This window comes from Ferroplasma sp. (genome assembly GCF_031200575.1).
GTDB lineage: Archaea > Thermoplasmatota > Thermoplasmata > Thermoplasmatales > Thermoplasmataceae > Ferroplasma.
In genome coordinates this window covers 1,265,294-1,322,964 of record NZ_CP133597.1, presented here as the reverse complement: position 1 = coordinate 1,322,964, position 57,671 = coordinate 1,265,294, and the positions used below count along the sequence as shown (strand labels likewise).

Below are 57,671 nucleotides of genomic sequence, written 5' to 3'. Positions count from 1 at the left end.
ATGGGTTTGAATACTCCGGTGGTTATATACGGTAAATAAATACATACTTTCAATAGACGCAGGAACCACAAATTCCAAGGCAGTTATATTCGACACAGAGGGCAATGTTGTCTCAAAATATACAGTGAGAATGCAATCCAAATATCCACGGGAGGGATGGGTTGAGCAGGATCCATATTATATACTTTCTGCTGTAAAGACATCCATATCAAAGGCGCTGAAAAGTGCAGGAATGCCCCCATGGGAGATACAGTGTGCCGGAATAACCAACCAGCGTGAGACTACCATTATATGGGACAGAAAGACAGGCATACCTGTATACAATGCAATTGTATGGCAGGACAGGAGAACTGAAGCCATTATGAAGGCGCTTTCAGATTATAGCCCGGATATCAGCAAAAAAACAGGGCTCAGGCTCGACCCCTATTTCAGTGCCGGAAAAATCAAATGGATACTGGACAATGTGGAGGGTGCAAGAGAAAGGGCTATGAATGGAGACCTTGTTTTTGGTACTGTTGATTCCTGGATACTTTTTAATCTTGATGGTTCACATCCATGCTATACTGATTACACAAATGCATCACGTACCATGCTTTTCGATATAAGGAAACTGGAATGGGATTCGGGCCTGCTGTCCATATTCGGAATCCCTGATGTTTTGCTTCCGGATGTATTTCCATCCTTGAATGAATTCGGCAGCATTTCCATAGGCAGGAATAAAGAAATACCTGTATATTCAATTATAGGAGACCAGCAATCTGCGCTCTTTGGGCATTCCTCAACATCCAGTGGAATGGCTAAAATAACCTACGGAACAGGATCCTTTGCAATGCTCAACACAGGCACTGATATCCCGAAATCAGGGGCCCTGATCAACACAGTCGCGTTCGGACTCCATGGCAGGAAGGTAAATTATGCGCTGGAGGGAAGCGTATTCAGTGCAGGGTTTGCCATTGACTGGGTAAAGAATCTCCTGCATGTAAGGTCATTTGCAAGATTTGAGGAAATGGCGGAAACAGCCAGGCCACAGAATTCCTTTATGGTTCCTGCATTTTCTGGAATGGGTTCTCCTTACTGGGACCCTGATGCCAGGGGACTTATAATAGGTCTCAGTGGATCTTCAGGAAGAAGGGATTTCGCCAGAATGGCATACGAATCCGTTGCGTTCCAGACCGAGGACGTTTTAAGGGAGATGGAAAAAGCATCCCAGATAAGGGCGGCAAGGGTAGATGGCGGGCTGTCCATAAGCAATTTTCTTATGCAGCTCCAGGCAGACCTTTCCGGCATAAAAATAATGAAAACAGGCTCACCTGAAATTACTGCAGCTGGGGCTGCATATATAGCAGGGATTGCAGCAGGAATCTGGGAAATAGATGATATACAGGTAATGGCAAGAATTGAGAAGGAATACATCCCCGAGGATGGAAAAAACAATGCACTGGAGAGGTACCCGCTATGGAGGGAGGCCGTAACACGATCACTTAAATGGGTGGATTCTAATCAGAAACAGCAAAATATTATATAAAATTCGGGCATAGGCAAAGATGGATAGCCCGGAAGAAATTTTAAACAGGTATATAGGTTTTTCAAAGGATTACATGGATGATACCAGGGACCCTACATCAGATTTTTACCGTTACTGCAACGGCAAATGGCTGGAAAAAACACCAATACCAGAGGACAGGTCAAGATATGGGGCTTTTGACATGCTTTATGAGAAGAATATGTACATACTCCGGAAAATACTGGAAGATTCTGAAAAAGAACCTGGAAGCCCGGAGGAAAAGATGCTTGGGGACTTTTACAGGTCTGCAATGGACACAGGCAGGATCGAAGAATTAAAATTCCAGCCCATAGAGGGTTTTATGAAGAAACTGGAAATCCGGTCAAGGGATGATCTGCCAGCCCTGATATCGGATCTTTCCATAAACGGTGTGCAGGTTCCCTTTGATATTGGCAGTGCGGAGGATGCAAAAAATGCAGATATTTACTCGCTGTATATCTCACAGGGAGGCCTAACCCTGCCGGATAGGGACTATTACCTCAATGATTCCATGAAGCCTATCCTGGAGGCCTATGCCAAACATATAGAAACCATGTTTACACTGTACGGTTACAGTAAAGAGAGGGCCCGGGAATCTGCCAAAACTGTTGTAAGGCTTGAGACAGAGATGGCAAAATTCAGCAGGAGCAAGACTGATTTAAGGGATGTTGAAAAGGCATATAATCCTTTTAAAATGGAAGAACTTTACAGCAAATACCCTGAAATGGGGTTCAGCGCATTTTTCGGCAAAACCGGATTCAGTGCACCTGAATATGCAATAATTGATGCACCTGAATTTTTTGAAAAAACAAATCATCTATTAAAGTCAGAAAGCCTGGAAAACATAGTTGAATATTTAAAATGGAAGATCCTGACCGGATCGGCACCCTTCCTCCATGATGATGTGGTAAAGGAGAACTTTAATTTCTTCAGGAAAACCCTGCTGGGCCAGGAGAAGATAACACCAAGATGGAAAACAGTGGTAAGCGTAATTGATTCCTCAATCGGTGACTACCTTGGCAAGGTTTACGTGGAGAAATATTTCGGAAGGGAGGCAGTTGAAAAGATTACTGTGCTGGTAAACGATATAAAGGCAACATTCCGGGAAAGGCTTGAAAAAGTACCATGGATGGGTGAGGAAACCAGAAAGCGGGCACTGCTGAAATTCTCAAAGTTCAATGCCAAAATCGGATATCCTGAGCACTTCAAGGATTACTCTTCTGTTGAGATAAAGCCGGATGATTATCTTGGAAATGTTCTGAGGTCAGGGTACTATGAAACCAACAGGCAGATGCAGAGAATAGGCAAGCCTGTGGATAAGACAGAGTGGTTTATGACCCCTCCAACTGTAAATGCATATTTCAATCCCACGGGGAACGAAATAGTATTTCCGGCCGGAATCATGCAGCCGCCATTTTTTGACCCTGAGATGGATGATGCCGTGAATTATGGTGGAATCGGTGGGGTCATAGCCCATGAAATAACACATGGATATGATGACCAGGGAAGCCACTTCGATGAAAATGGCAATATGGTAAACTGGTGGAGCGAGGAGGACAGGAAAAGGTTTGATGACCTGGCACAGAAGGTTGTGGACCTCTACAGCTCCCAGGAAATTCTGCCAGGGCTTAATGTAAATGGAAAGTTAACACTGGGTGAAAATATTGCAGACCTTGGTGCTGTGCTCATAGCGTATGATGCCCTCCAGAAGAGGCTGAAGGCCGAACCGGAGAAAAATAAGGACATAGACGGGCTTTCCCCGCAGCAGAGGTTCTTCATATCATGGGGGCAGGTCTGGAGAACGCAGATAAGGGACAATGAGGCAAGAAGGCTGGCTACCATAGATCCACATTCTCCAGGTTCTGTCAGGTCCCAGATTCCACCATGGAATCACCCTGAATTTTGCAAAACATTTAACCGCGAAAAAACAGGCAGGGAAAAAATTATAATGTGGTAATCAGGCCATCTTAATTTTTTTCAGAAGGCCTATTAAATCACCAATATTCTGTATTTCATAATCCATATTCTTTGATTCTTTTTTTATGCCATGTGTTACAAGCACTGCAACCGATCCCAGTGCCTTTGCCGGAATCAGGTCATTGTCTATATCTCCAACCACAACAGTGCTTCCAGGCGATGTTCCCATTACAGCCATGGCCTTTCTGTATCCCTCAGGGTCCGGTTTGCCATTTGCCACATCATCCATTGTAACCAGGGCATCAACCTGTATATCCAGCCTTTCGGCCATTGCCCTTCTGGATGAGGTAACTATGGCGATTTTAAAACCTAAATTTCTCAGTTCCTTGAAAGTGTCTGCCACATCCGGGAAAAATTTTACATCAGAAAACATCCCTGAAAAATACCTCTCTTCTGCCATTTCAATACTGGGATCACGGGCATTCATCTTCTTTATAAGCATTGATCCCGGGTATCCTATCATGAGCCTGATCACCTCTGGATCGCTGTCAATTCCATAGTCCCTGAATGCCATCTCCCAGGCCTTTATCCGGTATGGCATTGAATCCCATATTGTTCCATCAAGATCAAAAATTATCCCCTTTGCAGTAGATTTCATCATTTAAAAGTAACATCATTATAATTAATTTTATGATAAATAATGTTTAGAACCTAAAAAATAAATAATTTAATTTTCTGCTGCCGTGGTTTTTTTCGCCGGTATCTCTACTGTTCTCCTTCCGAGTACCTCATTTGACAGGATCACGATAAATGCGGCTATAATGAATGTCAACCCACCTATAATAAAGGCATACCTGAATGCGGTATAATCCGGGAATGAGAAAATCACGTTTCCAGCTGCAGTGTGAACTATATCCACAACCGTGTAAAGTGACAGGACAGTTCCTGCTATGGGTGCGCCTATGCTGCTTCCTATGTACCTGAATGTGCTGTTCATGGATGTGGCAAGCCCCATATCACGTGCCTCTACCGAGAGTACCAGCAGGTTAATTATGGATGCATTCATTATTGCCATCCCGCTGCCTATGATAACCTCATCAATAAGGGTCATGGCAAGGCCCGGGGAGGTTGATAGCAGGAAAAATCCAATCGCTGTTACGAAGGATCCGGCTATGGCAAGTGGCTTGATTCCCGTCCTGGAAATCAGCTTCCCCGTTACTATGGAAAATATAATCATTCCAGCCGCAAAGGCAACCATGGATATCCCTGTTTCCAGTATGCTGAAGCCAAAACCATATGGTGTCGGAGTTTCAAATTTATATGAGAGGGCCTGCATGGAGAGGTACATACCCAGTCCGGAAACAGTTAATGCTATATTTGCAATCAATACATTCCTTTTTGAAAGGAGCTTCATATCAAATATTGCCTCTCCACCTTTCTGGTAGTAATGCCTTTCATAAATGAACATGGGGATTAGGAGTATTATGCCAACCACCAGCACTGACAGAAACAGTACGGAGTGCCAGCCCCATGAGGACCCCTCTGACATTGCCAGCACGATCAGGGCAAGGGGGATTCCCAGTGCCGCTGCACCTACATAATCTACCTTTACATCCGGCCTCCTGTATTTTGATTCCCTAACCTTCCATATTGTAAGAATTGCCAGGGCCACTATAAATGGTATGGCAGTATGATATGTCATTCTCCAGCCATAGTAATCAGATATGAATGATCCCAGTGGCAGGCTTACTGCAAATCCCACACCGAACATTCCGCTTATAAGAGCCTGTGCCTTAGGTACCATATTTCTGGGGAATTCCTCCCTGACCATGGCCATGCCAAGGGGCATTATTGTGAGCCCTATGCCCTGGACTGCCCTGGATACAACCATGAATGTGAAATTCGGAGAAAATCCGGTTACTGAAACTGCGCCCGCATATAACAGCATCACTATTGACATCATTTTCTTCTTTCCATATAAATCTGCCAGTTTTCCAACCACAGGGCTTAAGGCAACCCCTGTGAGAAGATAGGTAGAAAGCACCAGGCTTACCTGGTCTACCGTTATATGGAAACCCTCTGCAATTGAGGGAAGGGATGGTGTTAGCATGCCCTCAACGTACATAACTGCAACTATAATCATTGCAAACAGAGCCAGAACGAATCTGGCATATTTTTTATCTACCTGCTGTTCTTCCATTTTATTACCCTTTATTCAATTGCTATAATACATGATTCGCAATTTTCATATCATAATTATAGTTGAGTATTTAATAGTTATCATAGATAACAATTTACTCGTAAAGTATATTATATGTTGAATATAGCAGGGAAATTAATAAAAGTCCTAAAATTTCAATGTTTTGAATCTCTTTCTGTAGCCAGGGGCATATCTGGCTGCTGTCATGATTGCGGCCTTCATACTAACATAATCAGCCTTATTCTGCCCTGCTATGTCAAAGGCTGTTCCATGGTCCACAGAGGTTCTCAGGAATGGAAGCCCTATGTTCATGCTAACTGTGTTTTTAAAATCATAGGTTTTTGCAGCTATATGTCCCTGGTCATGGTAAAGTGACAGAACCACATCGTATTTGCCGGAGGACGCCTGGTAAAATACCGAATCAGCCGGTACCGGTCCATATACCTTCATGGTTTCCTTAGCTTTTTCCACTGCAGGGATTATTTCATCAATCTCCTCACGTCCGAACATTCCCGACTCCCCCGCATGGGGATTCAGTGCCGCAACTGCAATCTCCGGATCAGGGAACCCCAGCAGTCTCATGCTCTTATATGTGTCAGCTATTGCGCTGTAAACATTATACCTTTTTACAAATTTAACTGCATCCAGCAGGGATACATGCTTTGACAGAAATGTAATCCTGAGCCTTTTTACCTCGAACAGGGTAGTAATGAATCTGGAATTTGTGAGTCCCTTAAGCATGGATGTATGGTCTATGTATTCTGATCCTGCCTTTATGATTGCCTCCTTGTTAATCGGTGCTGTTGCCAATGCATCTATTCTTCCTGCCATGGCGAATTCTACTGCGCTTCTTATGCTGTTATATGCTATCTTTCCAGCTTGTGCTGTTACCCTTCCCTGTTCTATCCTATCGCCAGTCCCTGTATTTATAAAGTCAATGTTCTTGATGCCATCCATAGTAAGCATGCACTGCTTCAGGATTTCCTGGAAATTTTCCCGGTCCCCGAATAATGTTATCTTGAAATTCCTGTTTTTAATTGAATTAACTGACTTTGCAACAATCTCCGGCCCTATGCCTGCAGGGTCACCCAGAGTAATCCCTATGTTGAGCATGTTCTGTAATTTTTATCTGGTATAAATAATTAGGAGTTTTATCCAGTCCCAAAATTTTCCATGGCGAATTCAATCATTTTTTCATAAATGTTAATTTCTCCGATGCTGCCACCCTTGATAATATAATGCAATCCATTAAATAATCCACCACTTACCTTGCCTGTTGAAATCAGTGGCATTATCTGACCCCCGCTTATGAGATAATCGAATCCGGATGCATCCAGCAGGGAATATGCTGTTTCGCCTCCGCTCATTATTAAGGTATTTGAAATTGAGAGTTCCCTTAAGAATTCTTTATCCCTTATTCTGCTGAAGTGTTCATCCCTGAGATAATATAGAGCCACATTATTACTTGAAGCTTTTCCATCATTTTGAAGTGTTTTATGTAGATGCGCTATCTGTTTCTCAGTTATTTCTGTCATGCTGCCAACCACTATGGAAATCATGATATCATCCTCAAATAAATTGAAATCAGTGGGCCGGGATCCACAGGGGTCATATTTTCATATATGCATTTTCTGGATATTCTATTCAGGTCATCATAGGTTGCAGAATCCAGTATGGCCACTTTATTTTTTGCTAATTCAGGAATTGCCTGATTTATATCTTTTCTTTCACATCGATAACAGGTAAACCCAGTTAAGGTATACCTGCCATATTCCGGGATTGTGTCTGTAATGGCAAGATTAGAATAGTGGGACATGAATTGGATAAACTGGGATGTACTCCCACGGAGCATTGTGTCTATTCTAGTTAGGATTCTATACTCTGGAAAATTTTTATTCATGAATACCAACCTGTTCATAGGATCCTGTGAATTCCTGGTTTCCAGATCAACCGACAGGATTCTATTAGTAAATCCATGTATAACTTCTATTTTATGGAATGGTACTACCGGTATATTTATGCCCAGCATGGATGCCATACCCGCTGCCCCGCTGAGGTCATCTGAAATAATTATGAATTTCACACACGTAAAATCAAAAAGATCATAATAATATTTTTCTTAATATCGTCACACGGTTGCTCAAAATATAATTATAATAAATACAAACATAAAAAATATTCTTAGTTATAGAATAATTATATATAGGTAATTATAATTATATTTCAATGCGAATCAAAGATATCGGATGCAGATTTGATATGAAGTTGAAAATGTTGATAAATGATACATCTGATATTTTTAGGTGGTCAAGACTTCATAAAATTGTAATCAGTCTTTTCATCAAAAAAGACAGTGACAATGGAAAATACTATTTTGAAGCATTCATTACAAAAGCTCTGCTGAACAAGCACGCGATTGAATTAATAGAATCGTACAGCCCTGTTGAGACCGATACCTATTATTTAATATCCACACCGATAATAAATAAAAGAATATTGGATTTGATTAAGGAATTATGGGATGTTCCAAGTTTGCAGTTCAGTGAAATAACCATAGAAGATGGGAAAATGATTCTCAGGATCAGATTCAATAGCCTTTATAAGAAAGATACATCCCTTGTCCTAAACAGATATCTTCAAATTCCATACTTTATAGACGATATAGCACTCACAAAGAGTGAGGATGTTATCTTTCTTATGGATAAAAAAAATAAAAGGTCTCCGCTGTCAATAATACAGTATTCTCTGCCAATCGGTGCACATAAAATTGATTATCCTACTGAAATTCTTATGCAGGGCGATGCGCTTGCTGAAGTTGTTGAAAATCCATATGATAAAAGTAATTTCCGTGTATTAATATTCTCCCAACATGAACTGGAGGAAAGAAATAATTTAAAGTGCCTTTCTAAGAAGGATATGATATACCGGACAGAAAGCACAAATGAACTTCTTAACTTGATCAAGGATAGGGCAAATAAACGCGGAATTTACAGAGCTAACATTATCATCAAATATGAAAATGGAAAGCTTTACTCCTCATCCGCAATATCAACATACAGGCTCAATGAGTATCTACAGATTATGTTTTCCTGCAGCAGGGAGATATACGGAAAGAATATTATCGACCTGAGTGTTTGTGCTGACTTTGATGCTGATATGTATGGTAACCTGTAATGTTAGGATTTTTATTATTTTAAATTGAATTAATATAAAAACATCAAGTCAGAGGGCACATCCAATTATTACATGTATAAATGCTAATTATTCATGCTTTTAAAAAAGTTTATATGCAACACTTTAATTAGAGGGCGTTGGGTCAAACAAATGTGGATTTTGATGTACTTTCGAGAATATTATCTTCTAAATATTCTGTGGATATAAAATCAATATCAATTTTCCAAAACAGAAAGATTTTGGCCCAATCGGGCCTTGAATATACATTTTACTTAATTATTGAGGCTAATGGCATATTGATTGCAGCCAAGCTCTATGATCAGAATACAACAACAGACAGTATAATGATATTCAATTCACAGGCTATGGATGCAGGAATAACAAAAAAAGTGCTCATTTCATCCACCGAAATCGGTGACTATCTAAAAAAAATGTGCAATGTATATGGAATAGATATAATAGATATTAAACAGGAAGGCAATAAACCTGTTCAAAGGGCAAAATTCGGAATAATTACACTGGATGCCAAACTTTCTGGTGGTCTCAGGCCTGGATACGTTTATATGATTTCCGGCGTTACCGGCGCAGGGAAAACCACCGTCGCAAGCACATTCCTATCATATGGCGCGAGCATCGGCGAGAAGGGGCTTATGATTCTAACCGATACCTTTCCTGATCAGTTTCTGGATAACATCAGGACAATGGATATAGGCTTTATTGATTATTACAATAAGAAAATGATCGAGGTAATGGAAATATCTGATTCAATAAGGTCAATGAAATCTGATATATCTTCAGGAAAGGAAGATTTCAGGAAGTTTATTACAAAGGTTGTCACGGAGTTGAAAAAGATTATTATTTCAAATAATATAAAAAGGGTAGTTATAGATCCCATCACCCTTCTCCTGATTCCTGATGATGATTATGTAAATTTAATGCTGAACAGTCTTGCCCTCAAGGGCGTTACAGTAATTATCACCTCAGGATTAAGAAACAGTGAATTGAGCATGTTTGGAATTGAAGAATATTATGTTACCGGAATAATAAAGCTGAATTACACATCCGGGAATGATGGAATAACCAGATATATGAATATAGTAAAAATGCGTGGTACTGTATTTGATTCCAATCCATTCTATTTCCAGATTACCGCCGACGGCATAAAACCTGTACAGCATGTAAACACAGTGAAAAGGAACAGTTCGGATGATGATATATTCAGGAACATCAGGTGATTAACCTGAGCAGATACACAGTAATGTTTGTGGATATAATGACAATTGTATCCATTATCTTCATTTTTATAGGCATAATAGCATCACTTTATGCTGCCCTGATACTTAAGCACGGTACATTCCTGGAGTATTTATTTACCATCTGGTTCTGGATAGCCAGTGTATTTTTTGGTATTCAGAGTATAACATACTTTTTATCATTCAGGAAGAGCGAAGATGTTTATAAGTCAACTATTGAATATGGATATATTAAAGGCCTGGGGGGCAGGGTAGCGGTGCTTGTGCCTATTTTTAACGAAAATCCTGAAATGGTGAAAACCAATTTAATAGCCATCTCCTCAAATGTGGGAGAAAATGCAGATGTCTATGTTCTGGATGACTCTAACACAGGAGATACGGAATACATAGCCGAACTCTGCCAGAGGCTTGGGATGAAATATGTGCATAGAGATAATCGTAGGGGATATAAGGCAGGTGCCCTTAATGATGTTCTTAAGAATTTAAAAGAGGAGTATGCCTGTGTTCTGGATATAGACCAGATGCCGGCTCCAGATTTTTTGAGAGAAACTACTGCCCTTCTTGATAGAAACCCGAAAATCGGTTTCGTACAGGTGCCACAAATTTATTCAAATGCCGATTCCAGTGTTCTGGCCGAGATTGCCCAGGCACAGCAGTTTATTTTCTATGAGATACTCACTGAGGGGAAGAGCGTTACGGGAACATTGGTTTCATGTGGAACTAATGTGGTTTACCGTATGGAAGCATTAAGATCTGTCAACTTTTTTGATGAAAGTAGCATAGTTGAGGATATTGCCACAACTGTGAATATGGCAATAAATGGATGGCTGGGAATGTATTTCAACAAAAAACTGGTATATGGCCGTGCTCCTGTAACAATGCAGGGATACGTAAACCAGCAGTGGAGATGGATGTCCGGTTCCCTGGAACTTATGCCGAAAATACTGAAAAAAATCATCATGAGCAAAAAATTTCCGTGGCGCCGGAAACTTGACTGGTTTGCCACTACCACATGGTATACATTTGGGTGGTTCTATCTCATATTCCTGATTTCTCCTATTCTAGACATGCTGGGGATCAGGGTGCTTACCATAAACAACATTCTGTATTTCTTTGCCTGGCTTCCATACACCATTTTGGTAATGACCACCTTTATACTTTCTCATACAGAAAAGGGAGCTCCCCTGCGGTTTGTCTTTTACAATATGGCAGCAAATGTTCTCATATTCCCGCTGAGCATCTATGCATCCATAAGCGTGTTGATGAAAAAGAAAAGGCCTTTCACCACGGCGAGGACAGGTGTAAAACTACCATGGGATCATTTCTGGCCCCAGTTTACTATAATGCTGCTACTTACAATCGCATCTATCTATCTTGTATTGCAGCATAGCGTATATGCATACATATCCGCATTCTGGGGTTTCTTCCAGCTTATGTTGCTTCTACCAATATTCTGGCTTAACAGGCCCCCGAAAGAATCATCAATGGATGCCCCCGCCTTCAAAAGCTATGAAAATCCATAACAATATTTTTATATATTTGTTATATGATACATAATGGAATTTGCTGAGATAAACCGGGAGCTCACAAAATATTTTGAGCTGAAAATTGAACTTAATGCGTTGCCCCTGGCAATCAGTGGCGGATTAGATTTAGAAGCTCCATGTTCGATAACCCGGGACGAGGATGAACTTTTTATGACAATTTGCATTCCTAAAATTACCGGTTATGAAAAACTCGTCCCATTCTTTCCACTTTTAGGTGTTGATGAACGCCAGCTTTATTATACATCTAGAAAAAAGATAGTAAATGAAAGTATAGCCGATCTTATCCGAAAATTGGACAGCATAACCGGACTGGAAATCCCATATACCAAAGTTGAAGGGAAATATCTTGTATTAATCGGATTCATGCATGAAAGCTCTACAATGGCATTTTCTGACCTTCTTTCAGAATATCTTCCTATAAAGGGCGTGGTAGCCAAGGTAACATTACGTCCAACCAGCGGTTTTCTTGATTACATGGAAGACTGGTGCGTTAATCTGAAATCCATTGTTATCAGCCTTCCAATTTCTGTATTCGGGAATTACCGGGTGGTGAAGGCACTTAAAAACACCGGTGCCATTGGCCAGTTTATTGATAATTATCCCAATAATGGGCAATTCCGCCTTCTTATTTTTGCAAATAAAGATATGAAGGAATTTGATGGCATGGAGGAATTGTCCGGTGATGATCACATATACTTAACAAGAACTGATGAAGACATTCTGCTTTTCCTGGCAAACAAGGCAATGAAAAAGAATATCTCATGGAATTTTCTTTTTATGTATGCAGATGATGATAAACTGTATATGAATTTTATACTTCCGGACTTCAGGGCAAAGGAATATTTCAATCTTATAGTTGATACGGAAATGGATTTAAAGCACCTGGACTGGGTAACTCTTGAATATTACGGAGATGCTGTAAATAAGGAGCCTAGGAACTTGCTTCTGGATCGTGAATATACCAAAAATTAAATACCTGTAAAAGAGCACGATAGATTAATTTTATATTATTCTACATATTAACCTTTTTAAATGAATTTAGATAAAAGCATATCAACTGCTTCAAGATGGACAAGAACTGATACGTGGGCGTTTATTTCCTTTTCCATGGGTATGTTTCTTGAATCCTATATATTCGGAATGGCTTCAGTGGCAACAACATGGGTAACAATTCCACCAGATTTCACTGCAATACTGCTTTCATGGTCGCCTCTGTGGCTCATAATAGGAATCGCTGTTGCCGGGCCTGTATCGGACCGTATCGGAAGAAAGGATGTGTTCTATATCACCATGGCAATGTACGGTGTAGGTGCAATTGGCATAACGCTAAGCTATTCTTTCTACCTAATATTGATATTCCTTGCAATACTTCTTTTTGCTTCCGGAGGAGAGATGAATACAATCATGGCACTCTCCCAGGAAATTATGCCCAGGCAGCATAGAAGCTCTACCATGCTCCTGGAACTGAACTTCATACCTCTTGGCGGCCTGGTGCTGGCAGGCGTTGCCTTTTCTACAGCATATGGGTCAGTATTTTTCCAGAGGATCATGATTGCCGGAACTATTGTCATAGTCCTCATAGTACTGTTAGCATCGAGGCGTTATTTGCCGGAAAGTTTCCTGTGGCTTGCAAGTATGGGGCATGAGAAACAGGCAAAGGCTGACGCAATCAAATATTACGGGGAGGATCGATTTTCACAGAGCATTGGGAACATTTCAAAGAAATCAGAAAAAGATGAGCTTGATAGAACGAAACATTTCTGGCTGAAGTTCTTTGCAACCCTTACCACTGCATTTGCAGGGACAACAGGTTTCGGGCTTATAGCCTATGAGCTCGGGCCCATTATATTTCCTAATCTAACCGACCTTATACTGCTTGTATCCAGCGTGGCAGCCTTTGTGGTTGGATTTATTGGGCTTTTCGGGGAAAGGGTAAGCAGGAAGAAGATGCTTCTCTATGGAAACGTTGGGGCACTTGTCCTCACACTTATCACATATGAAACCATAGGTACCTGGTCTAAATATATTATTATGTTCTGGATGCTGGTTATTGCATTGAATGCCTTTGTCCAGCTGGGATATTTAGCAGAAGATACCCTGAAATCAGAGGTATGGGCTACAAAATCAAGGGGCACCCTTACAGCGCTGGTGCGTTTTCTGGGTATTGGGCTCTATATTCCAACAATATATATTACATATACATACAGCCTGGACCAGTACATGCTTTTCAACATTTTCGTCTGGGTCATAGGATCAGCAGGGGCAATAACGTGGTACATACTTGGAAAGGAAACGGGACTTGGAATTACGGTTGAAAACGCAGACTGGTAGGCATAACTCTAATTATGCCTTTCCGGGCATTTTAGGATTTCATGTGCCCAGAAATCAATCCGGGGAAATATTATATTGTATTTATTGTATACTGATGATATGGATATAAAGATTGGAATAATCGGCGGTATGGGCCCAAAAGCAACAAATCAGTTTCTGGACAGGCTGACAGAACTAACTGATGCTGATAATGATCAGGAACACGTCAGGTACATCCTTTATAATGACCCTGAAATTCCAAACAGGATTGATGCATACTTTAATAATGGTGAAAGCCCGGTGAACTCAATTAATCGTGGCATTGATTTCATGGAAAAAAATGGTATACAGACAGTTGGAATACCATGCAATACTGTCCATATCTGGTTTGACCAGTTCCACAGAGGAATAAACGTTCTGAACATGATCGACCTGACAGTTAGTGCCGTTCTGGAATCAGGCTATAAGAGGCCAGGAATACTGGCAACAACTGCCACTATAGAATCCGGGCTATATATCAGGGATCTAAAAAAGGCAGGAATAAACACCATTATCCCGGAGGACGAGGATTCTGTCATGAGGGCTGTTCAGCACGTGAAGCTTGGAAGTATTTCCGAGGGAAAAGCAGTTCTTTTGCCAGTTATAAAGGAACTTGAAAACAGGGGCGTTGATTCCCTTATTCTGGCCTGCACCGAGATACCTGTCATACTTGGCAGTAATGATACGGGTCTTCCACTTATTGACTCGGACAGGCTTCTGGCAGAGAGATTAATTATAGCAGCCGGTAAAAAGGTTAAAAATAGGTATTAATCCGGCAAAGTTTTTTTAACCATAAGAAAATATTAAATTATGTTGAAAGAATTTCCAAAGAAAGGGATTGATTCAGAAAAAATACACGATATTCTCGACTCCTATGGAGAGGGTGACATTAAAAATAGCAGGGGAAGGCTGTTTACATACTTTTATGATCCCGGCATCAAAGAATTGGAAAACTTTCAGGACATCTTCCTAAAATTTTCTAACAGAAATGGAATGGATTACCATGCTTTTCCAAGTACTTTGAAACTGGAAAATGATGTTGTGGCAATGATGGGTTCACTGCTACATGGAGAGGATAATGTTTCTGGTACCTTTACAACAGGTGGAACAGAGAGCATCATACTGGCAATGAAGGCAGCAAGGGATACGTTTCTGGAAAAGCATAAGGGCATTCCTGAGGTGATACTTCCGGTAACTGCCCATCCATCATTCAGCAAGGCTGCAGAATATCTCGGCCTGAAGGAAATACGGGTAAATGTGGATCAGAATTACCTGGCAGATGTTTATGCCATGGAAAGAAAGATAAATGATAATACCGCCATGATAGTTGGATCTGCACCATCATTTCCATACGGGACAATAGATCCAATAAAAAAACTTTCTGATCTGGCACTCCAGCATAATTTATGGCTTCATGTTGATGCATGTGTCGGTGGCATGATACTTCCATTCCTGAAGGAGAATGGAAAGAGTATTCCAGATTACGATTTTAGGCTGCCAGGCGTAATTTCCATGTCAGTTGACCTCCATAAATATGGATTCACCCCCAAGGGATCATCAGTGGTAATGTACAGAAACGAATCATACCGGCGCCACCAGATATATGTTAATGCACGGTGGCCCGGATACCCAATGTCCAACGCAGGCATGCAGGCCACAAAATCGGCAGGGCCACTGGCTGGAACATGGGCAATACTCAATTATTTAGGATTTGACGGATATACTAGGCTGGCAAAAAAAACCCTAGACGCATACGAAACCATAAGGGCCGGAATAGAGAAAATCGGGTACAGGATAACAGGAAAGCCAGATGCAACAATATTCGCCTTCCAGGATGATAACAACAGCATATTCCAGACAGGGGTAAAGATGATAGAGCATGGGTGGTACCCGCAGGTGCAGCCGTCAAACAAAAATCTCGGGCTTCCCTCAACAATACACCTTAATATATGCCCGGTCCATGTGGATGTTGCAGGGGAATTTCTTGAAGATCTCAAGCAAATTCACAATAAGGTTGGTTCAGACGAAGAGGCCAGGGACATGGCCATCAACTCTAAGGAGAAGACGGCCGATTATCTGGTCAGTATGGTCCGCAGCAATCCAGATAAAAAAACCCTGTTTTTCCATATGCTTTACCAGTTAAGCCCTGAGAAAGGTGAGCAAATATTCAGGGAAATTACGGACATGGATTTCCATGCCTCCCATAATTAATATTTATAAAGATCAGATGAGAGATATTTTAATCCGGAATCCGGCAGCACTGTTACCACAATGGATCCCCTTCTCATTGTATCATCCAGTTTCATTGCTGCGGCTACATTCGCTCCTCCGGAATATCCGGTAAATATGCCCTCTGTAGCAGCCATGTGCCTTGCGGCAAATATGGCCTCCTCATCTGAGACGCTGAGATAGCCATCAACAAGTGATTCATCCCAGTACGGTGGTTTTATGGCATGCCCACCTCCCTGTATTTTGTGCCTGGTTGTTATAACTGGCTTCCCTGCCAGGAACTGTGCAGATTCTGGCTCAACAGGATAGCATTTAATATCGCTCCTGAATTTTTTTAATGCACTGGATATTCCAACAAAAGTTCCCCCTGTGCCAACATATGCCACAAAAGCATCTATGTTTCCGTCTGTCTGGCTGATAACTTCATTCCCGGTGGTATACTCATGGACAAGATAATTTACCGGATTGATATACTGATTGGGCCTGTATGCATGCAGCTTTTCAGTGAGCTCCTCAGTTTTCTTTTCAACTGCTTCATTGTCCTTCCTGGACACAGTATTCGGCTCCTCGCCAGGCTGTTGCGGCACTATCACAACCTCAGCTCCCAATGCCTTTAACATCTGTGATTTCTCAACCGTGTTACCGGCAGACATCACTGCCATAAATCTGTAACCTTTTACGGCACATGCTATGGCCAGACCGGTACCTGTATTCCCGGAGGTCTTGGCTATTACATAATCTCCTTTCTTTATTATACCCTTCCGCTCTGCATCCTCTATCATTCCTATTGCTATTCTATCCTTGATACTGAAACTGGGATTGTAATACTCCAGTTTCACATAAATTTCTATGTTTTTGCAGCCCGTCCTGTTCAATTTCACCATGGGTGTATTACCAATGGCACTCAGGATGCTTGCCTTCACATCATACATGTAAATCAATATTTCTATGCAGATTTAGTATTTAATAACTACCTTGAAATTTTTCCGCATATATATTGCTAACACAAATAAAGAAATAAATTGAAATTCTGGTCACTCATAGCTTTTATTGCCGTATAAACCCATATTATAAATATAAGAGTAGGATATTAAAGATTTTGAAACTTTAAATGTTGCCCCAACTTTTGTGGTGTTTTATAAGGAGTATTGATCTCATCATAATCAAATCCTTTTTCTAATAAATATTGAAATTTTTGACAAATTCGCATTGTTTTTTTATCAATTGCTAAAGTATCTTTAAAATATTTTTTAGCAAAAATTGTTAAAGTATTGATACACATCATCTCTGTCAACGTTACCTTACTGTTAATTAAAAGGTACAACTTTATTACATTATCTTACCGGATTAAATTTATTATTTATATCTATTCTAGATGATATATTTTTTCTATATATTACTCTATTATTTATACATATATAAATTCTTATCCCTTTTGTGCATAATAAATATTTAAACTTACCATTTAAAATTAACAAATATTTATATATGATTAATAGATGTTTTTATATGAATAACGTACATAGCAAACCTAGGTTGATGAAAAACGCTCTTGGGTTCTGGGCCATTGTAGGTCAAACTATAGCTTTCACTGCCCCCCTAGCATCTATAGTAACATCTTTAACTGGGGCGGCATTCTATGCAAAGGGAGCATTGCCCCTGGCTATTTTGATATCTGTAATAAGTGGGATTATATGGGTTAACACTCCGTACCAGTATTCCTCAAAAATGGCCAGTGCGGGTGGCTTTTATGCATTTACCAGCCGGGCTATTGGGAGAAAATATGGGATGTTTGATGGCTTGATCTATCTATTATTTGAATATACAATATTGGCCAATACAACACTGTTTTTTGCAGGTGTTTTGATTCCCAGCATATTTTCTACATACTTTGGAATTGCCTTGCCCACATATTTCTGGATTCCCATATTAATTGTATTTGTAACCATATTCACCATGCTGCCATATCTTGGAGTGAAGCCTTCAGTCAAGTATTCACTTTTTGGAGCGCTTCTGGAAATAACCTTCATCCTCGTTCTCGGGATTTCCATCATTGTTATATCTGGCCCACGGAATACTACCGCAGTGTTTCTGCCCAATATCTCTGGTGGCATTGCGCCTCTTTTCGAAGGGATTGTACTGGGGACATTTCTAATGACAGGTGCCTCAGGTGCAGTGTATCTTGGTGAGGAAACAAAAATGCCCAGAAAAAATATCAAAAAAGCGATGATTTTAAGTTTCGTTATCACTGGAGCACTTTTTCTCATGATATCCTATGCATTTACAATTGGATGGGGACCTTCCAGGATGGGTGACTTCGCATCCAAACTCGTTCCCGGGCTTATACTGGCCAATGAATATCTGGGTTTTCCCGTACTCCTTATTATGGTAGCACTACTCTTCAACAGTATCTTTGTTTCCATGGTATCGCCGCTTAACGTTCTGGGAAGAATGGGCTACTCATTTTCAGAAGATCATGTATTTGCAAAATGGTTTTCAAAGATACACCCGAAATACAAAACTCCATCCAATACAATTCTTTTCATGGGTTTCACCAGTATTATAGCCAGTGTTGTAGCCGGAGTAATACTTGGTCCCTTTTATGGATATATATTCCTGATTACCATAGCAAGTCTTGCACTGTTTTTCGGTCATATAATGAGTGACTTTGCCCTTCCATTCTTTTTCAGGGCAATGCATGAATTCAAATATACATGGCATCTAATACTTCCCTCAATCTCCCTTATTATACTTGTTTTTGGTATATACTATAGCATATACCCACCTTCATTTCCATACATCCAGGCCACTGTAACCATGGTAATATTGCTGGCCATAATGGCAATTTTTATAGTTACCAGGAGAAAAGTAATAAAAACTGCAACAGCTACATAAAAATAAAATTAATTTAGAAATCCCATATTTTTCAGGATAACATATCCAGCAGCAACATCCTCCAGCCCGATTCCCATGGATTTAAAAATTGTTTTTTTACCTGAATATTTCTCCTTATTTATTATATAATCCTTGAGTTCAACAATCTTACTTTTATTCTCTATTCCCATAATCTCAGAGGATTCCTTCAATGCCTGATCATGGTTTTCCACTATCACAACGTCTGATTTATCAAGCACATCCGGCGCAGCCTCCCTTCTTATGGGAAAGTTGGACCCAGCCAGATTTATGTGGTACTCATCTGGCAGCTGGGAATAGTTGAATATTGGTGTATTGCTGTTTGTTATGGTTGTAATGACATCGGACTCTTTTAGAACTTCAAGGTTTTCTGCCTGCTGAATTCCGAATATATCGGCAAACTTCTTTGAATGTTCCGGATTCCTGGAATACACAAATGCATTGTCCAGATTAAACATCTCTTTCATCCCAAGGAACTGTGACTCTGCCTGGAATCCAGATCCAATGAGGGTAAAATTAATAGATTTTTTCCTTACAATTTCTGATGTGGCCATAGCTGTAAGTGCTCCTGTTCGTATCTGTCCCAGAGCATTCGCCTCAATTAGGTAAAGGTCTTGAGGCCTTTCTGTATTGAATATTAATACTGTAAAATGAATTCCCTTAGGCCCTGAATAATATGTTTTCAGCCCTGCAAGGTGCCTTTCAGCGTAATAACCTGGCATGGTATTCAAAATATTTTTATCTACAATTATGCGATCCCTGGGATGTGTATCGGAAAGGCCTTCGCCATATGACATGAATGCCTTTCTTAGTTCCTCGATGCATTCTTTCATATTTAAACTGGATTTTACATCATGCTCACTAACATATGTTATCATGATAAAACCATTGTTCTAAACGTTATAATGCTTTTGGTATTGTCATAATAAAAAGAAATAACTTTTGTTAGAGAATTTGGATAACAAAGAATTTATAATATTATTAAATAATATTATATGGCATTCAGGGCTGTATTTATAAGGCCCAGCAACCGTACAGGGTCTGCCTATTTGAGCAAATGGGGTTTTTTGCCTGCTCCGCTAGGGCTGCTGGCTCTTGCTGGTGAAATTAAGAGAATAAAAGATAGCCAGGTCAAAATAATTGATATGGAGGCTGAAAGCATATCCCTTGATGATGCAATAAAGATGGCTGTTGAATACAAGCCTGATCTTGTTGGCATTACACTCCATGCCACTGCTGCCCATAACAATGCGGGATATATTGCACGTGGGATAAAAAAACTCAAACCTGATACAGTGCTCGTAGCAGGGGGGCATCATGCCACATTCCTGCCAGAAGAACTGATAAATGCTGGTTTTGATATCTCTGTTCTGGGGGAGGGCGATGAAACAATATACGATATTGCAAATTCAATTATTGATGGAACCGGATTTGATGGGATAAATGGCATAGTTTATAAATCTGATTCGGGAATAAAAAGAACAAAGCCAAGGAAACTGATTTCCGATCTTGATACACTTCCATTACCGCCACTGGAACTCCTTGACCCCTCAAAGTATACGTTCAAGGTTTTTGGCAGGGAAGATCGGGTTATGTGCTTGGAAACATCCCGTGGGTGTCCCTATGGCTGTGATTTCTGCTCAGTCACACCCACATGGGGCAATACATGGAGAAATAAATCCAATGAAAGAATTGTGCAGGAAATGGAGCGTGCACGTGACGCAGGCTATAACTGGATATTCTTCACAGATGATATATTCATAGTAGAGCCTAATGTAAAGCACAGGAACGAACTTTTTGACATGATCCTGGAGAAAAGACTCAATACATCCTGGATAGTCCAGATGCGTGTTGATGTAACATCCAGGCATCCTGATCTTATTGAAAAAGCCGCAAAAGCAGGAATGAGCATATCCTTCCTTGGTGTTGAATCCGGAAGCCCGGAAATTTTGAAAAAAATGCATAAAGGGGAATTTACCCCACAATCGGTAAGTGCCGTAAGGGTGCTTTCCACAAATGGAATCGTCGTAATTGTTGGAATGATGGTTGGGGCACCCTATGAAAGATACAAGGACCTGAGGACAACAGTTAAATTCTCCAGGGAGCTTGCCAGGGCAGGGGCTGACGCACTGCAATTTTCAATTTACACACCGCTCCCCGGGACGAGAATATTTGATGAGGCCCTGGATAGCAAATCACTATTTACACTGGACTGGGATAGGTATGATGTTCTGACACCTGTCATGAAAACACGTGTGGGGCCGGTTCTGGATCAGATAGTGCAGTTCTATGCATCATATTCTTTTTATATTTACAAGTTCATGCGTGGGAAGCTTCTTGGACTCCAGTTATCAGGGAAAAAGAAAAAGCTAATAGACACAGGAACGAAATTTATTATGGAAATGATGCCTGACTACCTGAAAAGCATTGCAGGGTTTCCAAGGCATTTACTGGAGACCTACGATATGTACTGGAAGGCAAAGAGCAACGGCTTTATAGGCCGTGAGGGGCACGAGGACATATCAGAAAACTCCAATAAAATAATTTATGATTTGGGAAAGAAGAAAAACGTCTATTATATGATTAAAAGATAATTTATATATTTATTATTGATGAATTTTATGACTTATTTGCCAGTATCTTCCTGACCGTTTCAATTATGTCATTTTCAGAATATCCCATGGCCAGGGCCTCGTTTACAACCTCTGCTTCCTTTTCCATGAGCTTATTTACTGAACCGGGCTGCTTTTTCCCTACCACGATGTATCTCCTGTTCTTTCCGCTGGCTATAATTCCGTTCTCCCTTAATCTCTGGTATGCCTGGTTTACTGTATGGAAATTTATGCCCAGGGTTCCGGCCATAACCCTAGATGAGGGTAGCGAATCTCCCCTTTCCAGGTTCCCTGAAGTAATATTCTGAACTATCTGATTATATAGCTGCATGTATATTGCGTCATGGGAGTTTCTATCAAGGCTTATCTCCAGATTTTTTGACATATGTTCTATATATTCTATAATAATATAAATAGTTAATCACACCGTTTTGCATTTTGAGTCCGGAATGCCATGGAAACCTCAGGCATGAAAGGCATATCAACTCATCTCGGACTTATGGGACCTCCGGATGGGGACCCCGGCTGCCTGGGCTTAAACAGTATTCTAAGGACACCGTTGCTTCTTCCACCGCCCTCAACTTCCTTTAATCCACGGAACAGGAATGAGGAAAGAAACCTTCCAGAGAACACTATAAGATAGGAGAAGGTAAGGGCAAGCCTGAGAGGGAAGAAATCTATAAAAAGTGAAAGGAGATAACCGCCTGTTAGTGCACCGGTGAAGTAAATTGCTCCATTAAAACCGTTGAGAATGGATATATACTCTGCCCTGTGACCCTCCGGTACAACGTCCAGTGTGTATGATGTAAGAATTGTGTTCTGTATGGATCCCAGAAATCCGCTGTATATTTCAATAATTATGAAAAATGGGAGTGTGTCAAAAAATGCATACATCAGTGGTATGCCGCTCAGCATGATTTTATTCAGGAAAATCAGTGGCACCCTGTTCACATTATCAATAAATTTCGCAATAAAATATTGTGTAATAAGTGCAGAACCGATTGAGGCAATGGTGAGCAGTGCCACAACTTTCAGGGAAAAGTGCATTACTGTCACAATGGTAATAGGGAACATGGGCCATGCCAGTGACCAGAAGAATGACTGCACATTGGTTGCCATGAAATACTTATAAAACCTGTTATTGCTCTTCAGTGTTTTCAGGGTACCAAGGAGGTTCTTGCTCATAATAGATTCACTTCTTTTTTCCGTGAGCAGGAATCCTATTACAGCCGATGCAATATAGGAAATGGATGCAGCAGTAAAGGGAATAATAATGCCCTTTCTGGAATCGCTGTCAAGTAAGAAGAACATGGCTATCAGTGATATCACTGTACCAAGAGAGGCAATGTTAGTTATAATTGCAAGGAAGTGCCCCCTTTTCTGAGCAATATTGTCAGCAATAAATGAGTACCAGTTAACAGTAATCATTGCAGAAAATAGAGATATAAGTGCGTATAAAATTATTAAATCTACAGGATTATATGAGTATGGCAGCATATACCACAGAGCAGCAAGGATAATGCTTCCCGCTACCAGAAAAGGCGTGCGCCTTCCGACTCTATCGCTGATCCTTCCCCAGAGTATCTGCCCCAAATTGCTCAAAGAGTTAGATGATGACTGTAGCCAGCCCATTTCCACTGCAGAGGCCCCTATCATCACTGCAAACACTCCTACAAAGGAGGCTGCAGCCGTAGCACCGGCTGCTATTATAAAAGACCTCAGGGCTATGAGTTTTCTATTATTCATCTATCATCTTTATAGCGCAATTTATTGAAAGCCAGTATTTAACCTTATCAATGGGATGACATCAATAATATAGTTGTAACACGAGAACGAGATGTGCAGACTTACCATGGAAAACAAGTTTCATGTCTGCTAATTGAGAAAAGGATATTGCAGGAAGAAAATAAATAAAAAATTATACATGATTGCAGGAATAACTGTTGTTTTCATAGTTTTATATCTATATTTTTGATAAACGGGATGTCTATTTTTTCATTCTATCATTAACAGTCTTTCATTTTAATAAATGAAATGGTCTATGCATTCCTTTCTCCACAGTGCCAAATAAATTTATACTACAAATCAGGCTGAAAAGTTAGACTTAAGATGATACCGCCAGGAAAACTTATTCCAATATCCAAATAAAGAGCCCCCATCTTTTTTGCAATTGCATCCAGATCCTTCTTCTCCTTCTTGAACCATTGGCCCAAAGAATCAACAATATCCGGGCGCTTTGTTATTATAGAATTTACAAAATTATTGAGTTTGATAATTTTGAAATATGCATCGTAAGGCTTCATATCACGGTCTACACTTATTTTCATTTCATCATAAAGTTTCTCCATAAACTCTCCCAGCTCTGCGTAATCCTGCATAAAATCTGTTTCTATTGCATTACCTGCACTCCACTTTTTATATAAATCTTGTAGCATAATAATCTAAAGCATCATTTTATAAATATATTTAGCCCATTAACAAAAAGTGATCAGCCTACATAGTATCATCTATGGCGAAAGTAGGATACGTGCTTTTGGGTTAAATTAATTATTCTATGTCATATTAACCAATATGGCAAATGCAGTTTTAGTTCACGGTGGTGCAGGTAGCCCGGATTCCATGAGCAGCGTACTTGATGATATCCTTAAAGATCTTAAATTTGAAAATAGTGCGCTAAATATGGCCATAGGCCCGGTAGTGTCAATGGAGAATAATCCACTATTCAACGCAGGCACAGGTTCAGTTCCCAGAATTGATGGAAGCATTCAGATGGATGCCGCTGTAATGTCTGGCAAAGACTTCGGTTCAGTAATATGTATAGAAAATGTAAAAAATCCAGTCCTTGTTGCAAGGGATGTAATGGTTAAAAGTCCACATATAATGCTTTCAGGCGATGGCGCAACAGAATTTGCAAGGGAAATGGGGTATGAATATTATAATCCGGCTACTGAGAGAAGCATTGAAAGACTACAAAAATTTAAGGAGGAAACTGCCAGAAATGGTATGCCTGATAAGTTCAAATTTCTTGAAAAGAAATCTGAGGATACTGTAGGTGCAGTTTCCAGAGTAAATGGGAAATTCGCTGCTGCTGTTTCAACAGGTGGCTCATTTCCCATGCTCAGGGGAAGGGTTGGTGATTCTCCCATAATAGGTGCAGGCATATATGCCGGAGAAAAAGGCGCAGTGGTTGCAACCGGAATAGGAGAGGAAATAGCGCGAAATCTTCTGTCCTACCGCATATACTCACAGATTGGAAATGAAAGCCTTAATAGTATAGTAAAGAGGGAGGTAGATTCCTTTACAGTAAGCTGCGGTATAATTGCAATTACAGAAAATGAATATATCTCATATTCAAACACAAGTATGGCATATGCATACAGGGAATTCCAATGAATTAACAGTAATTGATGATGACTAAAATATCCCGTTTGATTGCATAAAAACTCATAACATTATATATCAAACCAATATTTTACAGGTTTAATAACTGTCACAATTCTGGAATCGTCATGAACCGATATGAATCCCCTGACTACAAGTCCTTTCATGAGAGCAGAACCCAGTGCTCCGCCGAGATGAAATTCCTTTTCCGTGAGATCCCTGCATCCGTAGGCAAAAATTCGCCCATGTTTCTTTTTTGCCGGTATTTTAACTCCGAGCCTTATCATGTTGATTTCCCCAATATCCGTTAAATCATACTCCGGTTTATCATTTATCTGTTTAAGCCAGTTATTTGATAATAATGTTTTCAGAAGCATCACACCTGTGAGTCCTGCAAGGTGGTCATAACATCTCCTGCATTCAGAAAAAGAAACATTATTTTTTGAGTTTTTTGTTGTTATAGATATTTTATGATTTCCAGCCATGTCATCTAAATATGTTGTCAGAAACTCGACCTGCTCCGGGATGATCTTATAAAATACTTCTCTGCCAAACGGCAGTTCATTGACAAAGCCATACTCCAGCAATATTTTTAAATGGCCGGATACCAGTGGCTGTGGACTGTTCAATAATTCTGAGATGCCCTTAACAGTTTTCGTGCCTCTGGAAAGAATTCTTATTATTTCCAGCCTTATCGGACTGGACAGGCAGTAAAATAACCTATCTATCCTGATTTTAGCGTTTTGTTGCAAATTATTATTGTTGAAACCTGGCATTGATTATTGTATTCGATTTGATAAATATACTTTGCCATATATCAGGATTTTATTATGAATAATCCTGCTTAATTTATAGATGGATATTCAACTTCCATGGAATATGAGGTAAATAATCAAGGAAAAGGTTGGGTCAATGCTGGAAGTGCCATTATAGTTCTTCTCCTGTTTTCTATAATGGCAGCATCCAATGTTACAGCACCGATTTATGAACTTTATGCCATAAAATATAATTTTGGGCCATTCATAATCACAGATATATTCGGGATATATGTTTTGATGCTGATACCATCACTGCTCTTCTGGGGGCAGTATTCAGATAAGCATGGCAGAAAATTGCCGGTTGGAATAGGGGTGATTATGGAAATTATTGGACTGCTTTCGTTTCTATTTGCCAGAAATATGTACATGTTATTCATTGGCCGTGCATTTATGGGTCTGGCCAGTGGGGCCATAGCCGGACCTGCAAGTGCATTATTATTTCATTATCACAGGAAGGCAGGTGCGGTTTTAACTTCTATAGGTACCTCTGCCGGAACCGCCACAGGGCCTTTAATCGGTGGGCTTATGGCCCAGTATTTGCCATACCCGCTGAGGCTTGTTTATCTGGTTTCTATTGTTTTTGTGTTAATTCCTGCCATGGCAATGTATCCGCTAAAAGATACATCCCCAAAAAACCCTATGCTGAAACTACATTTTCCATCAATTGATAAGGATGTTATAAGAATGTTCCTACTAAGCTCATTTGCTGCATTCATAGCATGGTCAATTACAGCATTTTTTATGTCTCTGGCTCCTGTATATATTATTACTCTTTCAGGTATTAATAACATCGCTATGGGCGGTATTATAGTGTTCATTATGCTCGGCATAGCATCTGTTTTCCAGATCGTTTCCCTAAAATTTAAAATTAAAAGTTCAATGGTTACAGGCATGGCTTTTATCGCCCTTGCCATATTATTTATTCTTATATCCATTATGAAAAATTCCCTGTATATATTTATTATAGGAACTGTATTTGCCGGAATGGGGCAGGGTTTTGCGTTTACCGGGGCAACAAGGGAGATCAAAGAAATTTCACCTGCTGATAAAACCGGAGATATGCTTGCAAATTATTACATAATAATATATCTTGGAGTAGGGCTTCCTGTGATCATTCTCGGCTTTATGGATAGAATAACCGGCCTATTTAATGGCATTCTATACTATGGAATCGCTTTCATTGTATTTTCCATAATAATGGGAATTTTGCTCACAATAGAGAATTTTAGGGATTAATAGAATCTATTTATTACCAATTATTTGATTTAATTTTTCCAGCGTTTTTTCGGTTTTTCTGTTTACATATTTTTTTATAACGCTGTTAATGGGGCCTTTGCTGAAGCCATTCTCCCTTACAAGTACATATTTCCCATTCAGGCTAAGTATATTGCCACTCTTATAATCACCGAACTCTATGCTGGACCCTGTTGCGTTTTTCATTGCCACAACTCCTGATTTCCTGGCTATAAATGCAGTCATTGGAAAATCCTTATCTTCTATTTTCATGGAATCACCACAGGCGTACACGTCATCATAGTCAACCGATTGAAGGTACCTGTTCACAACTATCCTAGAATTTTCTGATTTTATGCCAAGGTTTTCTATCAAAGGATTCCCTGATATTCCACCTGCATACACAGTCAAATCCGATTTGACTTCATTATCGGAAGATAATACCGAACTTTGTGTAACCTCTTTTACCCTGAAACCTGTAATAATATTTACCCCGGTGTTTTTTAGGTATTCTGACACATAATCAGATGCACTTTCAGAACCACGGGCAAGAATTCTTGACCCTGATTCCAGTACAGTTACATTCTTTCCTTTAATGATGGATGCAAGTTCAACTCCCAGGTAGCTTCCTCCTATGATTGTTATGTTTTCTGATTTTCTGATAAGTTCTCTCATGCTGATGGCATCTTCTATAGTTTCCAGTTTATGCAGATACTGGCTTCCCTCTATTGTTCTTATTTCCTGATTGTGCCCCAGGGCTATAATTAACTTTCCATATGGGATGTTTCCTTTATCAGTAACTATAAGCCTATTTGCAAAATCAATATCCCTAACAGTCTCGTTTCTGTCAACAGGCCTGAGTTTATATGCGTAATTTTTATCATCTCCATTTACAACAGTGACCAGTCTTGTGGAAATTGTCAGATATTCGGATTTATCTATTAATGTTGATTTTGGATTCTGCATCTTTGAATATATTCCTGAAAGCCCCGCACCGAGAATGAATACATTGCCCGCCATAAAAACTAATTGGCAATAGATATATTTAATTTATGACAGGTTTTGTAGCTTATACTCTTTCCAGACGAAGTCGTTAAGTTTGTGGCTATTTATGAACTCCTGCGATTTTCATTTTTTAAGCATACTTTCAATTCTATCAAGATCGAATAATATTACATTATCTTCCTCTGCCATAGCTTTCATTTTATCCGTAAAGCCGGATCTACTGAATAATATAAAATATTCATTTCTATCTTTATTATTCCACTGTACACTCATCGCTTTTCGTTTTAGATCTTCATATATGGAAATATCCCCCGGCCTGCCTGTCCATTTGCATTCGCCGAACATTATAGCCTTTTTTTCCTCATTAATAGCTAAAATATCTATCTCCTCCTGATCTTTGCCAGCACTATTATATCCATTCCTCCCCCACCATTTTCCAACTTTTTGTATACTAAACGGCATAATACCAGCTTTTTCATTGTTCATATAGATAATTAGATCTCTGCATATTTCTTCAAATTTATGCGGGGCTATAGCATCAACCGATTGTATCAATGAATTAACCACTCCTCTATAGTTCCCCAGTTCAAATTGATTCATATTTGGATAAAAGTGGCCGAACCAGAATTCCATGTAACTGTCAGTTAGTTTATAAATTCCTTTTTTATCAATTTTATTATTTTTATTTGTTACAGGCAATTCATATGTTATCAAGTTCAATATATCCCTCAGTTCAAATAAATAGGGCTGCAGTGATGTGGCTTTAACGTCCGTCATATTGGCTATTTCTGATACTCTTGTATTTCCTGTTGCAATAGCGTACAGTATAGAAAAGTATGTTTGAGACCTCCTACCGAATTCTTCAGTAATGAAATCTCTGGGTTCAAACACATATGCACTGGTACTGCTCAGAAAAATGTTTTTTATCATTTCCTCTACATTTTTTATGCTGTTCAAACGAAAATATTTATAAAATTGTGGAGAACCACCAAATATTGAATACATTTTAATTGCATCTTCAATGCTAATTCTCAGATATTTATATGATGTTACAAAATCAAAATTTTTCAAATGCATTATGAAGGTTGCTCTCTTGTATAATGGCAAACTTATGTCCATAAATATTTTCTTTATAAGCCCTATTGAGGATCCGGAACAGACAATTGACAATCTCGATGTGTCGATGTATAAATCAACATTTTTCTGAAGTGCCGTAAATACAGATTTGTTGATATCCTCAAATCTTTGAAATTCATCAAAATAAACTGCTGTTTGTCTGTTCCTTGAAAGCTCGAATAAGCCTTTCATAAATAAATCCCAGTCAGGTGGGTTGAAAAGTGATGTGTTAAAATATTCTCTGATTATTTGTGAAAATTCCCGCAATAATAAGGTTGAACTTTTTGTGTTATCAACATATAAATAGATTCCGCCTATTTTATTTATTACTCTTTTTATAAGCTCGGTTTTTCCTACTCTCCTGTTGCCATATAATACTATCAGCGATTTATATTTTTCAATATCTGCTATTAGCCCTTCCAATTCTCTCTCCCTATCGAAAAATATCTCCATGATTATGTTTATAATGATTATATTTATAATCTTTATGTCATCAAGTTATAATTTTGGTGTGTCCAGATTTTTATATTTTGTTCCATAATTGTCATATTTATTAATCTTAAAAACTTGGGATGTGACGGGACTGGATAAATGGAAAACTTATTAATCAGTTAAATGATAAATCTTGGGATTGTATGAAATCTGTTGTGCTTGAGTCTGCCGGGAATGTTAAAATAGAAGATATGGAGGAACCTGGTGACATTCCTGAGGGATATGTAAAAATCAGGGTTCAGTCAGTGGGCATCTGTGGTTCTGATGTGCATTATTATTTACATGGAAAAATAGGGGATTTTGTTTTAAGGAAGCCTATGATCCTCGGTCATGAAACTGGCGGTATTGCGAAATCAGGCGGTGCATCTATAAAGAAGGGGAGCGTTGTTGCCGTAGAACCCGGGATTCCATGTGGGAAGTGTATCTACTGCAGGACAGGGAGATATAATCTGTGCCCGGATATGAGGTTTTTCGCCACTCCACCGGTTGATGGTTCCATGGTGGAACATATAGTGCATCCCGAGGGATTCGTATACAGTGCTGATGGATTGACACCAGATGAGGCAAGCCTGGCAGAGCCACTTTCTGTTGGTGTTTATGCTGCAAGAATGGCGCACCTCGGCCCTGACTCTGGCGTCCTAATCAATGGATCTGGCCCGGTAGGAATACTTACAGCCTTTGCAGCCGAATCATATGGGGCAAATGTGACAGTTGTTGATATAAATCCGGAACGGATTGAATATGCAGGGGAATGTGGCTTTTCATCATGCATTAATAATAAAATTAGCAGGCAATTCGATTCAGTATTTGAGTGCAGTGGTTATGGCCATGAATATTCAATCCATAGGACAGCAAGGGGAGGAGATCTATTCCTCATAGGAATAGGAGAGGAGGATGGGATTAATCCACTGATGGCATCAATAGGAGGAATTAATATACATGGAATATTCAGGTATGCAAATACATACCCGGAGGCCATAAGGATAATCAAGAGATACAGAAACAGACTGGCACCGTTTTTGAGGAAACATATTGATGCTGATGAGCTTCCCGGATATTTAGCGGATGGCGAATACGAGAAATATTTGAAAACAATAGTAAGAATATGAACTATCTGGGTATTGACGTTGGAACAACTTCTATGAAATGCACCGCTGTAAACGACAACAAATTTAATGAACCAGAATCCCAGCTGAAAAAAACAACCCTTTCCTTTCCAGATGATTTGTAATTTCCTTTAAAAAATCTGTCCTGTGGTTTCTTGAATGGACTCAAAATAAAGGGCGATATAATTATTATAGCAAGTATGATGGATCCTACAATGATTGCTATTCTAAAATATTTTTTCATTTATCATAAATAAAGGAATATTATAATAATTTTTTTAAATAAAATTAATTGTTTAATTTATTCCTCCATTTCCTGTTCGGATACTGGCTCTAACATATGCTCCTGCTCCTTCCCTATTGATTTGAGGTCGGACGGGTGCTTTTTGACAAACAGTACTATGGTTATAGCTATACCAGCAATTACAGCTGCTATGATAGAATATGGTGCGATGTATCCGGGATACGTTGTGGGTATAGGCACAAATTCTCCATATATAGCAAACGCGTAGACTACTGTTGCTAGAACAGGCCCTAAAGCCAGGGGTAAAAGGCCCTTTAACTTTAACTTCAGGGTCTTTTTCCCATATATAGGAAGGGAGAAATTTGCAAGTATATGCACTATATAAAGAGAAACACCATTTACTGCTGTTATAATAGCAGCTCCTTCAAATGGGCCAAAAACAAGTCCACCGACGAGGGTTAATGCAACTACAATAAACCATTCTATAATGATTATTTTGTTCGGAGAACCAAATTTTTTATGAACGGTTGCCAGAGACTTTGGAAAGACTATTCCGTCCCTGGCCATGGCAAATCCTTCCCGGCTGAAGGCATTCCCCTCTGCTATGCCGTTCGACAGGAAACTGTTTAGGGTTATTATAATAAACACAATCATAACAACCGGCCCAAAATAGTTATCCACAACAGTGAATCCCGGGTCTGTTGCAGTTGAGAAAGATGCCATTTTGTTTATACCATAACCTACAACCATTGCATACGATACAAGAATGTACACCACTGCGGTTATGAGCATTCCAATAACTATTGATTTTTTCACAATTTTCTTTGGATGGTGAAGTTCCTCTGATAACGTTATCACTGAACCAATACCCACAAATCCCAATATTGAATATACAGTGGCCAGTCCAAGGTTGCCGAAAGAATTACCATGAGGTGTGAAAGGAATAAATGTATTATGTGGACCTAGCCTAATTATTATTGCAATGGAAATTATAATAAGTGTACTCACCTCTATTATTCCTCCGATGATGGTATACTTCAGTGATGGTCTCAATCCACGGTAAAGGAGTACTAAAATAAGAACCAGAGGTATAAACGCTATGGGTATCCATCCATAGGGATTGGATGATAGTTGTGGGATCAGTGGCCATAAAACTCCTGCAAAGAAAAGCACGGCAAATCCTGCAAGTGCTCCCAGAATGTTTATGAAATACAGCCACCCGGAGAAAATTCCGAATTTAGGGCCTAGGCCTGCCCGTACATAGGCATAATACCCCCCGGCATGGGATATCCTTCCAGAGAAAACATAATTCATATACATTGCAGAGGTAACACCTATTAAAGCAAGAAGAAAAACAAATGTTGTTGAAGCACCTACATATGCGGTTTCCTCAACTAGGAATGAGGCCGCTGTAGCCGCAGGTGCCACGTAGGAAATCGCCTGAAATGTTCCAGACCAAAGCCCGCCAGAATTTTTCTTCAGTTTATCTACCATTTAGTCCTCACCACCTTCTCAAATATTTCTACTCCTGTATCAAGCAATTTCTGATCGATATTCAGTGCACCCATGAACCTGAATGTATTTCCATAATGCCCACAGGTATGCATTACAATTCCATTTTCTATAAGCAGCTTCTTATACCTTGCCATGGTATTTGAATCCACGGGCCCTCCGTTTTTACCCAGTTCAATTCCTATCATGAATCCCTTTCCACGAACCTGTGCTATAACATCACTGTCAATCTCTGAGAAAGCCTTCAGCAGATATTTCCCTCTCTCTTTTACACTATCAAGAACTGCAGGAGTTCTTTTTAGTACCTCCCTGCCTGCTGCAAGTGCCAGTGGATTTGCACGGTAAGTGCCAAGATGGAAAGGTGTAGGCAATTTTTCATCAAAGTCACCCCTGTAATAAACCAGCGACATTGGTATGCCACCACCTACGGATTTCCCGGCACAGACTATATCAGGCTTTATCCCATCGTACTCGAATGCCCACATCTTTCCGGTCCTGCCCATCCCTGCCTGGACCTCATCCACTATCATTATTATGTTATTCTCATCGCAGAGCTTTCTCAGTGCCTTCAGGAATCCTTCAGGGGGAACAACGTATCCGCCCTCTCCCAGTACCGGCTCTACCAGAAGAGAATCAGCACTGTTTTCCCTTATGGCAGTCTGTATGTAATCTATGACATCGCCAACGGAGTAATTTTCCCACAGGATGCCGGGATATGGAGATCTTATTACCTTAAATCCTGGACTGTTGTTACCTGCCTTGTACTTGCTTTCATATGTTGCAGCTATTATGCCACCGGAGACTCCATGGTATGCACCCTCAAAAACAATGGTATAGGAATCCCTGCCGGATACTGCATGGGCTAAATTTACTGCAGTTTCACAGGCATCTGCCCCGCTGATCCCGAAAATTGTTTTGTAATCCTGCATGTTAGATGGAAACGAGGATCTCAGGGCCTTCAGGAATTCAATCCTTGCCTCAGTGGGTATCTCCAGCGCATGCCAGGTGCTTTCCATTTCAGCCCTGACAGCATCTCTTATAAATTCCGAGTATCCAAGGTTGAGAACTGATATTCCTGTGAGCCAGTCTATAAATAAGTTGCCGTCAACATCCTCAATGACAGAATCTTTCATGGACTTGATGCCAATAGGAAAACTTTTCGGGTATGTAACGGAGGCTGTTTCATACTTTCCCTGCTCTGTTAGGAGCTCAATGCTTTTCGGGCCTGGCACTGCTGTTCTTATATATGGTACTTTGGCAACATCTATATTCAACATAAAATATAAAAAGTCTATTTGAATATAAACGTTCTTAAAATTTTTGCAAAATAAATATTTTAGATAATAATTTCTAATTTAATGTGATAAAATACAAAATTTTTCGAATTTTAATTGATTTGATAGGATTTATTAATATGAAAACCATGTAATCTCATGGACAGTATAGATATGAAAATTCTTGAAATTCTTGAAAGGAATTCCGAGATTAGCCTTAGAAAGATAGGTATAGCTGCCGGGCTGAATAGCCCCTCTGCAGTGGCAAGAAGAATAGATGCCATGAAAAAGGAGGGTATTATAGGCAATAGTATATCATTGATAAATTATAAAAAACTTGGATTTCAATTTTATACCGTTACATTTGTCAGGGCAAAATATGGGAAAGAATACTATAAAGACCTTGGAAAAACACTTGCTGGCCTTCCAGGAGTTATAAGTGTAGATTTCCTTCTCGGGGACATAGACTTTATCATCTATACAGTAAACAGGAATGCGGACGAGTACCAGAAGCTCATGGACCGGCTATCAACAATAGAGGGCATAGAAAGGACCGATTCACACATAGTGCTTCAAAATTTTTCCAGGGATAACTATTCAAATATTAAATTCTAAAAATCCATTAATTTTGATAAAAAACTTTAAGTGAAGCTGTTACGCTTAATCTCCGTTTCCGTGTGTTCTGTAATGCTCTATCCCGTCATTGCTTGAATCGCTGTATGTATTTACATACTGTGCCAGCATCATGTTCACAAATTTTGACACATCTCCATGGCTTTCAGATATATTTCTATATATTTCATCTTTTACATATATTTCAGGCATTATATGTTAATCATAAGCATGGTATAAATAATTTGTGTAAACTGGATACGTTTATTGTCGTAAAAAATTCCGGATAAATTATCGGCTATGGCCTTTCAGGTATGATTCCAGAAACTCTTTGATTCTGCCCTGCTGGAGGTCTTTTACCACTGCCACAAGGCCAATTCTTTTCCGGTATTCTATTCCATCCAGAATTCTGTAGGCCATGGCATAGTTATCTGCAATAGCATGCAGACCTGCGCTGTATATAGTTGCTATATCCAGCATTTCTCCCTCAGAGTTTTGAAGAAGCCATTCTACAAATTTTTCAGCATAATCCCTGAGGCCCCTTGAAATGAATCCCTGGATAACATCTCCAGGAAATGATATAAGGAAACTGTCCTCTGAATCCGAGGCCATTGCATTTCTGGCACTTTCCAGGGCATCATCATTCCTGCCAGCCATGAGATATATGGTAAACATGGAAAAGTAAACATCATTCGCCAGGAAAGCCGATTTTATATTTTCCATAAGACCTATTGCATTTGCATAATCTCCGTTAATAGCCAGCTCCATGGCATATGCAGTGGCATAAACAGGGCTGTTAGGATTCCTGGTGTAAAGAGACTTAATAATTTCTATTGCATTTCTATGGTTTCCTGTTACTGAGAGACCATAATATTTAAGGTAGAGCAGGCCTTCCATATCACCATATTTATTTATATATAGATCAATGTCCCTGTTCAGGTCTCCATACTGTTCAGTTTCCGCCAGGAAGCTCAGGTAAAGCATGGCCGATTCGTAATTATTGTTTATTTCCTTCATGGTTTTATAAATACCTTCCGCACTGGAAAGTTTGCCATTAATCATATATATATATGTGCAAGTTTATCTCCTATCAGGGTGCTGGATGGGTCACGCCTGGCGAATGCCTTTGCAATTCTAAGTGCATCCGTATTTCTACTTACATGAAGGAGAAAATCTATAAGTGCAATGATATATTCATCCAGTCCTGTATTCCTGTATGCTGCTATTGTAGAATCAAGATAGGAATAATAATCACCACTTGATTTTTCTATGGACACAATAACATTATTCGCCCTTATGTTGTTCTTTTGATCTCTTAATGCAAGTTTAGCCTCCTTTATGGCATTCTCTGGATTCTGCATTTTTAAATGCAGTTCAGCAAGGAAAGCATGAGATTCCGGGCCTTGCGGCGTAATGCCCAGGGCTGTCATATATGCATTGAATGCATCATCAAATTCCGCGAGATTCACGCTTGCTATAGCAAAACTGCTTATGGCTGGAATATAATCTGGAATTATATCAAGTGCCATGGATGCCCTTTCTCTGGCCTCAGCGTATCTACCCAGTGAGATAAGGCACTGGCTCTCCAGGGTATAAATGAATGCAGGCTCCTTAGACCCGGTCTCCAGAAGTTTCAATCCTTCTAGGGCATCCATATAATTGCCTTTTTCTATTGAAGTTTTAATATCTATGTCCTGTGCATGTTCTGAGTAATACTGCGCTACTTCCATGTTTTCAGCAGAGGATTCTATCCTGCATATATTCCTGCGCCTGCCAGAATTTCCATGGTTTTTGCAGGGAGGCCCGACATCTGATTTATTAGGCATTCCTAAATTAATTATCTACTTATATATTAGTTTTGTTATAGAATATGTTGCTCCATGAAGTTGTTTTATGCAAAGGCAATACAGGGAAGATCGGTTCTCTGAAAAACCAGGGATAACCCTGTAAAGTCAAAATATAGATTAGTGCATGGGAAATATGTATCAAGTTCCTGTTATTTGAAGAAATTGTAATCGTATACAAGCATGACATCAAGACCACTGTCAACTCTCTTGATTTTATTTACAATGGATTTGGCATTCATGAGATTCTGCTCGAATATAAGCACCAGGCCCGAGATAGAGTCCTGTATCAATACCAGATCCTGGTCTATAGAATCTGTTATTTCTTCCACGTTGTTGCTGAAAAATGCAACAAGTACGAGGTTAACCTTTGAGAGGTTTATTTTTGGTATTATGGAATATACATTATGCCTTTCCATGTAATCAAGGCGCGATTCTATCTGCTTTACCCTTTTTTCAGCCTCTCTTGCTATGGTGGCTGCAGGTGTCATTGGGTCCCTGGAAAGAACCTTCAGAATGAAGCTATCCAGAGCTGAAAGCTGTAGTGGTACGGAATCCTGTTTGGGGGAGTATTCCATGACGGGATTTCCAAGGTATGATTTCATTTCCCCGATCTTTTTGGTGAGTTCATTCTCCGTTCCGGAAATTCCGAAAACTGTAAGTTTTTCAAAACATCGAATAACAGCGTCCACCTGGCCGGGGTATTCGGTATCCGTGGCAAATGCCATGTAAAACGCCTGATTGCCATAAATTTTTGGATTAACATGAAGCATGTATCTTTCAAGTATGCTATTTTCTCTGATCCTTTTCAATCTGTAATGCACATCCTGCTCGCTTAGTTGTGTCCCCTCCGAGAGATCAGAAAGCCTGCCCCTTGGATTTCTAAGCATATTGAACAGTATCCTGTTGTCTGTATCATCCATAACATTGAATAAATCCTTAATAATTCAATTTATCGGTTTAAATGCCATTCTGCTCCTTATGGGTTCTATTTTTTTCCTGCAATCAACCTTGTTGGAAGCATGAGAAAGAGAAATACTCTATCATCACCACTATCATCAATGGTTTTCTTTAGTTCTTCATTTAATGCACCTGATATTGATGAAGCTCCCTGCCTGGATACTGTACCGAATGACATTATATTCAGATTCCGGTCCTCTCTTATTTCCCTGATATCCTTTAAAGGCATGTTCTCCACAGCAGATGCCATAATTCCGAGATTCAATGACTGTGCCATGAGGAAAGATGCCAGGGTATCCCTATACTGATCGTCTGGAAGCCCCATTATTTCGTCATCTATCTTCTCATCATGGAATGCAAAATAATCCTCATTGAGGCTGTAATATTTTTCAACATAGTTTTTCTTTGGCCGGATTTCTGGATCGTTGACCATGCCAATAGAAACAAGCTCTGACATGATCTGATACAGGTTCGACCTGGTAGTTTTAATATACTTTGCCATGCCGGTAACCGTCATTTTTTTATTGTTTATAAGCAGGGTGATGATTTTTGTTTTTGTAGGATTCCTGTACACATTCAGTACCTCTCTGTACCTCTCTTCCATAAACACAAATTTATATATAAGATATAAATATACGTATAAGTTAAATTTATATGTTAACCTCAGAACTTTATCATCATAATAAAAGCGCCTTTGTGAGGTATCTCGTTTCGAGGAATATAGCCAGATTCAGCAATACAGCTTACTATATTTATTTCATGTGGGAAATCATTGCAAACTACCATTCAGTCCTGCTGGTAAGCCTGATTCCAGGATTTTCCTTTCTTGGATACCTTATAATTGCCATACCTGAGGGATCCATTATCGATAGGTATGACCGTCATCTTATATATATTATAATAAATCTTATGATGGTAATAACATACTCGTTCCTTATTGCCGGGCATGGATTATTTATTATATATGCCGTGGATTTTCTATCATCCATGTTTATGTGGGTGGTATCAGATGATTTCAGGGCACTTACCAAGGAAATCATACCTGCTGACCATATGGCCGGTGCACAGTCAGCAGATCAGCTATCCTCCGGGATTTTTACCCTAGCAGGGATTCTTGTCGGAGGTGCATTTATCTTCATGAAGTATAATTATGTTTATGAACTCCTCATAGGGATTTCAATACTTGCAATGGCAATGATTTTTATACCCAACACTGTGAAGGTCTCAAACCGCAGCAATGTAAGAAATGGCTTCAGGAGCACATTCAAAATAATGAAAAGCATCATACCATTCCTCCTACTTACCCTGATACTGAACGGAATGTTTGTGGCTATTGATGTTTTTGCATCCGGCCTTGTCTATATTGTTATGCACGCCAGCTCCATTTATTATACATTCTTTATTGCCGGGTTCCCTGCAGGCATGCTTGCCGGGGGTATAATGTCAATGCATTCCATATTTAGGCGGCATCAGAATAGCAAGGGGTTGATGGCACTTTATATCTTCCTTACCGGCATTATATTTGTTCTTATATCATTCAATAGAATACCCATCATGGACGGTGTGCTAACATTTTTCTCCGGGGTTATACTTGCCTTTGTAAATATCTATATAGAAACCATGGTAATAAATTCAATACCAAGCAGCATTACAGGAAAATTCAACTCCCTCACGGCAATGTTTTCCGTGAGCTCATCACCTGTCATGGCCTTTGTATTCGGGTACGCTTCCGGTTTCCTTTACTTTCCATATATAATTACAATTGTTGGAGTGATAATGCTGATTTCATCATTTACGGTAATTCGTATAATGGATGGATTCAATATGGCAATGGAAAGAATTGAGAAAGAAAATCCAGAACTATTCTGAATATTTTTATGGAGGGGATTACTGGATCGTTAAATATGGTTCTATAGAACCCCTGTTGCAAGGACTGCCCTCTGGAAATTTATTAAATGCTTTAATTCTCTTTCAGGCATGGCAGTCATATACTCCTTTGAAAAGGTAATTTCTGTATCCCAATTTGCATGGAATCCGGTTACCAGGAATGTAATTTCCCTTACATCATCATTATCCTGTGGCACATCCCCATAAACTCCAACCATGCCATCATCATCAAGCTTTGTGAATGTGCTGAATGTTGCCGTGTACACATTATCTCCGGATTTATACTGCACACTTTTTGATTTTCTTGCATTTTTTATCAGTATTTCAACTATGGATCTGTCAAGAATTTTTATGCTACCCTTGGGGAAATCCATATCCGACCTTCCATAATTATTTTTCACTTCACTTTCAAATGAACTGAGATTATTGACCATGAATTCTCTATAAAAGAATGAATATAAAGGTATGTATTGTTTTGTTAAGCCACGGGATGTGAATAAAAATATAAAAACAGAAATATAGAATATATTTGACTCTGGAAGGTTACTGATTGAATATCTCTTTATAAAAGGCCATAAGAAGCTTCCAGGAGTCATCTGATGCTCTTCTGTTATAAATTGAGGGCCTCGTGCTGTTGAAGAATGCATGGTACGTCCCGGGGTAAATCTTAACAGAAACCTCCTTATTATATTCAAAAAGTTTGGAAACAAGTTCAGGTACTTTCGATGTTATCCTTTTATCCTCCCCGGCATAGAATCCTATTACGGCATTTTTTACGTTTTTTAACTTATCCAGGGGTTCAGGATTTTCTCCATAATATATTGCTGTGGCATCTACCTTCCCGGTGCATCCAAGATTGATTGACATGCCTCCCCCAAAACAAAACCCTACACTGCCTATTTTCCCATTGACATTTTCCAGTGTATGAAGGTAATCAATCCCTGAGGATAAATATTCTGTGAGAAGGTCAACAGGCCTGTTCTTTAGCAATGTGTTATAGGTATCCATTATAACTTTTCTCTTATCATCATCCATGCTGTTCAGGAGTTTTTCTCTATAACCTTCGTCCCGTTGCTTCGCTGGCGGAATTGACATAATGAATTCCATGGTTGCTGCAATTCCATCTTTGGTAATTACCTCTGATAGCTTCCTGCTTGAGAAAAGGTCTGGTGCCAGGGCAACATAGCCCTCTGAGGCCATTCTGTCTGCAACCGATCTTGTATATGGGTCCAGCCCGAATATTTCATGGATGACTATTACTCCCGGATGATCCTTTCCATCATTTGGTGATGCCAGATATCCGCTAATTCTATCACTGCCTGTCCGGTATTCTATATCCCTGCCCTCTGTATCCATTGTCATAACATACAAATTAGAAAACCTATATTTACTTTTATTTTTATGCGTAACTACAATTTTTTGAACTCCATCATTCTTCCATCGCTGTATGTCCTGAAATAATATTTGAATGTATTTTCACCACTGGTCGCTGTGCAGTTTCTCCCCATGCTATAATTTCCGTGAAGCTCAACACTGTCAATATGATCCCAGCCCGTTTCCTTTTTAACTTCATTAACCATATTTTCAAATATATCAGCGCATATATTGCAGCAGAAAAACATTTTCTCATTTTCTATTTCTCTGTAATATTCTCCCCACGTGGCATCACACAGGGCACATCCCGTTTCATTATTAGTTTTCAAACATTTCACCCCTTTCCAGCCTTGCCTCAAGGTACCTGTCAAAGGCATATGCTGACATAAGATAGGCATCCTGAATGCTTTCCATGTTATAATCATGGCAGTACTTTGCTATTAAATCCAGTGCCCTGAAGGAATGCGAGTCGTCGCTCCTGTATCCCTCGCCCAGAAACTTCTTAACACTTTCAGGCACCAGGGGAGAAATAAGCATTTCTGGATTAAAGTAACTGTACCTTGCACCATAGTTATTTAACTTTCTATTTGCCACCAGTTCCAGTGAATGCATTGCCGCCATTATGCATATCCAGTTGCATCTATTAGCGATATCCCTCCAGCGCGAAATGGCAAATTTAGTGCCATCAAGTGGTTCTGTGGCATAAATCTGGGTTCTATCTATACCAAGGTCCTCACCCATTTCCAGCAAAAGCTCTATATGTGGCTTCTTTCTCCCTATGCCGTAATATTCTGACAGAATATTTTCTATTTCATATCTCTGGACATCATCCAGATCTGTCTTGGATACTATTATTGAACAGGACTTAACCCACTGTTTCAGAAAGAAATAATGCTCCACTGCATAACCCATCATAACCGGTCTGCTGTAACCCTGCATTTTTAATATAAATGGGTGTGGATTTTCTCCCCGGAACTGTTCCACAAATTTATTTATTATCCATTCTTTAATTCCTCCATGGCCCATATTATAAAAATTTTCTATGGCGGATGTAAACTGAGTCACATTTATCTTTTCCCTGGAAATATTCCTGTTAATCCACTGTACATGATATGAATCACTATCCCTGGCCAGATTTATAAAATGAATGGCCATGGTATAATAATCCCCATAATCAAATTTTTCATTGCATACCGGGCAAACAGCCATAATATAGTAATGGGTTATTTTTAATAATATTTGTGAACAGGATAAAAATGATTGCAGTTTATTAAAAATTAATCTACTGGTTAAAGCCGTTCTTGAAATACTATGCATTATTATGCATTTCTTTCTTGCAGTCGCTGTACATTCTCAACAACTACCTGATCTGGATGGTACAGGTAATCATTCTTCATGGAATGCCAGGAGGCACTGCCACTCACGGCAAACGGGGTGCCGCAAAGGTACAATCCCCTGACTGAAATAGATAATGATGACAATCTATCCCTGTTAAAGGCTATACCACAGTTGTTGCATTGAGATATCTTCCAGATTGGGTGCTTTAATTTACCACCACATACAGGACATTCAGAAGAAGTCCCCTCTGGATTTATGTATAATGTTCTATTATTTGATTTATAATCTATAAGCCTCTGGAATAATCTGTAAGGCCATCTGTTGATATCTGTCCTGAACCTTTTTGATTTGTTGTTTTTATTATATGCTGCATTGCTTTTACTATCCTTATTATCCCTATGTTTCTTTTTTCCCTCTTTTTTTATGCCTGTTAAATCCTCGAACACAAAGGTCTTTTCACTGTTATTGTTTACAATTTTAGTGGTAAGCTTCTGCAATTTATCCCTTACAGTGTTCTTCTGCCTGTGTTTTGCATCCTTCAATTTCCTGTTCCTTTTGGCAGGATTCTTGACATGCTTCTGAATCTTTTTTCTCTTTCTTGCATAGTCCCTCTGTGCCCTTGCTATGTCAGATGTATCTATTGTATCAACCTTCACGATTTCATTGCTTTTTATCACTGTATAATCAACCGATTTGAAGTTAAGGTCAAATCCTATTATATTGTCTTCTATTACAGGCTTGTTTAGGCTTCCTACCCTGAACGTAATGCATACTTTTCTATCTGTCAATAATACCTCTGATAATTTATATTCAGAGTATTCATTGAATTTTTTATTCTTATCAACAATGTGAATGTATTCATACTCATGGGGCTTTACTGTTAGTCTCAGTTTATTATTCTCTATCTTTACAAGCTCGGAGTCTATCCTCATGGCAAGCTTCCCTGCCTTGATAATCTTCAACTCTCCATCATTGTTCTTTTTATAGGACCTTAATATTGCTATGGCAGTTCTGCACACTGGATTAATATGGTGTTTGGCATAATCAATATTGTTATCATAATATTTCTTTAATGATTTCCTCAGGGTAATAGGGGATGGCAGTTCATTATTGTTGGATTTGGCTATTGAATATGCATTTATTATGGCCTTATTTGTTAGATCCCTCATATCAGCTAAATATTTTAAAATAACAGAATCAGGAGTATAGCCGAATGCTATTGTTCTTTTATCACCATCAGACTTCCATAAATGGCTCATTCCTTCACAGCCTCTAAAATATTCTTCATTTTCTGTGACCTGATACCATATAATCTTGCTGAGAATGATGTTATTATGGATATTAAATCATTAGTTAATTCCTCATTGGCTGATTGTATCTCCTCACCCTCCACCTCTATTATTCTTGTATTATGTATCCTGCATATATCCTCTATTAAATCAAACCCGAATCTTGCCAATCTATCCTTATGTGTAATGTAAATATTGTTTATCTTATTGTCCTCTATCATATTCAATAATTCAATAAATCCCTTCCTGTTAAATTTTAATCCTGACCTTACATCCGAGTATACCAATGCATCAGGATGCAATGATTTTAATCTATTTATCTGATTGTATAAATCATTCTTCTGGCCATTGGATGATACCCTTGCATATATTGCATCTGTTCTGTTGCTCTTTATTCCTAATATCCTGTTTATTTCCTCCTCCGGTACCCTTCTGAAGTTGTTTGAAAGCCTTATGCAGTGTATTTTCCCCTCTCTATCCCATCTTCTTAATGTTGTTGCATCTATCTGCAATATATCGCATGCTTCCCTGATTGTGTATATCTTGCCCATATATATTGCATAATGATGCATAACTATATATAAATATTCCTACTAATAGTTAAAGCCCTGATTATAATCCTGTGCCCCCGGCTGGTCTATTACAACCGGCTTTGCATAATCAGGAAGTTTGCTGAAACCTATAATAAGCATTATTATTCCCACTATTAGAAGCAACACTCCTACCACGATTACCGTGAGTATAATTCCTATCAGAAGCAAAAGAGCCGCTGTGTGGAAATCCCCTATTCCAGTGAGATCTGCTATTTCATTATAAGCAAGATACTCGAATATTATTGGAATTAAGACTGCAAGTATAACCAGAAGTATAACTGTGAAAATAAGGCCTATGTTGCTCAGCAATGCCGGGGCAGCACTGCCGGGATTTGAAGATGCGCTGATTCCCAGAATCACAGGCACCAGGAACAGGATTATAAATAATGCACTTATGACGCCAAATACTATTGAAGAAATAATACTGTACAGAATGTATCTGAAGGGTTTGCCGTTTCCATAATAGTCAGATATGGATTTTATTGCCAGCAATAATAATATGAGTCCCACTATGCTTATTATGAAACCGAGTCCATGAAGAAAAACATCTGCGGCAACTCCAATAAATTGCAGGATTATTCCTATAATGCCATATGTTTTTGCTGATTCCAGTTCCGGTATATGCTGCCTGTACATAAAGGGTAAACACAAATGTTATAGATATATATTTGTATGAATTATGATAATTTGACAATGATTGCGCCGGATAGCTGAAATTGTACTCCGTACCATAAAAATCAAAGCAATTAAGAGATATTATCTCAAATCAGTTTTCAAGGAGTAATGGGATGGCATGAAAAGTTCATCATAATTATCTTCCAAAATTTTCTTATATTCACATATCTATCTATATGTCAGACACCATTAAACATATATAAAACTTATCATTTATTATTTATATATAATTTCAAGTATTTAAATTTTAATGACATATCTATATAAATAACAAAAAGTTTTTAAGAATATAATCAAATTAAACAAAATATTTTAATAATAAAAAAAACTGAATCTTTATGGATAGTCTAAATAACATTGACAGCGATCCAATTTTGAAACAGATGAATGGTAAGCTTACCACAAAATTCTACTGGGCAGTTACCATTCTGGCCACAATAGGAGGTTTCCTGTTCGGGTATGATACGTCCAATATAGGCACAGATCTCGGATTTATACCATTTGCAAAGAATCTCTCTACAACAGCCCCATTCGTTTACGGATACCTGATAGCAGGGGGCATCACTTGGAGCAGCAGTAGGCGCACTGATAGCAGCGGCCCTGACAGATAAATATGGGAGAAAGTTCCTGCTCATAACAGACGCCGCTATTTATACAATAGGTGCATTATTATCTGCATTTTCAGTGGATCTTGTGATGCTACTTGTATCAAGAACCTTTATCGGTCTGGCGGTGGGAGCAGACTCAGCAATAGCCACAGCCTACATTGTTGAATATGCACCTAAAAACCGCAGGGGGCATCTATCTCTTATGCAGCAGTGGATGATTACATGGGGTATACTGGGAGCATATCTTGTAGGCATGTTGGTCTTCTTCATAGCACCAGGGCTTGCCTATGCAGTGGACTGGAGGGTCCTCCTCGGTGTGGCAGCAATACCATCATTGATCGGGCTTGTTTTCAGGTTCTATATGCCGGAGTCACCCAGATGGTTGATACTGCACGAAAAGTATGATAAGGCTAAAGCATCATTGAAGAGGTTCAATATAACGGCAACCGACAGCCAGCTCAAAGAAACACACGGTGTGCTTGCCAAGTTAGAAACAAAGATGAAGGCAACACCAGGAATCAAGAGGGCTTTTGTAATAGTAGGATTATTCATGATGTTCCAGCAAATAACCGGTATAAACGTACCCTTCTATTATGGTCCAACTGTAATAGCTGACCTACATATATTCGGATCAACAGGTGGCTCATATCTATCTAATGCTGTATTCGGAATAGAGGCTTCATCCATACTTGCATTAATAAATGTTCTTGCAACACTTATAGGATTCAGGCTTATAGATTCATATGGAAGAAGGCATCTAGCCCTAGTAGGATATGGTGGCATGGCATTATTCGATTTCATAGGAACTGCCCTCTATCTCGATCATATAGATATAGGGCTTCTTATAGGATTTGCTGGATTCATCATTTTCTTTGCATTTGCAGTGGGCGGAACCGGCTGGCTTCTGCAGGGTGAATACTTTCCGACACAGTACAGGGGATTATTTGCATCCCTGATTGCAGTTGTAGACTGGATATCAAACTTTGCCATCATAGAAATATTCCCTGTAATGCATGTTGATATTGGTCTTGGATATACAATGGCTGTCTTTGGTGTACTTTCAGCAATAGCAGTCATAATATTCTATATAATCATGCCAGAAACCAAGGGAAGGTCTGTGGAAGAAGTCACTGAAATGTTTGAAAACAACACCCTGTTAAAGGTAAAAGATGCCTTGCCTGCCGTTGAACCATCAAACGCTGGCAAGAAATAAAACAATTTATTTATATTTTTAAAAATTTTTAACCTTTTTAAAGAGTTTTTATTTTTATCCACCATGCCTGAAATCAGGATATATTAACATTCCACCATCCACAACCAGAGATGTCCCGGTCATATACGATGCAAGATCGCTGGCGGCAAACAGTACAGCATTTGCAACATCCTTCGAATCCCCAGGAACCCCCATGGCTATCTTATTATCCAGGTCCTTTAGCATTTCCGGATCCTCCCATACCGTTTTGTTTATTGCGGTTTTTATTGCTCCAGGGGCTATGGATAACACCCTTATTCCCTTATCAGCTGTTTCCTGTGCAAGAGTTTTTGTTAGCATATCAAGACCAGCCTTGGCACTGCAGTAGGCAGTGTATCCGGCCCATGGTATTTTCACATGGTCCGACGTAATATTTATTATAACACCGCTGTGTTTCTTTATCATGCGCTGAACTGCCATGCGAGAGCAGTAGTATGGCCCGAAAAGGTTTACTGAAATCACCTTCTGCCATTCATCTATGGAATCATTACCCAGTGTCTGCCTTGGCCCATCAATGCCTGCAGAATTCACCAGTATATCTACTGTACCCAGTCTGGAATCAACAAATTCGAAGAGCTTTTCAACATCTTCAGGCTTTGTCATATCGGCTGATACAGCAACTGCCTTTCCCTTTAAAGATTCAATTTCCCTTACAGTTTCATCGGCAGCCGCCTTATTGTGGCCGTAATGAACAGCTACGGAAGCACCAGCAGAGGCAAGAGTAATGGCCACAGCCTTCCCAATGCCACCACTTGCACCGGTCACAATGGCAACCTTTCCTGAAAGATCTATTGTGTTCATGTCTATCAAAAAATAATGTGATTATTAGTAATAAATATATGTAATAGATAAAAATCTGGTTAAAATTATTCTAGTAAAGAAATAGAGTATGAACACTGAAAGGTTTTTCCCTTTTCAAGGTTTATCAGGCCGATTCCGTTATGGTAAACATCAGGAGCCCCGGTCATAGGTTCTATGGCAACGGCATTTCCCCCGGCATATTCACCGTTGTATATTACAGCAAAGGGCATGTTTTTACGTTTTATTAAAACCCTATGGCTTTCATCACTGAGGATAATGTCAGAATCAATCATGAAGGCATTGTCAAGTTTCAATTTGCTCATATGGGTTTGTTTTAGATTTACAGGAAAATAATTCCCATCAGGGAAGTAGCCATCCCTATATTCAAGTTCCATGGCACTGCCTGTATAATCTATTGAATATTCTCCATCAACTGTAAAGTATGGATGGAATCCAATCTCAACTGGAATTGTCCTTAAAATTGATTTCACAGTGAATAATGTTCTGAATTCATTTTCCTGAATTTCATACCTGACACCTATCCAGGCAATGCCAGGATATGATTTACTTCTGAAATAGGTATAAAATTCCATATAATACTTTCCCGAGATGTAGTTAAAAAGCCTATCCCTGACCAGGCCGTGGATACTATTCCTGCCATCATTTTCTGGCAACCGGTATTCTAATCCACCATAATAATAATCTGCGTTTCTTATTCTGTTCCCGAATGGAAACAGCACAGCCGCCCCACCATGGGTTACATGCCTGTCTGGACTTTTTCTTATTATGGATTTGCCATCAATATATAATTCTTCAAGATATGCACCCATTGGGTTAAGGCTACATTTAGTTTTTCCATTTTCCAGTATCATAAAATATAATGCCGGGATATAAAATAAATTTATGTCCTGCAATCTTTAAGCAGGAAAATCGTAATGGAATAAAACTTTTATAATTTTGCCAGGTCTTCAAGTTTTATTGGGGTATTTTTGACCCTGTTCCTAGTTACCAGTTCTATGGCCCTTGCAAGTGCAGCCGGCGTGCCTATTGTAGGTGCCTCTCCGAGCCCTTTTGCCCTGTCCGGTGCGGGTGATCCATTCTCAACCCATTTTATATGAAGATTCGGTGCATAATCTGCCGCAAGCACTCCTGCATCTGTTATACTTGTGGTCATTAGCTGGCCCTCTTCAGAGTACCTAAGAGATTCAGAAAACATCTGGCCAACTCCTTCAAGGGTACCACCAGTTATCTGAGCAACAACGTTTACAGGGCTCAGCACGTGGCCAAGATCGTAATATGAATACCAGTCTTTCATTCTTACTGTATTGTTAGAATCCCTTTCAGCGGTGATCATATTGAAATTTACTGAATTTACATCGTAGTCGATATTCAGGAATTCAAAGGCGCTGTAATTGCCTGATAGAAGTTTTTCAGGGCTATATTTTCCATACTTATCTATAACCTGCTGTTTGATTTTTTCTGCCACAGCAGCAAGGGCAGATGCACCTGCTATTGCAGTTCTGCTTCCCCAGGAACCCACACCACTTTCCATAAGTGATGTATCTCCATTTGACAGTGAAATAAGATCCTGCTCCACCTGAAGTGAGTTTCCCAGAATATCCTTAACAAATAATTCATGACCCTGACCATGCACATTACCGCCGAGCTGTGCTACGACCTTTCCATCTGATACATCTATTCTGGCACTCTCGCCGGGCCTTGATGCCGGTATAAGGACAAAGAATGCCAGTCCTGTTTTTTCCTCCATGGATACCTTTCTGTAATTTACTGCCTCCAGTGCCTTCTCAAGGAACGGCCTTGTGGGCTCAGTTATTGTTAATCCTGTTGGGGATGTAAATGGCTCTGTGGATGCATTTACAAGCCTTACTTCTGATATGTCCATCTGCAGCCTGTCCGCAAGAAGGTCCATCATTCTTTCCATGAAAAATGCAGCCTCCGGCCTACCTGCACCACGGTACGGCCCCATGGGAGCCTTGTTGGTCAGAACCGAAAACGCCCTCATATATGCCTTTTCGATATGATACGGCCCTGTTATCTGGTAGGCTATGAACCTGGAGGCAAAACTTCCGGTGCCTGCATCATATGCCCCGGCGTCCACATACACATCTCCCTTTATTCCGGTTATTTTCCCGTCGTTCCTGGCATAAATTTTAATTTTGGCCTTTGCACCCCTTCCCGGGTATGCAGCCTGAAGATGTTCTGTCCTGGTTTCAATCCATTTAACCGGTTTTCCATACTTCATGGAGGCGTAAGCTGCCATAACATATTCAGGATAGAAGGAACCCTTAACACCAAACGCACCGCCTGTATCTGCCTGTATTACCCTGACCTGTTCAGGCTTCAACTTTAATGCCTGTGCCAGCCCACCCTTGACTGACTGCACGGACTGTGTGGAAACATAAAATGTAAGCATGGAATCCTTATATATGGCTATGCATCCCCTTGTCTCCATGGAATTTGCGATTATCCTTTCATTGAAAAATTCGTCTTCAAGTGTAAGATCAAAATCCACATCGTTATCGTCGAAATCTTCTCCCAGTTCTGACTTTGCAAGTACATTGTCCTTTGTGCCCTCGTGAATTGGCCCACTTTTCAGCCCTGATTCTATGCTTGAAACAGCATCCAGCGGCTCATACTCAACAGATACCGTGCTCAATAAATCCTCAGCCTCATACCTCGTTTTACCGAAAACAGCAGCAACTGCCTGTCCCTCATAGTTTACACGGTCTATTGCAAATACGGGCTCGAGATAAACAGAATTAGACGATCCGCCCAGAGATGCCATTTCGCCCATGGATGATTTGTAGAAAAGTTTGAGTTCAGATGCATTCAACCCCCCCTTCACATTCCTTATCTTTGCCCTGCCGTATGGGCTTCTTACAACATTCATATAAAGCATGTCATCGAAATGCAAATCATCTATATACTTACCCTTTCCCTGTACATACCTATCCCTGTAATCCATATAAGCAGATTGACAAAATGGTTAATTAAGATTGCTGTGCCAACATGGCAACAAAGATATTATAAATAATTGAAAAGCAGTCGAAAAATATTTATGGTGTTTTTCGTAGTTTATTTGCATATAAGTTGTTTGTAGAATAACCTCAACACTCAAAAATAAAATTATTATAAAAATCATTTTAAAATTTTGGTGCTATATTTATTATAGCCATATCCATATTAGCTACAAATGCGTATATACTCATAAATCCTATAGAGCTTGTCAGTTTTCCACTCACGGTCATAAGATTATAGAAATAAGCCGATATAATAGTGTTATACACAAATCCATGTACATCAGGTGCCACGAACCATATATTGTTTGGAACTGGTAGCCACATATATGCATACTGGTTGTATGTAAGGTTCTGTACGTTATACATCGCTTTTTCCTGCACAGTAACATTCTCAAAATCCAGATTAGTAAATATTCCCTGTAGTGTCTCATTATCTACCCATGCATCGTTACCTCCGAATGCCCCACCATCTGAGACATCATAAACGGATATTAATTGCTGACCTATTGGATCCGGATAATCTGGAAGCCATGCCAAATCTGTAAATTGCGGTGTAACTGTCGCATTAGTCCATGTATTTGCATTCGACTCGGTTACGGCAGTTGTTGTAAACGTTAGACCTATATCAGAGAATGAATCCACTGCAATTGTAAGTTCAGACGTTTCTACGGTTGTCAGAGGTGAAATACCTGTTAACACAAATTTATGTGAACTAAGATCTATACTGCCCTTATTCGTAGCACCTATTTTGCTACCATTGGGAAGTGTAACGTGAAAATTCATCTCTTTACCTGCTATAGTTAAATTCTTTATGGCACCATTCAAATTCTGTGTAGGCAGAGGATAATGATTGGGGTTGTAGTATGCTGTTCCATATACTGGTGATAATGGGCCCAATTCCTCATAGGCTTCCGGAGTACCGTTGTAGTTATTGTCATATACTTTCAACTCCGCTGAGTAGTTCAGTGCATCGTAAAGTGCTTCCATGAAATGTGTATTATTAGTATAAAGATCAGCCATATCCATAGATATATAAAACACTCCTATTTCAGGAGAAGTCTGTACCAATGATGAATTCCTATCAGCCTTTATGTGGTAACCATCTATCATCTGCTTGAATGATGTTGGGGCTATTGTGGATATCTGTGATATTCCTCTGTCGAAGTCTTCCAGCCTGTCAGCATGAGATAAGCCGTACTTTATTACCACTGTCTTTATGTGTGCTGGCTGTGCTATTGCAGGTACGCTGCTGTTATGGCCATCCACCCAGTAGTTGGGGTTTGCCTTCAGCACTATGGTTGAGAAACCCTTTCCCACGCTTGATATTATGTATGGACCTGATCCTATTACGCCGTTTGCATCAAGGTATGAGTTTGGAGAATTGTATGTAACCCCGCCGTGTGCATCCACGTAGCTGGGCTCCACTATGTCTCCCCACCACCCTGCTATATCCTGCAATAAATAGGAATAAGGCACCATGGTGTTTATTGACACATTGTCATTTGAATTAACAACAAGTGCCTGACCTTTATATGTCATTACCTTCATTTCAGTTGCATTGTAATTGAAGTGGGACAGTATATTATCAAGATCCATGGCTGCTGTCTTGTACTGCTGGGACATATTGCCTGTTATTTTATAGCCTGCTGATTCCAGTGCAGGTATTGTTCCATTGGGAAGGGCTATTCCTATGCTTGTATTCCCGTAGCAGGTTGAGTTGAAAAGTATTCCTGAATAATCGGATGAATATGGTCCCTGGCCCATTATTATTCCACGCTCAAATGAAAACCATACTGAGGACGCATTCAACTGCTGTCCATTGCTGAAGTTTGCATATGGCCTTATATCAAAAGTATAGTTTTTGTCATTTGGATTATAAACATGGTTGGCTAAAACAGGGACAACGCTTGTTGAGCTTCCGTTGAACTCAACTAAAGTATTAAACACCGCTGAGAATAGAGGTCCATTAGTTGTAAAGAAACCTGTTGCCGGATCCAATTGCTCCGGGGCTGCCGTCTGAGCTGTATCAGTGAACTGTTCTGTCGGATGGTATAACACCAAAAATGCTGTTCCGATCAGAATAATAGCCACTATGACTACTATTACAACTTTTATACTATTCTTCATAAAAATATAACATGTATTTATATTTAACTTTTATTCAAAATTTTCAAAATAATTGTCAGATAAATAGAAAATTCTATAGTAAAAATACATATAAAAATTCTTATTAAAGCAATCATATAATGAAATTATAAAGTATTTCTAATGGTCATATAATTGATATTCAATCAAAATATTCAGGATTTATATAGCTTATCATGGATATATTTTGAAATCTATAGTCTTATATTTATTGAAATTATAAACTTCCATGGCAAACTGTGTTGCATATAACATAAGGCATAGCCTCAGGTCCACAACCATGTGCGTTCCCCTGGGCAAATTAAACGAAAGCCTTGACGATCTTAATAATTATCTGGACAATATCAATAAGTTCATAGATAAATACGGACAAAGTGAAGGGGTTGGAAAGGATGACGCCAATGCTGGCATAATTATAGTAAATACAGGTAAAAAAATAGTAGATATATCGTTTTCACAGAACCTCGGAATCGATAAACAGAAAGTAAATAGGATAGTCGAGGAGTTAAAAAACAAAAAATATAATGTTAAAGCCCAGTTTCCCTCAACGCCATTCTAGTGTTTTACGGTTTTCAAAACATTCCCATGTTTCATAATAAAATCATTGACTTCCGGTTTTATAACCATGGAGCAGTAAGGGTTGGAAGGATTGTTTGCAAAGTAGTTATGATGATAATCCTCTGCCTCATAGAAATGTTCAAATTTCTTTACTTCAGTTACAATAGGCTTTTTGTAGTCCTTCTGTTTCTTTGCAATATAGTCCTTTATGGTTTTCTCCTCCTCAGGGGTATTATAAAATATAATAGAGCGGTACTGTGTGCCTATGTCATTTCCCTGCCTGTTCAGTGATGTAGGGTCATGTGCTGCCATGAATAAATCAAGAATTTCATTCAGGCTTATTACTTCAGGATTGTATGAAACTTTTACCACCTCTGCATGTCCGGTTTTATCAGTACATACCTGCCTATAGGTGGGGTTTTCTGTATGCCCTCCCGCATATCCTGGGACAACATCTGTGACACCGTTGATCAATTTGAATATAGCCTCGCTGCACCAGAAGCAGCCTGTTCCGAATACTATAAATTTTTCATCCATATAGAAATATTATCAACCCTTTAATAAACATTACCGTAACTCTGGATAATACGAAAATGTAAATAGCTTAAAAAGTTCATTAAACATGGGTGCACTGGATGGAATAAAAGTACTTGATTTGACGCAGGCAATGTCAGGGCCATTTGCAACAATGATCCTGGGGGACCTTGGTGCTGAAATCATAAAGGTCGAGCCCCCTGAAGGGGACCAGACAAGGTCATGGGCTCCACCGTATATGGGAGGGATATCCTCATATTTCATGAGCACGAACAGGAATAAAAAGAGCATATCCATTGACCTTAAAAAACCTGATGGGAAGGAAATTCTGAGAAGGCTTATAAAAACATCCGATGTCCTGGTTGAAAATTTCAGGCCAGGGGTAATGGAAAAACTTGGGTTCTCACGTGAGGAGGCAATGAAGCTGAACGGTAAATTGATTTACTGCAGCATTTCAGGTTTTGGCCAGACAGGGCCTATGAAAGACCTTCCGGGATACGACCTGGTTATACTCGCCATAAGTGGGCTTCTGGGCATAACTGGAAACCCCGGTTCTCCTCCGGTAAAATTCGGTGTGCCCATAGCGGACATAACCACTGCACTATTTGCAGCCATATCAGTACTGGCCGCGCTATACAGCAGGAAGGATACTGGAAGGGGGCAGTATATTGATTTATCCATGCTTGATTCAAATTTTCTGGTTCTGACACACCAGCTTACAGCATATCTATCCACAGGGAAAAACCCAGAGAAACTGGGATCAGCCCATTCCAGCATAGCTCCTTACCAGGCATTCAGCACCAGAGATGGTTATATTGTTATTACCGTTGGCACAGAAAAGCTCTGGGAAAAATTCTGCAATGTTCTGGACCCATCACTTATTACAGTACCAGAGTTCAGGACTAACGTAGATAGGGTTGGGCACAGGGCAATGCTGGAGTCTAAAATCAATGAACTTCTGGAGAACAGGACAACTGCTGATATCTATAAAACTCTTTCTGAGGCAGGTATACCATGCGCACCGGTCAATAGGGTAAGCGATGCAGTAAACTATGACCAGATAAAATTCAGGAAAATGATTCTTAATATGCATACAGATAATGGAAATATAACTATACCTGGAACACCATTGAAGCTATCAGATACTCCTGGGACTATAAGGTTGCCGCCACCCTGGCTGGGAAATAAAAATGAGGAAATCCTTGCCGGTGCAGGATATACTATGGAAGAAGTACAGAAACTGTATGCAAAAAATATCATATTCAAAAGAATGACTGATAATAGTTAAAATATTTATTCGTTTTCATATCTGAATTTTATAAGTTTCAAATCATGCATCATCTCTTTCATTATATATTTGGGAAGCTCCATTCCCGCATCCTGTGCTTTGTGGCAGAGTTCTACGGTTTCCTCATGGGTCAGTGTCCTGGAAAGCCCCGATCTGCTGTAAAGTATCATATACCCGAGATCCTCGCAAATCATAAGGCTTAATGCTTCCCTTTAATTATAACATTTCTATGCACTTGCCTCATTCTACCTCGATAAATGTTTTCCATGGCCCTATTCCTAAAGTTAAATTTAAATTGAATACATGACTGTGGCTTTATGAAAGCTATAAAGGCCAGTATACTTTACGATGGAATTGGGGTGCAGAAGAACGTTTACGTATGCTTTACTGGAGATAGAATAGCCGAGATAAGCGGCAGTAAACCGGATTGCGAAATTATTGGTGAGGGCATAGTTACACCGGCATTTATAGACCCACATAGCCATATAGGCCTTGACAGGGCAGGTGAACCGGGGTCAGAGAGTGAGGCTAATGACAGGCTGGATTCCATGATACCCCTTGGCAGGGCAATTGATGGAGTTTATATGGATGATCATGCATTTACAGAATCTGTAGAAAATAACGTACTCTATTCTGTTGTTCTCCCTGGGAGTGGAAACATTATTGGTGGCATGGGGTCCCTTATCAGGAATTTCTTTAAAAATAGAAAGGATGCTTTTGTGAGGGATATCGGGGTTAAAATGGCCCTGGGGTACAATCCCAGAAGCACCACAGAATGGAAGGGCACAAGGCCAACCACAAGAATGGGTGTTGCCGCGATAATAAGGGAAAACTTCATTCTGGCGCAGAAATCTCTAAACCTTATGGAGAAAGGAAAGAAGACTATAGATGAAATTGATCCAAAAACAGAGTTCCTGACTAAACTTATAAAGGGAGAATACAGGATAATGTGCCATCTGCATAAGGAGGATGATGCACTTTTCCTTATGTCACTTGTGGACCAGTTTGGAATAAAACCAATAATAAACCACGGAATGGATTTTCATAGCAAGGAAATCTTCCAGGAAATCAGGAAAAGAGACCTATCACTGGTATACGGTCCCCTGGATTCGCATCCATATAAGGTGGAGCTGAAACACGAATCATGGAGGAATGTGGAATATGTCCAGAAATCAGGAGTCAGGTTTGCATTGATTTCCGACCATCCAGTTATACTCCAGAGAAACCTCTTCCTGACAACCCGCCATTTCATGAGGTTCGGTGCCACTAAGGAACAGTGCATTTCATATGTATCATCAAGGCCAGCACAGATACTGGGGCTTGATGATCTGGGCACAGTAGAAAATGGAAAGCTTGCTTCCTTCTCTGTTTGGAATAAGGATCCCTTTGAAATGGGTGCCTACCCAACAATGGTATTCGGTGAGGGTAACCTGGTACACCAGGAATAAAATTTTGTTCCCTTATTTATTGCGCTTAACCTCAAGCTCATAGGCTACCGGCCTTAACTGTAAAAGAAATTCACCTATATATCTAAACTTTATATATGAAAACCTATTTGTAGTTGTATGGAGTATGTGAATTTAGGTTATACTGATCTTAAGGTTTCCAGGCTATGCCTCGGTGGAATGTCATTTGGAAGTGCAGCATGGATGGCCGACCGGGAGAATTCCCTCAAAATTATAAAGAAGGCAATTGATTACGGCATTAATTTTATTGACACAGCCAATATATATTCCGCAGGGGAATCAGAGAAAATTATCGGGGAGGCCATAACAGGATACCGCAATGAACTGGTTATAAGCACCAAGGGTGGCGGAAAAATCAATGATTTCACCCAGGGCTTCAGCAGAACTGTACTGGCAAACGAGCTGAAAAATAGCATTAAAAATCTCAGGACTGATTATGTTGACATATATTTCCTGCACACAATTTTTGATTCTGTTGATTTCACAGACACAGCAAAAACACTGTCAGATTTTGTATCCTCCGGCAGGATTGGGTATGTTGGGCTGAGCAACTTTGCAGGATACCAGCTTGCAGAATTTTATACAATACTGTCCCTGAAGGAAAATATAAGGCCTGTTATAGTTCAAAATCATTACAATGCTGTATACAGGGAGGATGAGAGGGATACCATAGCCTTCTGCAACAGGCATCATATAGCCTATTCTCCATTTTCCCCTCTGGCAGCAGGTTTCCTGTCAGGGAAATACAGGCGTGGTGAGAATATTGAAACTACCAGAACCAGGACATATCCTGTAATGAAATCAAGGTATTTCAGCGATGCTGATTTCAATGTCCTGGAATCCATGGAGGAACTTGCCCGGGAAAAGGGAGTTAAAGTATCCCAGCTTGCCCTGGCATACATACTTCATAAGGGATTTATCCCTGTAATTGGCGCCACAAAGCCGGAGTATCTGGATGACGACATTGAATCACTGAAAATAAGGCTGACCAACAGCGATATAATGAGAATAGAGGAAAAATACATACCGCATAAAATTGTTAAGGGCACCGCTGGATATTAATTATTTTTTGTTGTTGATATGGCATCCTTAAACAGTTCTATTAACTGCCTGTCCACTATGCCGGCGTCAAACATTTTTGCAGCTATATCTCTCCTCAGCATCTTTTCCTTATAATAATCAGTTTTATCCCTCTCCTTTATTGCCCTTATTCGCTCTATTTCCCTCAGGAATGCCCGGGGGGTTCTTGAAACAGCAATGCCGAATATATTGTCCTGCCTCACTATGTACCTTGGACCCATGGATGTTGCTGATACTATAAGATAAAGCCCTGACGCCAGCCCCTCTATAGCAGATATGGAGAGTGACTCGTTTACTGATGGCACAATCATGACATCACTTCCAGCCAGAAGCCTGACCTTCTCCTCTGAGGGTACATACCCGTGAATCACAGTATTTTCATTTTTCATCTGGATCAATTTATCCATG

Annotated in this window: 57 protein-coding genes (1 of these 57 cut by a window edge); 22 read left to right on the top strand and 35 right to left on the bottom strand. The window is 39.6% G+C overall.

All coding sequences use genetic code 11. The features are described 5' to 3' along the window. Positions 1-10 precede the first annotated feature (10 nt). Positions 11-1,525 carry a glycerol kinase GlpK gene (locus RE471_RS07125; protein ID WP_309215751.1) on the top strand — a complete coding sequence of 505 codons (1,515 nt, stop codon included), beginning with the start codon at positions 11-13 and terminating at the stop codon, positions 1,523-1,525. A gap of 19 nt (positions 1,526-1,544) precedes the next feature. Continuing rightward, the gene (locus tag RE471_RS07120; protein WP_309214133.1) at positions 1,545-3,500 is read left to right on the top strand and encodes a M13 family metallopeptidase; all 1,956 of its coding nucleotides are present in this window, start codon (positions 1,545-1,547) and stop codon (positions 3,498-3,500) included. Here the strand turns inward: RE471_RS07120 and RE471_RS07115 are convergent, their stop codons facing one another. The 5 genes from RE471_RS07115 to RE471_RS07095 form a co-directional block, all read right to left on the bottom strand. Beyond that, positions 3,501-4,118: an HAD family phosphatase gene (locus RE471_RS07115; protein ID WP_309214132.1), complete on the bottom strand. Its 618-nt coding sequence runs from the start codon at positions 4,116-4,118 to the stop codon at positions 3,501-3,503. It lies immediately after the preceding gene. A gap of 69 nt (positions 4,119-4,187) precedes the next feature. Next, entirely contained in the window at positions 4,188-5,660 is a 1,473-nt protein-coding gene (locus tag RE471_RS07110) for an MFS transporter (RefSeq protein ID WP_309214131.1), read from the bottom strand. Between the two features lie 147 nt (positions 5,661-5,807). Further along, positions 5,808-6,773, bottom strand: a complete 966-nt coding sequence (gene pdxA, locus RE471_RS07105; protein WP_309214130.1) for a 4-hydroxythreonine-4-phosphate dehydrogenase PdxA — start codon at positions 6,771-6,773, stop codon at positions 5,808-5,810. A gap of 38 nt (positions 6,774-6,811) precedes the next feature. Further along, entirely contained in the window at positions 6,812-7,219 is a 408-nt protein-coding gene (locus RE471_RS07100) for a nucleotide-binding domain containing protein (protein WP_309214129.1), read from the bottom strand. Continuing rightward, a complete protein-coding gene (locus RE471_RS07095; protein WP_309214128.1) occupies positions 7,216-7,743 on the bottom strand; it encodes a hypothetical protein in 528 nt (175 codons plus the stop codon). Before RE471_RS07095 ends, RE471_RS07100 begins: the two co-directional genes overlap by 4 nt. A 143-nt stretch (positions 7,744-7,886) precedes the next feature. Between RE471_RS07095 and RE471_RS07090 the strand changes: the two genes are divergently transcribed. From RE471_RS07090 to RE471_RS07060, 7 genes are all read left to right on the top strand, one after another. Further along, entirely contained in the window at positions 7,887-8,834 is a 948-nt protein-coding gene (locus tag RE471_RS07090) for a hypothetical protein (RefSeq protein ID WP_309214127.1), read from the top strand. A 137-nt stretch (positions 8,835-8,971) separates the two neighbouring features. Continuing rightward, positions 8,972-10,069, top strand: a complete 1,098-nt coding sequence (locus tag RE471_RS07085; protein WP_309214126.1) for an ATPase domain-containing protein — start codon at positions 8,972-8,974, stop codon at positions 10,067-10,069. Then, positions 10,066-11,610, top strand: coding sequence for a glycosyltransferase family 2 protein (locus RE471_RS07080; protein ID WP_309214125.1), 1,545 nt, complete (start codon positions 10,066-10,068; stop codon positions 11,608-11,610). The genes RE471_RS07085 and RE471_RS07080 overlap by 4 nt, the downstream gene beginning before the upstream one ends. Positions 11,611-11,643: 33 nt before the next feature. Continuing rightward, positions 11,644-12,606, top strand: coding sequence for a hypothetical protein (locus RE471_RS07075; protein ID WP_309214124.1), 963 nt, complete (start codon positions 11,644-11,646; stop codon positions 12,604-12,606). Between the two features lie 60 nt (positions 12,607-12,666). Beyond that, positions 12,667-13,965 (top strand): MFS transporter, encoded by a 1,299-nt coding sequence (locus tag RE471_RS07070; RefSeq protein ID WP_309214123.1) that lies wholly within the window; start codon positions 12,667-12,669, stop codon positions 13,963-13,965. Between the two features lie 99 nt (positions 13,966-14,064). Beyond that, on the top strand, positions 14,065-14,754 hold the full coding sequence (locus RE471_RS07065; RefSeq protein ID WP_309214121.1) for an amino acid racemase: 690 nt from the start codon (positions 14,065-14,067) through the stop codon (positions 14,752-14,754). A gap of 39 nt (positions 14,755-14,793) precedes the next feature. Next, positions 14,794-16,194 carry an aspartate aminotransferase family protein gene (locus RE471_RS07060; RefSeq protein WP_309214120.1) on the top strand — a complete coding sequence of 467 codons (1,401 nt, stop codon included), beginning with the start codon at positions 14,794-14,796 and terminating at the stop codon, positions 16,192-16,194. Here RE471_RS07060 and RE471_RS07055 read toward each other — a convergent pair. Beyond that, on the bottom strand, positions 16,191-17,144 hold the full coding sequence (locus tag RE471_RS07055; RefSeq protein ID WP_309214118.1) for a cysteine synthase family protein: 954 nt from the start codon (positions 17,142-17,144) through the stop codon (positions 16,191-16,193). The two genes, RE471_RS07060 and RE471_RS07055, sit on opposite strands and share 4 nt — an antisense overlap. A gap of 577 nt (positions 17,145-17,721) precedes the next feature. On the opposite strand from RE471_RS07055, the gene RE471_RS07050 reads away from it, so the two are divergent. Then, entirely contained in the window at positions 17,722-19,107 is a 1,386-nt protein-coding gene (locus tag RE471_RS07050) for an APC family permease (protein ID WP_309214117.1), read from the top strand. Between the two features lie 8 nt (positions 19,108-19,115). Here the strand turns inward: RE471_RS07050 and RE471_RS07045 are convergent, their stop codons facing one another. Further along, positions 19,116-20,003 (bottom strand): ornithine cyclodeaminase, encoded by an 888-nt coding sequence (locus RE471_RS07045; RefSeq protein ID WP_309214116.1) that lies wholly within the window; start codon positions 20,001-20,003, stop codon positions 19,116-19,118. Between the two features lie 117 nt (positions 20,004-20,120). On the opposite strand from RE471_RS07045, the gene RE471_RS07040 reads away from it, so the two are divergent. Next, positions 20,121-21,719 (top strand): B12-binding domain-containing radical SAM protein, encoded by a 1,599-nt coding sequence (locus RE471_RS07040; RefSeq protein WP_309214115.1) that lies wholly within the window; start codon positions 20,121-20,123, stop codon positions 21,717-21,719. A gap of 25 nt (positions 21,720-21,744) precedes the next feature. Here the strand turns inward: RE471_RS07040 and RE471_RS07035 are convergent, their stop codons facing one another. From RE471_RS07035 to RE471_RS07025, 3 genes are all read right to left on the bottom strand, one after another. Continuing rightward, positions 21,745-22,122 carry a GntR family transcriptional regulator gene (locus RE471_RS07035; RefSeq protein ID WP_309214114.1) on the bottom strand — a complete coding sequence of 126 codons (378 nt, stop codon included), beginning with the start codon at positions 22,120-22,122 and terminating at the stop codon, positions 21,745-21,747. A 101-nt stretch (positions 22,123-22,223) separates the two neighbouring features. Continuing rightward, the gene (locus RE471_RS07030) at positions 22,224-23,483 is read right to left on the bottom strand and encodes an MFS transporter (RefSeq protein WP_309214113.1); all 1,260 of its coding nucleotides are present in this window, start codon (positions 23,481-23,483) and stop codon (positions 22,224-22,226) included. A 332-nt stretch (positions 23,484-23,815) separates the two neighbouring features. Continuing rightward, positions 23,816-24,172, bottom strand: coding sequence for a hypothetical protein (locus RE471_RS07025; protein WP_309214112.1), 357 nt, complete (start codon positions 24,170-24,172; stop codon positions 23,816-23,818). 136 nt (positions 24,173-24,308) lie between these two features. On the opposite strand from RE471_RS07025, the gene RE471_RS07020 reads away from it, so the two are divergent. Beyond that, positions 24,309-25,130 carry an isoaspartyl peptidase/L-asparaginase gene (locus tag RE471_RS07020; RefSeq protein WP_309214111.1) on the top strand — a complete coding sequence of 274 codons (822 nt, stop codon included), beginning with the start codon at positions 24,309-24,311 and terminating at the stop codon, positions 25,128-25,130. A 59-nt stretch (positions 25,131-25,189) separates the two neighbouring features. On the opposite strand, the gene RE471_RS07015 is transcribed toward RE471_RS07020, so the two are convergent. Then, positions 25,190-25,894, bottom strand: coding sequence for a metalloregulator ArsR/SmtB family transcription factor (locus tag RE471_RS07015; protein ID WP_309214110.1), 705 nt, complete (start codon positions 25,892-25,894; stop codon positions 25,190-25,192). Positions 25,895-25,990: 96 nt separating this feature from the next. On the opposite strand from RE471_RS07015, the gene RE471_RS07010 reads away from it, so the two are divergent. Then, positions 25,991-27,172, top strand: coding sequence for an MFS transporter (locus RE471_RS07010; protein ID WP_309214109.1), 1,182 nt, complete (start codon positions 25,991-25,993; stop codon positions 27,170-27,172). 6 nt (positions 27,173-27,178) lie between these two features. Here RE471_RS07010 and RE471_RS07005 read toward each other — a convergent pair whose 3' ends face one another. Both RE471_RS07005 and RE471_RS07000 read right to left on the bottom strand, forming a co-directional pair. Continuing rightward, positions 27,179-28,189, bottom strand: coding sequence for an FAD-dependent oxidoreductase (locus RE471_RS07005; RefSeq protein WP_309214108.1), 1,011 nt, complete (start codon positions 28,187-28,189; stop codon positions 27,179-27,181). 108 nt (positions 28,190-28,297) lie between these two features. After that, a complete protein-coding gene (locus tag RE471_RS07000) occupies positions 28,298-29,743 on the bottom strand; it encodes an ATP-binding protein (protein WP_309214107.1) in 1,446 nt (481 codons plus the stop codon). 182 nt (positions 29,744-29,925) lie between these two features. On the opposite strand from RE471_RS07000, the gene RE471_RS06995 reads away from it, so the two are divergent. After that, entirely contained in the window at positions 29,926-30,891 is a 966-nt protein-coding gene (locus RE471_RS06995; protein ID WP_309214105.1) for an alcohol dehydrogenase catalytic domain-containing protein, read from the top strand. A gap of 1 nt (position 30,892) precedes the next feature. On the opposite strand, the gene RE471_RS06990 is transcribed toward RE471_RS06995, so the two are convergent. The 3 genes from RE471_RS06990 to RE471_RS06980 are packed head-to-tail and all read right to left on the bottom strand — an operon-like array spanning position 30,893 to position 33,921. Continuing rightward, positions 30,893-31,132: a hypothetical protein gene (locus RE471_RS06990; protein ID WP_309214104.1), complete on the bottom strand. Its 240-nt coding sequence runs from the start codon at positions 31,130-31,132 to the stop codon at positions 30,893-30,895. A gap of 57 nt (positions 31,133-31,189) precedes the next feature. Further along, entirely contained in the window at positions 31,190-32,626 is a 1,437-nt protein-coding gene (locus RE471_RS06985; protein ID WP_309214103.1) for an APC family permease, read from the bottom strand. After that, positions 32,620-33,921, bottom strand: a complete 1,302-nt coding sequence (locus tag RE471_RS06980; RefSeq protein WP_309214102.1) for an aminotransferase class III-fold pyridoxal phosphate-dependent enzyme — start codon at positions 33,919-33,921, stop codon at positions 32,620-32,622. The genes RE471_RS06985 and RE471_RS06980 overlap by 7 nt, the downstream gene beginning before the upstream one ends. 156 nt (positions 33,922-34,077) lie before the next feature. On the opposite strand from RE471_RS06980, the gene RE471_RS06975 reads away from it, so the two are divergent. Beyond that, a complete protein-coding gene (locus RE471_RS06975) occupies positions 34,078-34,533 on the top strand; it encodes an Lrp/AsnC family transcriptional regulator (RefSeq protein ID WP_309214101.1) in 456 nt (151 codons plus the stop codon). Between the two features lie 45 nt (positions 34,534-34,578). Here the strand turns inward: RE471_RS06975 and RE471_RS06970 are convergent, their stop codons facing one another. From RE471_RS06970 to RE471_RS06950, 5 genes are all read right to left on the bottom strand, one after another. After that, positions 34,579-34,743 carry a hypothetical protein gene (locus RE471_RS06970; RefSeq protein ID WP_309214100.1) on the bottom strand — a complete coding sequence of 55 codons (165 nt, stop codon included), beginning with the start codon at positions 34,741-34,743 and terminating at the stop codon, positions 34,579-34,581. 78 nt (positions 34,744-34,821) lie between these two features. Further along, on the bottom strand, positions 34,822-35,592 hold the full coding sequence (locus RE471_RS06965) for a hypothetical protein (RefSeq protein WP_309214098.1): 771 nt from the start codon (positions 35,590-35,592) through the stop codon (positions 34,822-34,824). Then, positions 35,589-36,356 carry a hypothetical protein gene (locus tag RE471_RS06960; RefSeq protein ID WP_309214097.1) on the bottom strand — a complete coding sequence of 256 codons (768 nt, stop codon included), beginning with the start codon at positions 36,354-36,356 and terminating at the stop codon, positions 35,589-35,591. The genes RE471_RS06965 and RE471_RS06960 overlap by 4 nt, the downstream gene beginning before the upstream one ends. 170 nt (positions 36,357-36,526) lie before the next feature. Beyond that, the gene (locus RE471_RS06955; protein WP_309214096.1) at positions 36,527-37,297 is read right to left on the bottom strand and encodes a hypothetical protein; all 771 of its coding nucleotides are present in this window, start codon (positions 37,295-37,297) and stop codon (positions 36,527-36,529) included. A gap of 65 nt (positions 37,298-37,362) precedes the next feature. After that, positions 37,363-37,938: a hypothetical protein gene (locus RE471_RS06950; RefSeq protein WP_309214095.1), complete on the bottom strand. Its 576-nt coding sequence runs from the start codon at positions 37,936-37,938 to the stop codon at positions 37,363-37,365. 50 nt (positions 37,939-37,988) lie between these two features. On the opposite strand from RE471_RS06950, the gene RE471_RS06945 reads away from it, so the two are divergent. Further along, entirely contained in the window at positions 37,989-39,203 is a 1,215-nt protein-coding gene (locus RE471_RS06945; RefSeq protein ID WP_309214094.1) for an MFS transporter, read from the top strand. A 41-nt stretch (positions 39,204-39,244) separates the two neighbouring features. Here the strand turns inward: RE471_RS06945 and RE471_RS06940 are convergent, their stop codons facing one another. From RE471_RS06940 to RE471_RS06910, 7 genes are all read right to left on the bottom strand, one after another. Continuing rightward, positions 39,245-39,655: a hypothetical protein gene (locus tag RE471_RS06940; protein ID WP_309214093.1), complete on the bottom strand. Its 411-nt coding sequence runs from the start codon at positions 39,653-39,655 to the stop codon at positions 39,245-39,247. A gap of 109 nt (positions 39,656-39,764) precedes the next feature. After that, the gene (locus RE471_RS06935; protein ID WP_309214091.1) at positions 39,765-40,583 is read right to left on the bottom strand and encodes a dienelactone hydrolase family protein; all 819 of its coding nucleotides are present in this window, start codon (positions 40,581-40,583) and stop codon (positions 39,765-39,767) included. 47 nt (positions 40,584-40,630) lie between these two features. After that, positions 40,631-40,924 (bottom strand): TA0938 family protein, encoded by a 294-nt coding sequence (locus RE471_RS06930; protein ID WP_309214090.1) that lies wholly within the window; start codon positions 40,922-40,924, stop codon positions 40,631-40,633. After that, positions 40,914-41,804, bottom strand: a complete 891-nt coding sequence (locus tag RE471_RS06925; protein WP_309214089.1) for a C2H2 type zinc finger domain-containing protein — start codon at positions 41,802-41,804, stop codon at positions 40,914-40,916. Before RE471_RS06925 ends, RE471_RS06930 begins: the two co-directional genes overlap by 11 nt. A 110-nt stretch (positions 41,805-41,914) precedes the next feature. Beyond that, the gene (locus RE471_RS06920) at positions 41,915-43,192 is read right to left on the bottom strand and encodes a transposase (RefSeq protein ID WP_309214088.1); all 1,278 of its coding nucleotides are present in this window, start codon (positions 43,190-43,192) and stop codon (positions 41,915-41,917) included. Further along, positions 43,189-43,773: an IS607 family transposase gene (locus tag RE471_RS06915; RefSeq protein ID WP_309213968.1), complete on the bottom strand. Its 585-nt coding sequence runs from the start codon at positions 43,771-43,773 to the stop codon at positions 43,189-43,191. Before RE471_RS06915 ends, RE471_RS06920 begins: the two co-directional genes overlap by 4 nt. Before the next feature lie 42 nt (positions 43,774-43,815). Beyond that, entirely contained in the window at positions 43,816-44,451 is a 636-nt protein-coding gene (locus RE471_RS06910) for a DUF996 domain-containing protein (protein WP_309214087.1), read from the bottom strand. A gap of 377 nt (positions 44,452-44,828) precedes the next feature. Between RE471_RS06910 and RE471_RS06905 the strand changes: the two genes are divergently transcribed. Both RE471_RS06905 and RE471_RS06900 read left to right on the top strand, forming a co-directional pair. Continuing rightward, the gene (locus tag RE471_RS06905) at positions 44,829-45,101 is read left to right on the top strand and encodes a hypothetical protein (protein ID WP_309214085.1); all 273 of its coding nucleotides are present in this window, start codon (positions 44,829-44,831) and stop codon (positions 45,099-45,101) included. Beyond that, positions 45,076-46,311 carry an MFS transporter gene (locus RE471_RS06900; RefSeq protein WP_309215749.1) on the top strand — a complete coding sequence of 412 codons (1,236 nt, stop codon included), beginning with the start codon at positions 45,076-45,078 and terminating at the stop codon, positions 46,309-46,311. The genes RE471_RS06905 and RE471_RS06900 overlap by 26 nt, the downstream gene beginning before the upstream one ends. 54 nt (positions 46,312-46,365) lie before the next feature. Here RE471_RS06900 and RE471_RS06895 read toward each other — a convergent pair whose 3' ends face one another. The 4 genes from RE471_RS06895 to RE471_RS06880 form a co-directional block, all read right to left on the bottom strand. Next, complete coding sequence (locus RE471_RS06895; protein ID WP_309215748.1) at positions 46,366-47,151, bottom strand: glucose 1-dehydrogenase; 786 nt, start codon at positions 47,149-47,151, stop codon at positions 46,366-46,368. Between the two features lie 65 nt (positions 47,152-47,216). Then, positions 47,217-48,023: an aldose 1-epimerase gene (locus tag RE471_RS06890; RefSeq protein WP_309214083.1), complete on the bottom strand. Its 807-nt coding sequence runs from the start codon at positions 48,021-48,023 to the stop codon at positions 47,217-47,219. A 77-nt stretch (positions 48,024-48,100) separates the two neighbouring features. Next, complete coding sequence (locus RE471_RS06885) at positions 48,101-50,137, bottom strand: xanthine dehydrogenase family protein molybdopterin-binding subunit (RefSeq protein WP_309214082.1); 2,037 nt, start codon at positions 50,135-50,137, stop codon at positions 48,101-48,103. A gap of 178 nt (positions 50,138-50,315) precedes the next feature. Then, complete coding sequence (locus RE471_RS06880; RefSeq protein WP_309214081.1) at positions 50,316-52,319, bottom strand: ABC transporter substrate-binding protein; 2,004 nt, start codon at positions 52,317-52,319, stop codon at positions 50,316-50,318. Positions 52,320-52,566: 247 nt separating this feature from the next. On the opposite strand from RE471_RS06880, the gene RE471_RS06875 reads away from it, so the two are divergent. Next, positions 52,567-52,896: a TA0956 family protein gene (locus tag RE471_RS06875; RefSeq protein WP_309214080.1), complete on the top strand. Its 330-nt coding sequence runs from the start codon at positions 52,567-52,569 to the stop codon at positions 52,894-52,896. On the opposite strand, the gene msrA is transcribed toward RE471_RS06875, so the two are convergent. Next, positions 52,893-53,432, bottom strand: coding sequence for a peptide-methionine (S)-S-oxide reductase MsrA (gene msrA / locus RE471_RS06870; RefSeq protein ID WP_309214079.1), 540 nt, complete (start codon positions 53,430-53,432; stop codon positions 52,893-52,895). The two genes, RE471_RS06875 and msrA, sit on opposite strands and share 4 nt — an antisense overlap. 85 nt (positions 53,433-53,517) lie before the next feature. Here msrA and RE471_RS06865 point away from each other — a divergent pair, with 85 nt between their 5' ends. Further along, a complete protein-coding gene (locus RE471_RS06865) occupies positions 53,518-54,717 on the top strand; it encodes a CaiB/BaiF CoA-transferase family protein (RefSeq protein ID WP_309214078.1) in 1,200 nt (399 codons plus the stop codon). A 5-nt stretch (positions 54,718-54,722) separates the two neighbouring features. Here RE471_RS06865 and RE471_RS06860 read toward each other — a convergent pair whose 3' ends face one another. Further along, the gene (locus RE471_RS06860; protein ID WP_309214077.1) at positions 54,723-54,911 is read right to left on the bottom strand and encodes a hypothetical protein; all 189 of its coding nucleotides are present in this window, start codon (positions 54,909-54,911) and stop codon (positions 54,723-54,725) included. Between the two features lie 123 nt (positions 54,912-55,034). On the opposite strand from RE471_RS06860, the gene RE471_RS06855 reads away from it, so the two are divergent. After that, positions 55,035-56,165, top strand: a complete 1,131-nt coding sequence (locus tag RE471_RS06855) for an amidohydrolase (RefSeq protein ID WP_309214076.1) — start codon at positions 55,035-55,037, stop codon at positions 56,163-56,165. A 117-nt stretch (positions 56,166-56,282) separates the two neighbouring features. Further along, the gene (locus RE471_RS06850; RefSeq protein WP_309214075.1) at positions 56,283-57,245 is read left to right on the top strand and encodes an aldo/keto reductase; all 963 of its coding nucleotides are present in this window, start codon (positions 56,283-56,285) and stop codon (positions 57,243-57,245) included. Here RE471_RS06850 and RE471_RS06845 read toward each other — a convergent pair. Next, positions 57,242-57,671, bottom strand: the 3' end of a protein-coding gene (locus tag RE471_RS06845; RefSeq protein ID WP_309214074.1) for a glycosyltransferase family 4 protein. It continues 737 nt past the right edge of the window; the window shows 430 of its 1,167 coding nt (coding positions 738-1,167); its start codon lies beyond the right edge, outside the window; its stop codon occupies positions 57,242-57,244. The genes RE471_RS06850 and RE471_RS06845 overlap by 4 nt on opposite strands.

What these genes read in the sequence shown, in the direction of transcription:
- RE471_RS07090 (WP_309214127.1), top strand. Translation starts at nt 7,887, where the DNA reads ATGCGAATCAAAGATATCGGATGCAGATTTGATATGAAGTTGAAAATG.
- RE471_RS07055 (WP_309214118.1), bottom strand. Translation starts at nt 17,144, where the DNA reads ATGTATGATGTGAAGGCAAGCATCCTGAGTGCCATTGGTAATACACCC.
- RE471_RS07040 (WP_309214115.1), top strand. Translation starts at nt 20,121, where the DNA reads ATGGCATTCAGGGCTGTATTTATAAGGCCCAGCAACCGTACAGGGTCT.
- RE471_RS06995 (WP_309214105.1), top strand. Translation starts at nt 29,926, where the DNA reads ATGAAATCTGTTGTGCTTGAGTCTGCCGGGAATGTTAAAATAGAAGAT.
- RE471_RS07070 (WP_309214123.1), top strand. Translation starts at nt 12,667, where the DNA reads ATGAATTTAGATAAAAGCATATCAACTGCTTCAAGATGGACAAGAACT.
- RE471_RS07045 (WP_309214116.1), bottom strand. Translation starts at nt 20,003, where the DNA reads ATGATAACATATGTTAGTGAGCATGATGTAAAATCCAGTTTAAATATG.
- RE471_RS06940 (WP_309214093.1), bottom strand. Translation starts at nt 39,655, where the DNA reads ATGGTCAATAATCTCAGTTCATTTGAAAGTGAAGTGAAAAATAATTAT.
- RE471_RS06910 (WP_309214087.1), bottom strand. Translation starts at nt 44,451, where the DNA reads ATGTACAGGCAGCATATACCGGAACTGGAATCAGCAAAAACATATGGC.
- RE471_RS06915 (WP_309213968.1), bottom strand. Translation starts at nt 43,773, where the DNA reads ATGGGCAAGATATACACAATCAGGGAAGCATGCGATATATTGCAGATA.
- RE471_RS07005 (WP_309214108.1), bottom strand. Translation starts at nt 28,189, where the DNA reads ATGGCGGGCAATGTATTCATTCTCGGTGCGGGGCTTTCAGGAATATAT.
- RE471_RS06885 (WP_309214082.1), bottom strand. Translation starts at nt 50,137, where the DNA reads ATGGATTACAGGGATAGGTATGTACAGGGAAAGGGTAAGTATATAGAT.
- RE471_RS06875 (WP_309214080.1), top strand. Translation starts at nt 52,567, where the DNA reads ATGGCAAACTGTGTTGCATATAACATAAGGCATAGCCTCAGGTCCACA.
- RE471_RS06935 (WP_309214091.1), bottom strand. Translation starts at nt 40,583, where the DNA reads ATGACAATGGATACAGAGGGCAGGGATATAGAATACCGGACAGGCAGT.
- RE471_RS07010 (WP_309214109.1), top strand. Translation starts at nt 25,991, where the DNA reads ATGGAATATGAGGTAAATAATCAAGGAAAAGGTTGGGTCAATGCTGGA.
- RE471_RS07035 (WP_309214114.1), bottom strand. Translation starts at nt 22,122, where the DNA reads ATGTCAAAAAATCTGGAGATAAGCCTTGATAGAAACTCCCATGACGCA.
- RE471_RS07000 (WP_309214107.1), bottom strand. Translation starts at nt 29,743, where the DNA reads ATGGAGATATTTTTCGATAGGGAGAGAGAATTGGAAGGGCTAATAGCA.
- RE471_RS06895 (WP_309215748.1), bottom strand. Translation starts at nt 47,151, where the DNA reads ATGAACACAATAGATCTTTCAGGAAAGGTTGCCATTGTGACCGGTGCA.
- RE471_RS07050 (WP_309214117.1), top strand. Translation starts at nt 17,722, where the DNA reads ATGAATAACGTACATAGCAAACCTAGGTTGATGAAAAACGCTCTTGGG.
- RE471_RS07115 (WP_309214132.1), bottom strand. Translation starts at nt 4,118, where the DNA reads ATGAAATCTACTGCAAAGGGGATAATTTTTGATCTTGATGGAACAATA.
- RE471_RS07060 (WP_309214120.1), top strand. Translation starts at nt 14,794, where the DNA reads ATGTTGAAAGAATTTCCAAAGAAAGGGATTGATTCAGAAAAAATACAC.
- RE471_RS06955 (WP_309214096.1), bottom strand. Translation starts at nt 37,297, where the DNA reads ATGGATGATACAGACAACAGGATACTGTTCAATATGCTTAGAAATCCA.
- RE471_RS07100 (WP_309214129.1), bottom strand. Translation starts at nt 7,219, where the DNA reads ATGATTTCCATAGTGGTTGGCAGCATGACAGAAATAACTGAGAAACAG.
- RE471_RS06980 (WP_309214102.1), bottom strand. Translation starts at nt 33,921, where the DNA reads ATGTTGAATATAGATGTTGCCAAAGTACCATATATAAGAACAGCAGTG.
- RE471_RS07015 (WP_309214110.1), bottom strand. Translation starts at nt 25,894, where the DNA reads ATGCCAGGTTTCAACAATAATAATTTGCAACAAAACGCTAAAATCAGG.
- RE471_RS06960 (WP_309214097.1), bottom strand. Translation starts at nt 36,356, where the DNA reads ATGCCTAATAAATCAGATGTCGGGCCTCCCTGCAAAAACCATGGAAAT.
- RE471_RS06950 (WP_309214095.1), bottom strand. Translation starts at nt 37,938, where the DNA reads ATGGAAGAGAGGTACAGAGAGGTACTGAATGTGTACAGGAATCCTACA.
- RE471_RS06990 (WP_309214104.1), bottom strand. Translation starts at nt 31,132, where the DNA reads ATGAAAAAATATTTTAGAATAGCAATCATTGTAGGATCCATCATACTT.
- RE471_RS07020 (WP_309214111.1), top strand. Translation starts at nt 24,309, where the DNA reads ATGGCAAATGCAGTTTTAGTTCACGGTGGTGCAGGTAGCCCGGATTCC.
- RE471_RS06850 (WP_309214075.1), top strand. Translation starts at nt 56,283, where the DNA reads ATGGAGTATGTGAATTTAGGTTATACTGATCTTAAGGTTTCCAGGCTA.
- RE471_RS06860 (WP_309214077.1), bottom strand. Translation starts at nt 54,911, where the DNA reads ATGATTTGCGAGGATCTCGGGTATATGATACTTTACAGCAGATCGGGG.
- RE471_RS07075 (WP_309214124.1), top strand. Translation starts at nt 11,644, where the DNA reads ATGGAATTTGCTGAGATAAACCGGGAGCTCACAAAATATTTTGAGCTG.
- RE471_RS06925 (WP_309214089.1), bottom strand. Translation starts at nt 41,804, where the DNA reads ATGGCTGTTTGCCCGGTATGCAATGAAAAATTTGATTATGGGGATTAT.
- msrA (WP_309214079.1), bottom strand. Translation starts at nt 53,432, where the DNA reads ATGGATGAAAAATTTATAGTATTCGGAACAGGCTGCTTCTGGTGCAGC.
- RE471_RS06855 (WP_309214076.1), top strand. Translation starts at nt 55,035, where the DNA reads ATGAAAGCTATAAAGGCCAGTATACTTTACGATGGAATTGGGGTGCAG.
- RE471_RS06985 (WP_309214103.1), bottom strand. Translation starts at nt 32,626, where the DNA reads ATGGTAGATAAACTGAAGAAAAATTCTGGCGGGCTTTGGTCTGGAACA.
- RE471_RS07110 (WP_309214131.1), bottom strand. Translation starts at nt 5,660, where the DNA reads ATGGAAGAACAGCAGGTAGATAAAAAATATGCCAGATTCGTTCTGGCT.
- RE471_RS07065 (WP_309214121.1), top strand. Translation starts at nt 14,065, where the DNA reads ATGGATATAAAGATTGGAATAATCGGCGGTATGGGCCCAAAAGCAACA.
- pdxA (WP_309214130.1), bottom strand. Translation starts at nt 6,773, where the DNA reads ATGCTCAACATAGGGATTACTCTGGGTGACCCTGCAGGCATAGGGCCG.
- RE471_RS06965 (WP_309214098.1), bottom strand. Translation starts at nt 35,592, where the DNA reads ATGATTAATGGCAAACTTTCCAGTGCGGAAGGTATTTATAAAACCATG.
- RE471_RS06880 (WP_309214081.1), bottom strand. Translation starts at nt 52,319, where the DNA reads ATGAAGAATAGTATAAAAGTTGTAATAGTAGTCATAGTGGCTATTATT.
- RE471_RS06890 (WP_309214083.1), bottom strand. Translation starts at nt 48,023, where the DNA reads ATGATACTGGAAAATGGAAAAACTAAATGTAGCCTTAACCCAATGGGT.
- RE471_RS06905 (WP_309214085.1), top strand. Translation starts at nt 44,829, where the DNA reads ATGGATAGTCTAAATAACATTGACAGCGATCCAATTTTGAAACAGATG.
- RE471_RS06970 (WP_309214100.1), bottom strand. Translation starts at nt 34,743, where the DNA reads ATGCCTGAAATATATGTAAAAGATGAAATATATAGAAATATATCTGAA.
- RE471_RS06945 (WP_309214094.1), top strand. Translation starts at nt 37,989, where the DNA reads ATGTTAACCTCAGAACTTTATCATCATAATAAAAGCGCCTTTGTGAGG.
- RE471_RS06975 (WP_309214101.1), top strand. Translation starts at nt 34,078, where the DNA reads ATGGACAGTATAGATATGAAAATTCTTGAAATTCTTGAAAGGAATTCC.
- RE471_RS07025 (WP_309214112.1), bottom strand. Translation starts at nt 24,172, where the DNA reads ATGCTACAAGATTTATATAAAAAGTGGAGTGCAGGTAATGCAATAGAA.
- RE471_RS07030 (WP_309214113.1), bottom strand. Translation starts at nt 23,483, where the DNA reads ATGAATAATAGAAAACTCATAGCCCTGAGGTCTTTTATAATAGCAGCC.
- RE471_RS06920 (WP_309214088.1), bottom strand. Translation starts at nt 43,192, where the DNA reads ATGAGCCATTTATGGAAGTCTGATGGTGATAAAAGAACAATAGCATTC.
- RE471_RS06865 (WP_309214078.1), top strand. Translation starts at nt 53,518, where the DNA reads ATGGGTGCACTGGATGGAATAAAAGTACTTGATTTGACGCAGGCAATG.
- RE471_RS07120 (WP_309214133.1), top strand. Translation starts at nt 1,545, where the DNA reads ATGGATAGCCCGGAAGAAATTTTAAACAGGTATATAGGTTTTTCAAAG.